This is a genomic window from Flavonifractor sp. An9 (assembly GCF_002161245.1).
GTDB lineage: Bacteria > Bacillota > Clostridia > Oscillospirales > Oscillospiraceae > Flavonifractor > Flavonifractor avicola.
Genome location: NZ_NFHC01000007.1, coordinates 57,672 through 113,923 on the forward strand (window position 1 = coordinate 57,672; position 56,252 = coordinate 113,923).

At 63.0% G+C, this 56,252-nt stretch carries 53 protein-coding genes and 1 other annotated feature (2 of these 54 cut by a window edge); of the genes, 32 read left to right on the forward strand and 21 right to left on the reverse strand.

Translation table 11 applies throughout. The features are described 5' to 3' along the window. A protein-coding gene (locus B5G40_RS06610; protein ID WP_087399126.1) for a BMP family ABC transporter substrate-binding protein crosses the window boundary here: on the reverse strand, positions 1-1,021 show its 5' portion. The gene continues 248 nt to the left of window position 1, outside the view; 1,021 of the gene's 1,269 nt are visible here — the first part of the coding sequence; its start codon is at positions 1,019-1,021; its stop codon lies off the left edge, out of view. Between the two features lie 119 nt (positions 1,022-1,140). After that, positions 1,141-1,713 (reverse strand): xanthine phosphoribosyltransferase, encoded by a 573-nt coding sequence (locus B5G40_RS06615; RefSeq protein ID WP_087187293.1) that lies wholly within the window; start codon positions 1,711-1,713, stop codon positions 1,141-1,143. Positions 1,714-1,970: 257 nt separating this feature from the next. On the opposite strand from B5G40_RS06615, the gene B5G40_RS06620 reads away from it, so the two are divergent. The 20 genes from B5G40_RS06620 (at position 1,971) to B5G40_RS16840 (ending at position 22,001) form a co-directional block, all read left to right on the forward strand. Then, positions 1,971-3,626 carry an S-layer homology domain-containing protein gene (locus tag B5G40_RS06620; RefSeq protein ID WP_087399127.1) on the forward strand — a complete coding sequence of 552 codons (1,656 nt, stop codon included), beginning with the start codon at positions 1,971-1,973 and terminating at the stop codon, positions 3,624-3,626. A gap of 34 nt (positions 3,627-3,660) precedes the next feature. Beyond that, complete coding sequence (locus B5G40_RS06625) at positions 3,661-4,518, forward strand: YitT family protein (protein WP_242959308.1); 858 nt, start codon at positions 3,661-3,663, stop codon at positions 4,516-4,518. Between the two features lie 156 nt (positions 4,519-4,674). After that, the gene (locus B5G40_RS06630) at positions 4,675-5,931 is read left to right on the forward strand and encodes a peptidylprolyl isomerase (RefSeq protein WP_087399128.1); all 1,257 of its coding nucleotides are present in this window, start codon (positions 4,675-4,677) and stop codon (positions 5,929-5,931) included. A 174-nt stretch (positions 5,932-6,105) separates the two neighbouring features. Further along, a complete protein-coding gene (locus B5G40_RS06635; RefSeq protein WP_087267569.1) occupies positions 6,106-6,462 on the forward strand; it encodes a helix-turn-helix domain-containing protein in 357 nt (118 codons plus the stop codon). Between the two features lie 3 nt (positions 6,463-6,465). Next, positions 6,466-7,155, forward strand: a complete 690-nt coding sequence (locus tag B5G40_RS06640) for a response regulator (protein ID WP_087399129.1) — start codon at positions 6,466-6,468, stop codon at positions 7,153-7,155. A 102-nt stretch (positions 7,156-7,257) separates the two neighbouring features. After that, positions 7,258-8,064: a ParB/RepB/Spo0J family partition protein gene (locus B5G40_RS06645; RefSeq protein WP_087187289.1), complete on the forward strand. Its 807-nt coding sequence runs from the start codon at positions 7,258-7,260 to the stop codon at positions 8,062-8,064. A 186-nt stretch (positions 8,065-8,250) separates the two neighbouring features. Further along, positions 8,251-9,036: a ParA family protein gene (locus B5G40_RS06650; protein ID WP_087399130.1), complete on the forward strand. Its 786-nt coding sequence runs from the start codon at positions 8,251-8,253 to the stop codon at positions 9,034-9,036. A 2-nt stretch (positions 9,037-9,038) separates the two neighbouring features. Further along, positions 9,039-9,929, forward strand: coding sequence for a ParB/RepB/Spo0J family partition protein (locus B5G40_RS06655; RefSeq protein ID WP_087187287.1), 891 nt, complete (start codon positions 9,039-9,041; stop codon positions 9,927-9,929). After that, complete coding sequence (locus tag B5G40_RS17325) at positions 9,926-10,477, forward strand: hypothetical protein (protein ID WP_242959310.1); 552 nt, start codon at positions 9,926-9,928, stop codon at positions 10,475-10,477. The genes B5G40_RS06655 and B5G40_RS17325 overlap by 4 nt, the downstream gene beginning before the upstream one ends. A gap of 173 nt (positions 10,478-10,650) precedes the next feature. Then, on the forward strand, positions 10,651-11,952 hold the full coding sequence (serS, locus tag B5G40_RS06665; protein ID WP_087399131.1) for a serine--tRNA ligase: 1,302 nt from the start codon (positions 10,651-10,653) through the stop codon (positions 11,950-11,952). A gap of 52 nt (positions 11,953-12,004) precedes the next feature. Continuing rightward, on the forward strand, positions 12,005-12,424 hold the full coding sequence (gene mscL, locus B5G40_RS06670) for a large-conductance mechanosensitive channel protein MscL (protein ID WP_087187285.1): 420 nt from the start codon (positions 12,005-12,007) through the stop codon (positions 12,422-12,424). Continuing rightward, a complete protein-coding gene (locus B5G40_RS06675) occupies positions 12,417-12,770 on the forward strand; it encodes a hypothetical protein (protein WP_087399132.1) in 354 nt (117 codons plus the stop codon). The genes mscL and B5G40_RS06675 overlap by 8 nt, the downstream gene beginning before the upstream one ends. A 52-nt stretch (positions 12,771-12,822) precedes the next feature. Continuing rightward, positions 12,823-14,652, forward strand: a complete 1,830-nt coding sequence (locus B5G40_RS06680) for a WG repeat-containing protein (protein ID WP_158099489.1) — start codon at positions 12,823-12,825, stop codon at positions 14,650-14,652. Between the two features lie 63 nt (positions 14,653-14,715). Continuing rightward, a complete protein-coding gene (rsmG, locus tag B5G40_RS06685; protein ID WP_087399134.1) occupies positions 14,716-15,477 on the forward strand; it encodes a 16S rRNA (guanine(527)-N(7))-methyltransferase RsmG in 762 nt (253 codons plus the stop codon). An 87-nt stretch (positions 15,478-15,564) separates the two neighbouring features. Beyond that, positions 15,565-16,308 (forward strand): septum site-determining protein MinD, encoded by a 744-nt coding sequence (minD, locus tag B5G40_RS06690; RefSeq protein WP_087187281.1) that lies wholly within the window; start codon positions 15,565-15,567, stop codon positions 16,306-16,308. 27 nt (positions 16,309-16,335) lie between these two features. Further along, positions 16,336-16,752: a methylglyoxal synthase gene (locus B5G40_RS06695; protein WP_087267592.1), complete on the forward strand. Its 417-nt coding sequence runs from the start codon at positions 16,336-16,338 to the stop codon at positions 16,750-16,752. A 797-nt stretch (positions 16,753-17,549) separates the two neighbouring features. Further along, positions 17,550-18,899: a histidine--tRNA ligase gene (hisS, locus tag B5G40_RS06700; protein ID WP_087399135.1), complete on the forward strand. Its 1,350-nt coding sequence runs from the start codon at positions 17,550-17,552 to the stop codon at positions 18,897-18,899. A gap of 71 nt (positions 18,900-18,970) precedes the next feature. Then, complete coding sequence (locus B5G40_RS06705) at positions 18,971-19,900, forward strand: hypothetical protein (protein ID WP_087399136.1); 930 nt, start codon at positions 18,971-18,973, stop codon at positions 19,898-19,900. A gap of 73 nt (positions 19,901-19,973) precedes the next feature. Beyond that, entirely contained in the window at positions 19,974-21,767 is a 1,794-nt protein-coding gene (gene aspS, locus B5G40_RS06710) for an aspartate--tRNA ligase (protein ID WP_087399137.1), read from the forward strand. Positions 21,768-21,830: 63 nt separating this feature from the next. After that, positions 21,831-22,001: a hypothetical protein gene (locus tag B5G40_RS16840; protein ID WP_158098713.1), complete on the forward strand. Its 171-nt coding sequence runs from the start codon at positions 21,831-21,833 to the stop codon at positions 21,999-22,001. Positions 22,002-22,050: 49 nt separating this feature from the next. Here B5G40_RS16840 and B5G40_RS06715 read toward each other — a convergent pair whose 3' ends face one another. Genes B5G40_RS06715 through B5G40_RS06735 form a run of 5 tightly spaced genes read right to left on the reverse strand, consistent with a single transcriptional unit; the run spans position 22,051 to position 28,457 of the window. Next, positions 22,051-22,959 carry an NAD(P)/FAD-dependent oxidoreductase gene (locus B5G40_RS06715; RefSeq protein WP_087399138.1) on the reverse strand — a complete coding sequence of 303 codons (909 nt, stop codon included), beginning with the start codon at positions 22,957-22,959 and terminating at the stop codon, positions 22,051-22,053. Continuing rightward, positions 22,946-24,397, reverse strand: a complete 1,452-nt coding sequence (locus B5G40_RS06720) for an NAD(P)/FAD-dependent oxidoreductase (RefSeq protein ID WP_087399139.1) — start codon at positions 24,395-24,397, stop codon at positions 22,946-22,948. The genes B5G40_RS06715 and B5G40_RS06720 overlap by 14 nt, the downstream gene beginning before the upstream one ends. 29 nt (positions 24,398-24,426) lie before the next feature. Further along, complete coding sequence (locus tag B5G40_RS06725; RefSeq protein ID WP_087399140.1) at positions 24,427-26,328, reverse strand: molybdopterin biosynthesis protein; 1,902 nt, start codon at positions 26,326-26,328, stop codon at positions 24,427-24,429. A 22-nt stretch (positions 26,329-26,350) separates the two neighbouring features. Further along, entirely contained in the window at positions 26,351-27,568 is a 1,218-nt protein-coding gene (gene glp / locus B5G40_RS06730) for a molybdopterin molybdotransferase MoeA (protein ID WP_087399141.1), read from the reverse strand. Continuing rightward, complete coding sequence (locus B5G40_RS06735) at positions 27,546-28,457, reverse strand: LysR family transcriptional regulator (protein ID WP_087399142.1); 912 nt, start codon at positions 28,455-28,457, stop codon at positions 27,546-27,548. The genes glp and B5G40_RS06735 overlap by 23 nt, the downstream gene beginning before the upstream one ends. A gap of 260 nt (positions 28,458-28,717) precedes the next feature. On the opposite strand from B5G40_RS06735, the gene B5G40_RS06740 reads away from it, so the two are divergent. Genes B5G40_RS06740 through B5G40_RS06765 form a run of 6 tightly spaced genes read left to right on the forward strand, consistent with a single transcriptional unit; the run spans position 28,718 to position 34,327 of the window. Then, positions 28,718-29,188, forward strand: coding sequence for a 4Fe-4S dicluster domain-containing protein (locus B5G40_RS06740; RefSeq protein ID WP_087187272.1), 471 nt, complete (start codon positions 28,718-28,720; stop codon positions 29,186-29,188). Positions 29,189-29,191: 3 nt separating this feature from the next. Next, positions 29,192-30,994, forward strand: a complete 1,803-nt coding sequence (locus B5G40_RS06745; RefSeq protein ID WP_087399143.1) for an aldehyde ferredoxin oxidoreductase family protein — start codon at positions 29,192-29,194, stop codon at positions 30,992-30,994. Positions 30,995-30,998: 4 nt separating this feature from the next. After that, on the forward strand, positions 30,999-31,280 hold the full coding sequence (locus B5G40_RS06750; RefSeq protein WP_087267620.1) for a MoaD/ThiS family protein: 282 nt from the start codon (positions 30,999-31,001) through the stop codon (positions 31,278-31,280). A 56-nt stretch (positions 31,281-31,336) separates the two neighbouring features. After that, positions 31,337-31,801: a complex I 24 kDa subunit family protein gene (locus tag B5G40_RS06755; RefSeq protein ID WP_242959311.1), complete on the forward strand. Its 465-nt coding sequence runs from the start codon at positions 31,337-31,339 to the stop codon at positions 31,799-31,801. After that, positions 31,794-33,587 (forward strand): NADH-ubiquinone oxidoreductase-F iron-sulfur binding region domain-containing protein, encoded by a 1,794-nt coding sequence (locus B5G40_RS06760; protein WP_087399145.1) that lies wholly within the window; start codon positions 31,794-31,796, stop codon positions 33,585-33,587. The genes B5G40_RS06755 and B5G40_RS06760 overlap by 8 nt, the downstream gene beginning before the upstream one ends. Beyond that, entirely contained in the window at positions 33,584-34,327 is a 744-nt protein-coding gene (locus tag B5G40_RS06765) for a 2Fe-2S iron-sulfur cluster-binding protein (protein WP_087399146.1), read from the forward strand. The genes B5G40_RS06760 and B5G40_RS06765 overlap by 4 nt, the downstream gene beginning before the upstream one ends. Positions 34,328-34,385: 58 nt before the next feature. Here the strand turns inward: B5G40_RS06765 and B5G40_RS06770 are convergent, their stop codons facing one another. Next, complete coding sequence (locus B5G40_RS06770) at positions 34,386-35,873, reverse strand: peptidoglycan DD-metalloendopeptidase family protein (RefSeq protein ID WP_087399147.1); 1,488 nt, start codon at positions 35,871-35,873, stop codon at positions 34,386-34,388. Between the two features lie 637 nt (positions 35,874-36,510). Next, entirely contained in the window at positions 36,511-37,494 is a 984-nt protein-coding gene (gene pta, locus B5G40_RS06775; RefSeq protein ID WP_087399148.1) for a phosphate acetyltransferase, read from the reverse strand. Positions 37,495-37,675: 181 nt separating this feature from the next. Here pta and B5G40_RS06780 point away from each other — a divergent pair, with 181 nt between their 5' ends. Continuing rightward, positions 37,676-38,371: a helix-turn-helix domain-containing protein gene (locus B5G40_RS06780; protein WP_087267636.1), complete on the forward strand. Its 696-nt coding sequence runs from the start codon at positions 37,676-37,678 to the stop codon at positions 38,369-38,371. A 48-nt stretch (positions 38,372-38,419) separates the two neighbouring features. Continuing rightward, positions 38,420-40,234, forward strand: a complete 1,815-nt coding sequence (gene lepA / locus B5G40_RS06785) for a translation elongation factor 4 (protein ID WP_164496944.1) — start codon at positions 38,420-38,422, stop codon at positions 40,232-40,234. 307 nt (positions 40,235-40,541) lie between these two features. Here lepA and gpr read toward each other — a convergent pair whose 3' ends face one another. Continuing rightward, positions 40,542-41,444, reverse strand: coding sequence for a GPR endopeptidase (gene gpr, locus B5G40_RS06790; protein ID WP_087399149.1), 903 nt, complete (start codon positions 41,442-41,444; stop codon positions 40,542-40,544). 199 nt (positions 41,445-41,643) lie between these two features. Here gpr and rpsT point away from each other — a divergent pair, with 199 nt between their 5' ends. After that, complete coding sequence (rpsT, locus tag B5G40_RS06795) at positions 41,644-41,907, forward strand: 30S ribosomal protein S20 (RefSeq protein WP_087187261.1); 264 nt, start codon at positions 41,644-41,646, stop codon at positions 41,905-41,907. A 135-nt stretch (positions 41,908-42,042) separates the two neighbouring features. After that, entirely contained in the window at positions 42,043-42,912 is an 870-nt protein-coding gene (locus tag B5G40_RS06800; RefSeq protein ID WP_087399150.1) for a YihY/virulence factor BrkB family protein, read from the forward strand. A 33-nt stretch (positions 42,913-42,945) separates the two neighbouring features. On the opposite strand, the gene B5G40_RS06805 is transcribed toward B5G40_RS06800, so the two are convergent. After that, positions 42,946-43,683: a type III pantothenate kinase gene (locus tag B5G40_RS06805; protein WP_087399151.1), complete on the reverse strand. Its 738-nt coding sequence runs from the start codon at positions 43,681-43,683 to the stop codon at positions 42,946-42,948. A 1-nt stretch (position 43,684) separates the two neighbouring features. Next, positions 43,685-44,377 carry an ECF transporter S component gene (locus B5G40_RS06810; RefSeq protein WP_087399152.1) on the reverse strand — a complete coding sequence of 231 codons (693 nt, stop codon included), beginning with the start codon at positions 44,375-44,377 and terminating at the stop codon, positions 43,685-43,687. 254 nt (positions 44,378-44,631) lie between these two features. Here B5G40_RS06810 and coaBC point away from each other — a divergent pair, with 254 nt between their 5' ends. Next, complete coding sequence (coaBC, locus tag B5G40_RS06815) at positions 44,632-45,831, forward strand: bifunctional phosphopantothenoylcysteine decarboxylase/phosphopantothenate--cysteine ligase CoaBC (protein WP_087399153.1); 1,200 nt, start codon at positions 44,632-44,634, stop codon at positions 45,829-45,831. A 55-nt stretch (positions 45,832-45,886) separates the two neighbouring features. Beyond that, positions 45,887-46,094 (forward strand) — a binding site (T-box leader). A 58-nt stretch (positions 46,095-46,152) separates the two neighbouring features. Further along, positions 46,153-47,589, forward strand: coding sequence for a glycine--tRNA ligase (locus tag B5G40_RS06820; protein WP_087267655.1), 1,437 nt, complete (start codon positions 46,153-46,155; stop codon positions 47,587-47,589). 53 nt (positions 47,590-47,642) lie between these two features. Here the strand turns inward: B5G40_RS06820 and bilS are convergent, their stop codons facing one another. The 9 genes from bilS to recF all read right to left on the reverse strand — a co-directional run. Then, on the reverse strand, positions 47,643-48,149 hold the full coding sequence (gene bilS, locus B5G40_RS06825) for a flavodoxin family protein BilS (RefSeq protein ID WP_087267658.1): 507 nt from the start codon (positions 48,147-48,149) through the stop codon (positions 47,643-47,645). 90 nt (positions 48,150-48,239) lie between these two features. After that, positions 48,240-48,677, reverse strand: coding sequence for a ribonuclease HI (gene rnhA / locus B5G40_RS06830; RefSeq protein ID WP_087267661.1), 438 nt, complete (start codon positions 48,675-48,677; stop codon positions 48,240-48,242). A gap of 10 nt (positions 48,678-48,687) precedes the next feature. Then, a complete protein-coding gene (locus B5G40_RS06835; RefSeq protein WP_087267664.1) occupies positions 48,688-49,062 on the reverse strand; it encodes an SHOCT domain-containing protein in 375 nt (124 codons plus the stop codon). A 3-nt stretch (positions 49,063-49,065) separates the two neighbouring features. After that, positions 49,066-51,573 carry a DNA gyrase subunit A gene (gene gyrA / locus B5G40_RS06840; protein ID WP_087330961.1) on the reverse strand — a complete coding sequence of 836 codons (2,508 nt, stop codon included), beginning with the start codon at positions 51,571-51,573 and terminating at the stop codon, positions 49,066-49,068. A gap of 69 nt (positions 51,574-51,642) precedes the next feature. Then, positions 51,643-53,592 carry a DNA topoisomerase (ATP-hydrolyzing) subunit B gene (gene gyrB / locus B5G40_RS06845; RefSeq protein ID WP_087399154.1) on the reverse strand — a complete coding sequence of 650 codons (1,950 nt, stop codon included), beginning with the start codon at positions 53,590-53,592 and terminating at the stop codon, positions 51,643-51,645. A gap of 62 nt (positions 53,593-53,654) precedes the next feature. Next, positions 53,655-54,650: a tetratricopeptide repeat protein gene (locus tag B5G40_RS06850; RefSeq protein WP_158099490.1), complete on the reverse strand. Its 996-nt coding sequence runs from the start codon at positions 54,648-54,650 to the stop codon at positions 53,655-53,657. 24 nt (positions 54,651-54,674) lie between these two features. Next, the gene (locus B5G40_RS06855; RefSeq protein WP_087187247.1) at positions 54,675-54,938 is read right to left on the reverse strand and encodes an extracellular matrix regulator RemB; all 264 of its coding nucleotides are present in this window, start codon (positions 54,936-54,938) and stop codon (positions 54,675-54,677) included. Further along, positions 54,939-55,250 (reverse strand): Tat pathway signal protein, encoded by a 312-nt coding sequence (locus B5G40_RS06860; RefSeq protein WP_087267679.1) that lies wholly within the window; start codon positions 55,248-55,250, stop codon positions 54,939-54,941. A 40-nt stretch (positions 55,251-55,290) separates the two neighbouring features. Beyond that, a protein-coding gene (recF, locus tag B5G40_RS06865; RefSeq protein WP_087399156.1) for a DNA replication/repair protein RecF crosses the window boundary here: on the reverse strand, positions 55,291-56,252 show its 3' portion. 145 nt of this gene lie beyond the right edge of the window; only the last 962 of its 1,107 coding nucleotides appear in the window; its start codon lies beyond the right edge, outside the window; the stop codon is at positions 55,291-55,293.

The following is a 56,252-nucleotide window of genomic DNA, read 5'->3' on the forward strand; positions in this document are numbered from 1 at the left end:
TGCCCTCGGCGGCGATATCCTCGTTCAGGGGAGTCATAACCACAGCGCCCTCGTCCATACCGTGGCACCAATCCTGGTCGAACTCCTCGCCGTTGGCCACGGCCTCGATGGCGTACTCAAAGTACACGGACCAGTCGATGCGGGTACCGATGAGGGAGGAATCGGGAGCCACGGAGATCATGTCGTTGTTGTAGCCGGTGTGGAAAGCGCCGTTGTTCTGAGCGGCGGTGGCGGGGGTGGTGTTGTCGGAGTGCTGGGAGATCATGACGCAGCCGGCGTCGCACAGAGCCTGGGCGGCGTTGCCCTCCTCAGAGGCGTCAGACCAGGAGCCCACGAACTGGACCTTCATGGTCACGCTGGGGCACACGCTCTTGGCGCCCAGGTAGTAGGCGGTAAAGCCGGAGATCACTTCGGCGAAGGAGTAGGCGCCCACATAGCCGATGACGGCCTGGTCGGCGGTGATCTCGCCGTTGTCGATCATCTCCTGGAGCTTCATGCCGGCCACCACGCCGGCCAGGTAGCGGCCCTCATAGATGTTGGCGAAGGCGTTGTGGGTGTTGTCCAGGCCGTCGTTCCAGGAAGCCTGGTTGGTGCAGGCGATGAACTCGATCTCGGGGTAGTCGGGAGCCACCTTCAGCATGAAGGGCTCAAAGCCGTAGGAGTTGTTGATGATCAGGTCGCAGCCGGCCTCGGCCAGCTCGATGTTGGCGTCCTCACAGGAGGAGTCCTCGCCGATGTTCCACTTGACCTGCCAGTCCACGGTGATGCCCTTGGCGGCCAGCTTCTCGGTGACGGCCTCCTTGCCGCGGATGAAGTTGTAGGTGTAGCCCTGGTCGTTCTCGTCGCCGATGCAGATCAGGCCCACCTTGACGGTCTTGCCCTCACCAGAGGGGGTCTCGGTGCTGCCGGAAGTGGTCTCGCCGCCAGCGGGGGTCTCGCTGTCCCCACCGCCGCCGCAGGCAGCCAGGCCCACCATCATGGCGCCGGCCAGGAGCAGTGCAAGCAGTTTTCTCTTCTTCATGTCCAAGTTTCCTCCTTTGATCCACAAAATCTTCCATTCTTTCCTTCAAAACAGCCTGCTTCCCCACAGGCTGGTCTGAACACACAAAGGGGCCACAGCGCACCCCATACGGCGGATGTTTAGCAGAACTCCACGCCGTCCTCTACGCTCATACTCTTAATACGAGCCAGAGATTCCACCCGCACGCCCATGCCGCGGATCAGGTCGCCGCCGGGCTGGAAGGCCTTCTCCACGGCGATACCGGCGCCCACCAGGGCAGCCCCGGCGTCCCGCACCAGCTTGATGAGGCCCTGGAGGGCGGAGCCGTTGGCCAGGAAGTCGTCGATGATAAGCACCCGATCCTCGGGCAGCAGGAACTGCTTGGCCACAATGATATCGTACACCTTGCCGTGGGTGAAGGACTCCACCTTGGAGGTGTACACGTCGCCGGCGATGTTCTTGGTCTTGTTCTTCTTGGCGAAGATCACCGGACAATCAAAAAACTGCGCGGCCACACACGCGATCCCGATCCCCGATGCCTCGATGGTCAAAATCTTGGTAACCCCGCAGTCCTTGTACAAACGCAAAAATTCCTTACCCATTTCCTGAAACAGCTTGACATCCATCTGATGATTGAGGAAGCTGTCCACCTTCAGCACGCCGCCTTCCCGAATGATGCCGTCGGTGCGGATGCGATCTTCCAGCAATTTCATATCGCCGTCTCCTTAACAAAAAATTCATTTTTATTGTATCGAATTCTGCATCCCTCTGCAACTGACCATATTCTATCAAAAAACAGCGTTCTCGTCACCCCTTTTTATTCATTTTGTCTGATTTATACAGGGTTTTTTTCTGCCTCCCGCCCGGGAGGCCCTCCGTTTTTCGTTGTACTTTGCCTGCTCCTTTGTTAAAATAATAGATGTCAGACCCAATTCCCTGTTTTACCCATGATAAAGGAGGTCTTTTTTTCATGAAGCGCCGGATCTGTGCGGCGGCTCTCACCGCCGTTTTACTGCTTTGCGCCGCACCCCTCTCCCCCGCCGCCCGGGCTTTTTCCGATACCAGCGGCCACTGGGCCCAGGCCGACATCGACAAGGCCCGGGATTACGGCCTGATGGAGGGCTACCCCGACGGCCGGTTCGGCATCGGCGACGACATCACCCGGGCGGAATTTGTCACCGTCCTGTGCCGGATGTTTGACTGGGACATGATCTCCCCGTCCTCCCCCTCCTACATAGACTGCGGCACCAAGGAGTGGTACTACTCCGCGGTGGAGACCGCCCGGGCCCACGACGTGATGGACCCCAACGGCGCCTTCCGGCCCCTGGATCTCATCAGCCGGGAGGAGATGGCGGTGATGCTGGTCCGGGCCCTGGGGTACGACACCCTGGCCCAGGATCTGTCCTCCCTGTCCCTCCCCTTTGACGATGTGAAGAGCAGCGCGGGCTACATCGCCATTGCCTATGACATCGGCATGATCAAGGGGGTGGCCGGCCCCAACGGTCAGCTCAAGTTCCTGCCCTCCCACTCCGCCACCCGGGAGGAGGCCGCCACCATGCTGGTGCGGGTATATGAGCGGTACATCTCCAAGGTGGACTGGCTCCACGGCTTCTACGCCTTCTCCTCTTACTCCCAGATCAACCTGACCGCCGATATGGACGCCGTCAGCGTGGGCTGGGCCCGGCTGGAGTACGGCGAAAACGGCCCCACCCTCAACTCCACCAGCGCAAACGGCAACGACTGGGTGAAACCCTCCGATCCCACCCCCGCCACCGACTACTTTACCAGCCACGGGGTGGACTACAACCTGTGCGTCTTTGGCTCTGCCACCGACTCGGTGACCCTGGCCGACGGCTCCACCACCTCCACCGTGGCCGCTGTGGTCAACAACTCCAACGCCCGGGCCCAGGCCATTGACGCCCTGGTGGCCGCCGCCGGGGACTACGCCGGCCTGACCATCGACTTTGAGGGGCTGAAGGGGGATACCATAAAGAAGAATTATGTCACCTTCATGCAGGAGCTGCGGGCCGCGCTGCCCGACAGCAAGACCCTGTATGTGTGCGTCCAGCCCGACACCTGGTACACCGGCTTTGACTACCGGGGCCTGGGTGAGGTGTGCGACAAGGCGATCCTCATGGCCCACGACTACCAGTGGACCTCCATCCCCGAGTCCTATGTGGGCACCGGCAACACCGACTCCCCCGTCACCCCCATTGCCAGCGTGTACGAGGCCCTGCGGGATATCACCGATCCGGATACCGGCGTCCAGGATGTGAGCAAGATCACCCTGGCCATCTCCTTCGGCAGCGCCGGGTTCCACATTGACAAGGACGGAAAACTCCTGGACACCACCATCTACCACCCCGGCGCCTCCACCCTGGCCGCCCGGCTGGCCCAGCCGGACACGGTGGTGACCTACAGCGACAAGTACCGCAATCCCTACGCCATCTACACCAATGAAGAGGGGGAGCGCTACAAAGTGTGGTATGAGGACGCCCGCAGCGTGGCGGACAAGCTCCAGCTGGCCAAAATGTTCGGCATCACCGGGGTATCCCTGTGGCGGGTGGGCACCATCCCCGCCAGCAGCGGATACGACGTGTGGAGCGCCGTCCAGGCCGCCCGATGACAGGACTCCCCCCTGACGAAAAGGAGAGATGGACATGATATCGGACAAAAAGCGATTCTGGAAGGAATTTTTCTGGATGAACGTGGCCACGGTCATGATCTCCGTGGGCGTCTACTGCTTCAAATTCCCCAACAACTTCTCCATGGGCGGTGTGTCCGGCCTGTCCGTCCTGCTGGGCAAGGTGTTCCCCGTCCTGTCGGCCTCCTCTTACAACACCATCATCAATGTGCTCTTTCTCATCCTGGGGTTCATCATGCTGGACAAGAGCTTCGGGTTTCGGACGGTGTACTGCTCCCTGCTGTCGGCGGGCCTGATCCAGGTGTTCTCCTGGGTGTGGCCCCTCACCGCCCCCCTCACCGACCAGCTGATGCTGGAGCTCTTCTTCGCCGTCATCCTGCCCGCCCTGGGGGCCGCCATCCTGTTCAACATTGACGCCTCCTCCGGCGGCACCGACATCGCCGCCATGATTTTGAAGAAGTACACCGGTCTGGACGTGGGCACCGCCCTGCTCATCTCGGACGTGGCCATTGCCGCTGCCGCCCTCTTCGTCTTTGACGCCACAGCGGGCCTGTGTTCCCTGCTGGGTCTGGCCCTCAAGTCGGTGCTGGTGGACTCGGCCATCGAGTCCCTCAACCGCCGGAAGGCCTTCTTTGTCATCACCTCCGACCCGGAACACGTCTGTGACTACGTCACCCACACCCTGGTGCGGGGCGCCACCATCTGGACCGCTCAGGGAGCCTACACCCACGACGTCCACCATGTGGTGCTCACCGTTCTCTCCCGCAGGCAGGCGGTCACCCTGCGCCGCTATCTGAAGCAGGTGGACCCCCACGCCTTTATGATCGTAGCCAACTCCAGCGAGATTTTCGGCAAGGGCTTCCTGCGGGCGTAAGGGCGGAACAGCCATAGATCCATACCCCCCGTGCCGGGGCGGCGTTTGTGAATTTTCAGTAAACGCCGCCCCGGTTTTCTTGCCTGCGCCATCAAAAAGGTGTACACTAGTGCTGTTTCGCCGGAACAGTCCGGCAATCACAAGGAGGAACGAGATATGAATTGGAAGAAACTCTTGTGCGCCGGACTGAGCGGCGCGCTTCTGGCCGGGGCCATGGCCGGTTGCAGCACGGCGGAGCCTCAGCCCACCCCCGCTGCCGACGACATCGCCTACCAGGCCACCGGCCTGAGCCGGGACACCGTGCTCTTCACCGTGGACGGCCGGGAGGTCACCGCTGACCAGTACCTGTACTGGCTGCTGACCAGCATCTCCACTGCCAAGAGCGCCGGCTATCTGGCCGACGACGAGGCCTGGGAGGAGGAGATCGAGGGCCAGCCCACCGCCGACTATCTGAAGGAGCAGGCCCTGGAGATCAGCAAGCTGTACGCCGCCGTTGCCAACCATGCCGACGAGGCGGGCATCGTGGTCACCGAGGATCAGCGGGCCGAGGCCGAGGAGCAGCTGGACCAGATGGGCGCCATGTATGAGGCCTACTACGGCCTGACCACCCAGGAATGGCTGGACCAGCAGTGCATCAGCCGGGAGGGCTACCTGGGCCTGAACGACGCCTACTACCTGGTGTCCGGCCTGGAGGAGTCCCTGAAGGAGTCCGGCGAGCTGGACCCCACCGATGATGACATCCGGAACATGATCGATTCCGAGGGCATTTACAGCTGCAAGCACATCCTGCTGGCCTTCCCCCAGCACGACGACGGCTCCGATCCCACCGATGAGGAGAAGGCGGCCACCAAGGCGGAGGCCGACGCCCTGTATGCTGAGATCACCGCTGCCGCCGATCCCGCCGCCGCCTTCGACACCGCCATGAATGAGAAGAGCGACGACGGCCGGGACGAGACCACCGGCGAGCTGTATAAGCCTGAGGGCTACACCTTCCTGTCCACCGGCGCCATGGTGGACGGCAGCGGCTCCCTGGTCACCGAGTTCGTCACCGCCGGTACCGAGCTGGAGGTGGGCCAGATCAGCCAGCCCGTGGAGACCGACTACGGCTACCACATCCTGCTGCGGCAGGACGCCGACAATGAGGAGACCCGCACCGCCTACACTGACTATGCCATGAACCAGCTGCTGGACCAGTGGACGGCGGACGCCAAGGTGGAGACCACCGACGCCTATAAGAACCTGGACCCCAAGGCCTTCTACGACTTCATGATGAACATGGTCCTGGAGTGGCAGGAGGAGCAGCAGGCCGAGGCCGAGGCCGCCGCCTCTGCCAGCCCCTCGGCAGAGACCGAGAGCCCCGCTCCTGAGACCGAATCCCCCGCGGCGGAGCCTTCCGCCTCCCCCGCAGCCTGAGGCCCTTTTTCGCATCCCCACGCAGCAGCCCGGCTTTGTCCCGGCTGCTGCGTTTTTTATTCATTCTTTCAACTATAATTATTTGATTTAAAACGATAGTTTCTTGTAAAAATACTGAGTTGTGACACCCTATATCTATAGTTGGGATATCCTCAGATATGCGGGGTGGCTGCTGTGGAAAAACAAGAGAAAAAGCGGTGGCTGGGTGAAGTGGGCACACGGGTGTGGAACTCCCGCGCCCAGCTGGGCATGAGCCGGGAACAGCTGGCCGAGCGGCTTGGCATTACAGCTCAGTACGTCAGCGACATTGAGCAGGGTAAAAAGTGTATGTCTATGTCTATTTTTGTCGAAATGAGCCAGGTGCTGGGAGTAGGACTGGACTTCCTGGCCCACGGCACTCCGCCGGAGGACCCGGCGGTGGATCGGCTGGAGCGCCATCTGCGCCAGACCTCTCCGCTGGACCGGGAACTGGCCGCCCATATGCTTCTGCTGGCCCTGGAGGCGGCAGAGGCCATGGGCCCGGAGGAATAGGGCATGGCTGCCCACATTCGGGTGCTGGTGGCGGAGGACGACCCCGCCGCCCGGCGGCTGCTGAGCGAAGCCCTGCCCCGGCTGCCTGGGCTCTCCCTGTGCGGTGTGGCCGCCGACGGGCTGGAGTGCCTGGCCCTCATAGACCTGCTGCAGCCCGACGCGGTGCTGCTGGACCTGGTCATGCCCAACCTGGACGGGCTGGGGGTGCTGCGGGCCATGGGCCGGCGGCGGGATGGCCCTGTGGTGGTGGTCACCTCCCAGATCTCCCACCAGGGGGTGGTGGGGTGCGCCCTCTCCCTGGGCGCCAGCTACTATCTGGTCAAGCCGGTCAACGTCCAGGCCCTGCCGGAACTGCTCCAGTTCCTCTGCGGCGCGCCTCTGGAGCGTCAGGCTCTGGAACTGCTGTCCTCCATGGGAGCCTCCGGCCTGGGCATGGAGGCGGCTGCACGGGCCGCTGTGGTCCTCCATCAGCACCCCAACGCCCTGCTGAAGGAGGCTTACGCCCCCACCATTGCCGGTCAGCGTACCTGTTACGGCAGCGTGGAAAAGAACATCCGCTCCATGGTGGACAAGCTCCACGCCGCCGCCCGCCCGGCTTACATCGACCTGATGGGCGGCCTGCCGCCCCAGCGGCCCAGCAATCTGATCTTTCTCCGACACCTGGCCCGGGCTCTGGACCAGGGCGGCGGGTAAATGGAAAATATTTCCCATTCGACACCCTTAGGCCTCTTTTGCGGAAAAATATGGTAATCTATAGTCAGACCAACTACTTACCACCGCGAAGGAGGCGCTTTTATGCCGCTGCTACGTCGAAAGGGCCTGTTTGAAAGCAACCGGGTCCAGTTTATGCCCATTTCCGCCATCTCCCCCAATCCGGCCCAGCCCAGAAAGGTTTTTGCCCAGGACGGGCTGGAGGAATTGGCTGCCAGTATTAAGGAGCACGGGGTGCTTCAGCCCCTGTCGGTGCGCCGGACAAGCACCGGGCTGGAGCTGGTGTCGGGAGAACGCCGTCTGCGGGCCTCCAAGCTGGCGGGGCTCACCGAAGTGCCCTGTATCATTGTCAGTGTAGACGGGCAGGAGTCCTCCCTGCTGGCCCTGGTGGAAAATTTGCAGCGCCGGGACCTGGATTTTGTGGAGGAGGCCGCCGCCCTGTCCTCTCTTATTCAGACCTACCGGCTCTCCCAGGAGGAGGCCGCCAAACGGGTGGGCAAGTCCCAGTCCGCCGTGGCCAATAAGCTGCGGCTGCTGCGGCTCCCCCCTGCCGCCCTGTCGGTCCTCCGGGAGCACGGCTGCACCGAGCGCCACGCCCGGGCCCTCCTGAAACTGGACGACCCCGCCGCCCAGGAGGCGGCTGCCCGCTATGTGGCGGAGGAGGGCCTGACGGTGGCCAAGACCGAGCAATATGTGGAGGAGCTGCTCCACCCCGCCCCGGACAAGCCCGCCCGAAAGAAGCCCGCCTTTATTATTAAGGATGTGCGGCTCTTCCTCAACACCGTCACCCGTGGGCTGTCCATTATGAAGAGCGCCGGGGTGAACGCCAACTGCAAACGCCAGGAGACGGCGGACTCCATCCAGCTGACCATTACCATTCCCAAATCATAGCCTTCCCTCTCTTTTGGAGTGTTTCACGTGAAACAGTGAAACACTCCTTTTTCTGTTTGACAATTAAGCTGTGTTTCACGTGAAACAACTTAAGGAACAACCATTCTTTTTCTTTTGCTGTTGAATTGCGTCAGGCAAGGGGATATAATAGAGCCTGAACCTTTACAAGAAAAAGGCAGGTGCGCTATGGCAAAAACCATCGCTATTGTAAATCAGAAGGGCGGGGTGGGCAAAACCACCACCTGCGTCAACCTGGCCGCCGCCCTGAAAAAGCTGGACCAGCGGGTGCTGGTCTGCGACTTTGACCCCCAGGCAAATACCACCTCCGGTTTCGGTGTGGACAAGACCATCTCCCCCAACATCTACGATGTGCTTCTCAACGGCGCCGACGTACACAAGGCCGTGGTGTCCACTCCCTATGTGGATGTGATCCCCGCCAACAAGTCTCTGGCAGGCGCCACGGTGGAGATGATCACCGCCGACCACCGGGAGTATCTGCTGAAAAACGCCCTGGATACCCTGGAGTCAGACTATGACTATATCTTCATTGACTGTCCCCCCTCTCTGGAGCTGCTCACCCTCAACGCCCTGTGCGCCGCCGATTCCGTGCTGGTGCCGGTACAGTGCGAATATTACGCACTGGAAGGACTGAGCGACCTACTCTCTACCATCCGCATCGTCAAGCGGTCCCTCAACCCCAGAATTGGACTGGAAGGAGTCATCCTCACCATGTACGACGGGCGGACCAATCTGTCCATGCAGGTGGCGGAGGAGGTCAAGCGCCACTTCCCTGGTCAGGTGTACGCCACGGTGATCCCCCGCAACGTCCGTCTGTCCGAGGCCCCCAGTTTTGGCAAGCCGGTGCAGGCCTATGACCCCTATTCCCGGGGGGCCGAGGCCTATGGAGCCCTGGCGGCCGAGCTGCTGGAACACAACCAATTTGCCATTACCCGGGAAGAAAGGAGCGAATGACTATGGCATTGGAACGCGGCCTGGGCAGAGGCCTGGGCGCGCTGCTGGGCGACGCCGCCCTCCAGTCCCAGGAGGGTGGTTCCCTCTCCCTCCCCATCTCCCAAGTGGAACCTGGCCTGAAACAGCCCCGGAAGCGGTTCGACGAAGAATCCCTCCAGGACCTGGCCGACTCCATCCGCACCCACGGGGTCATTCAGCCCCTGACTGTGCGGCGGCTGGCCTCAGGCTACTATCAGATCATCGCCGGTGAGCGCCGGTGGCGGGCCGCCAAGATCGCGGGCCTCACCGAAATCCCCGCCGTCATCATCGAGGCCGATGACCGGAAGGTCATGGAATTGGGCCTCATTGAGAACCTCCAGCGGGAGGACCTGAACCCGGTGGAAGAGGCCAACGGCTACAAAGTCCTGATGGACGAGTACGGCCTCACCCAGGAGGAGGTGGCCCAGCGGGTGGGCAAATCCCGCCCGGCGGTGGCCAACGCCCTGCGTCTGCTGGCTCTTCCCGATCCCGTCCACCAGCTGCTGGAGGAGGGCAAGCTGTCCGCCGGACACGCCCGGGCCATTCTGGCCGCCCCCACCGGCGAGCTGCAAAAGAAGCTGGCCCAGAAGGTCATTGCCGAGGACCTGAGCGTCCGGCAGACCGAGGCCCTGGCCAAGCGGCTGGCGGCCGGCGAAAAGGAGCCCCCCTCTCCCCCGCCCGGCCCCGACCTGTCCATCTACCTGCGGGCGGCGGAAAAATCCCTGGCCGCCCGGTTTGGCCGCAAGGTTAACATTATCAGCGGCAAGAAAAAGGGTAAAATAGAACTGGAATACTATAATCCGGAGGATCTGAATACGCTGCTGGACCTGCTGGAACAGCTGCCTTCCTCCAATCAGGGAGGTGCCGACCTTTGAGCAAACCCGATGCCGAGAAGCAGGAGCGCAGCCGCCTCCAGCACGAGGCCGAGCATGAAAAGCCGACCAAGCGCAACCCGGTGCTCTTCTATCTGATGATCCTGTTCGCAGCGGCCTTTTTGCTGCTGCTCATGTCCTTCCTCATGCAGCGTCGGGCCAATCAGGAGGCCATCGACAACCTGCAGGAGACCTCCAACTCCGCCACCCAGTCCCTGCAAAATACCATTGCCCAGAATGAGACCCTGACCAAGCAGGTGGAAGATCTGCAATCCGCTGTCTCCGACAACCAGCAGACCATCCGGGATCAGGAGGACCGTCTGGAGGCGCTGGAGCAGGAGAATGAGGACCTGACCAAAAGCAGCCAGGCCATGGACTGGTTCTGGCAGATCAACGAAGCCTATGTACGGGGCCGCTACACCCAGGCCCGCACCCTCATTGAGGATATGGGCGAAGAGCTGCCGGAGTACCTGCCCAAGGAGAGCATCACCGACAACGACCGCTTCTCCCCCTACGACCGCTATCAGGAGATCTACGAAGCCCTGTATTAAACGGTTTAGTGGGATATAACGCCCACCTTACCGAAGACATGATAGCCGAGCAGAAGGCTTGGGCCACCTGTCACAACATTCTGCCCCGCACATTGTTTCACGTGAAACGGCAGGCGGAACAAAACCGCCTGCCTTCTCTTCCCTATCACACATCAGAAAGGTTGTATCACACCATGCTGGATATCAAGTTTGTTCGTGAGAACCCCGAGATCGTTAAGGAAAACATCAAGAAGAAGTTCCAGGACGAGAAGCTGCCCCTGGTGGACCAGGTCATCGCTCTGGACGCTGAGAACCGCAAGACCATCCAGGAGGCCCAGGATCTGCGTACCGCCCGCAACGCCAAGAGCAAGCAGGTGGGTGTGCTGATGGGCCAGTCCAAGAAGGACCCCTCCAAGCTGGCCGAGGCCGAGGCCCTGAAGGCCGAGGTCAAGGCGGACGCTGACCGTCTGGCCTTCCTGGAAAACCGGGAGACCGAGCTGGCCGGGGAGATCCGCAAGATCATGCTGGTCATCCCCAACATCATCGACCCCTCCGTGCCCATTGGTCCCGACGATTCCTGCAACGTGGAGGTTCAGCGCTTTGGCGAGCCCGTCACCCCCGACTATGAGATCCCCTACCACACTCAGATCATGGAGTCCTTCGACGGCATCGACATGGACGCCGCCGGCCGCGTGTCCGGCAACGGCTTCTACTATCTGATGGGCGACATTGCCCGCCTCCACGAGGCTGTGCTGGCCTACGCCCGGGACTTTATGATTGACAAAGGCTTCACCTTCTGCGTGCCCCCCTTCATGATCCACGGCAATGTGGTGGAGGGCGTTATGAGCCAGACCGAGATGGACGCCATGATGTACAAGATCGAGGGCGAGGACCTGTATCTGATCGGTACCTCCGAGCACTCCATGATCGGCAAGTTCATCGACCAGATCATCCCCGAGGAGAAGCTGCCCCAGACCCTCACCTCCTACTCCCCCTGCTTCCGCAAGGAGAAGGGCGCTCACGGCATCGAGGAGCGGGGCGTGTACCGCATCCATCAGTTCGAGAAGCAGGAGATGGTGGTTGTCTGTAAGCCCGAGGACTCCATGAAGTGGTACGAGCAGATGTGGCGCTACTCTGTGGAGCTCTTCCGCTCCCTGGACATCCCCGTCCGTCAGCTGGAGTGCTGCTCCGGCGACCTGGCCGACCTGAAGGTCAAGTCCTGCGACATCGAGGCCTGGTCTCCCCGTCAGCAGAAGTACTTTGAGGTGTGCTCCTGCTCCAACCTGGGCGACGCCCAGGCCCGCCGCCTGAAGATGCGCGTCAAGGGCGAGAAGGGCACCTACCTGCCCCACACTCTGAACAACACCGTGGTGGCTCCTCCCCGTATGCTCATCGCCTTCCTGGAGAACAACCTCCAGGCCGACGGCAGCGTGAAGATTCCCGAGGTCCTGCGCCCCTACATGGGCGGCAAGGAAGTGCTGGTGCCCAAGCACTAATGAACGTAGGGGCGGCCCTTGTGGCAGCCCGCACAGAATAAAGGAGTACCAAATGTCCGCAAAAGAGAAAACCAAAGGCTTTATGGCCGAGTTCCGCAAGTTTATTGCCCGTGGCAACGTGATGGATCTGGCTGTCGGCGTTATCATCGGCGGCGCCTTCAAGACCATCGTGGATTCCCTGACCAACGACATTCTTATGCCCTTCGTGGGCCTGTTCATCGGCGAGTCCACCTTCGCCGCCCTCACCTTCCAGCTGGGAGGCGCCACCATCGCCTTCGGCAGCTTTATCCAGGCGGTGGTCAACTTCCTCATCATGGCCTTTGTCATCTTCTGCCTGGTAAAGGGCATCAACCGCTTCCACCGCAAAAAGGAGGAGGCCGCCGAGACCGCTCCGGCAGAGCCTGTGCTCACCACCCAGGAGCAGCTGCTCACGGAGATCCGGGATCTGCTGAAGGAGCAGAACCATGACTGACCGGCCCGACAACAACACCAACCGGGAGGAGCGGGAACCCTATGTTCCCGCCTCCCCGGTCAAGCGCATTATGGCCTGGGTGGGCATTGTCTATATGGTGGGTTTTGTGATCCTCAACGTGTACCCCTTCTTCAACCAGGGAAACTACCTCACCGGCATCGCCCCCCTCTTCGCCTGCCCCGGCATTGCCGGCATCTTCGCCATCTCGGTCTATCTGGCCCGCCATCCGGACAGCACCTATTCCCGGAAGGTGTCTATGGCCATTCTGGCGGTACTCTGCGCCGTGGGCTTTGTGGTAAGCCTGGTGCTGGGGTTCCCTCCCCTGCTGGCCAACTTCGGTATCTGAATGGAACAAGCCCCGGGACCTTATGTCCCACCGTGAAACGGAGGTAAGCGCTATGAAACGACTGCTTTCCCTGCTCGTGACCGGCTCACTGCTTGTAACGCCTGCCCTGGCCGCCCAAACCGATGTGGAGGCTTCCTTCCCCGCTGTGCGGGAACCCGCCGCCTTTGCGGACGTGGCCAGCGGCAGCTGGTATACCGACGCCGCCGGTCTGTGCTACGTCACCGGCCTGCTCAACGGCACCGGCAGCGGAAACTTCTCTCCCAGCCGCTCCGTCACCATCGGCGAGGCTGCCACCCTGGCCGCCCGCATCCACCATATCTTGAACGGCGGGGACGGCACTCTGCCCGAAGCCCCCGAAACCTGGGGGCAGCTCGTCCTCACCCGGGCCGATGGCACCTCCGTCGGCCTCCACGAAAACAGTGACACCGGCTTCTGGCTGGATGAAAAGAGTCTCCAGCTCTGTTTCAATCTGGATGAGAGCTGGAAAGCCGCCCACGGCCAGGCCGTCACCCTCACCCTCAACGGTACCAGCTACACCGGCACCCTCAATCGGCAGACCCAGAGCTGGAAGCCGCCGTTTTACTTCCAGCCTGACTTCCACAGTCAGAACTACCAGCAGTATTACGATGATCTGTGGGACGCCCTGTGGCGGCCCGCTCCCGGCAACTGGAGCCGAAACACCGCCTACTATCTGGAGATGGTGCTCCATACCGGTCCCAACCAGGTCAACGATCTGGGCACAACCGCCACCCGGCTGGACTTTGTAAAGCTGCTCTCTCTGGTGTCCGGCGATCTGCTGGAGCCCATCAACGACATCACCGACTTCCCCGACGCCACCGAGGAGACCAAAGATGTGGTCCTCCCCTTCTATCAGGCGGGCATTCTCACCGGCACCGACGACTACGGCACCTTCCGGGCCAACGGTACCCTGAGCCGGGCGGAGATGGCCACCATGGCGGCCCGGCTCATCCGGCCGGAGCTGCGCCAGGAATTCACCCTCAAGACGGTGGACGACAGCCGCTATACCCTTACTGCCCTGGATCTGAAGGGCGGTCAGGCCGAGGGCAGCTGGTCCACCTCCTCCCTGCTCCCTGTGACCTACGAGGACCACTGGGCCCTGTACCGTGCCGACGGCAGCTGGTACACCCCGGAGGAGGGCATGGTGTTCCTGGACGCCAACGAGGACGGCCTGGTGATGATGCAGGCCGCTGACGATAGCTACGCCGTGGCGGACAGCACCAAGGACTGGGCCGCCGTTCCCTTTATCCCCAACTGGTCCTGCAAGCTGCTGGGAGACGGTTTGTTTATCAGCCAGGCGTCCTACGGGGCCGATCCCATCCTCCACGACCGGACCGGCGCCTCCATTGCCACCCTCACCGGCGGCGGCCACTGGGACGTGCTCAGCGACGGACTGGCCCCCTGCCTGGATGAGAGCGCCCGGCTGTACGGCTTTGTGAACACCAAGGGCCAGTGGGTCATCCCGGCCCAGTACAACAGCGTGGAGCACTTTGCCGACGGCTATGCCATGGTCCGGAAGGACAGCGGCTGGGGCGTCATCGACACCACCGGCAAGCTGGTGATCCCCTGCTCCTATCCCCAGCTCCGCCACCGGGGCGGCCCTTACTTCTACAGTTCCGCCGTGGGGGCGTCCGACGGCATCTGGCTCACCGCCGACGGCTCCGCCGTACCTGCCGCCGCCGCCTCCTACAACGGCCAGAACATCACTCTCACCGGAAACTACTTCCCCTGCGGCACCTACTACCTGGACCGAAATTTCCAGCCCGTCACCCCCCAGATCTTCGACTGGACCGGGCCGGTGGATGAAAACGGGCAGGCCTTCGTGGGTATGGACGGCGCCGCCTACCGGATCACCTTGAACTAAGGGTTGGTTTTCCACATCCCCTCCCCTCTTTGGGGAAACGTATCTGAAAAAGGAGTCAAATCCATGGCCGACGAGAAAAACACCACCCAGACTTCCACATCCTTTCGTCTGGACGCCCAGCTGCCCCGCATTCAGCAGGGGCTGGATACCCTGGGCATCCACACGCCAGGGGGCGCGGAAGCCCTGGCCCAATACGGCGCCATGCTGCTGGAGCAGAATCAGGTCATGAATCTGACCGCCATCACCGATCCCGACCAGGTGGTGGACCTCCACTTCCTGGACTGCGCCGCCCTGCTTACCATCGGCGAGGACTTCAAAGACAAGACCCTCATCGACGTGGGCACCGGCGCCGGATTCCCCGGTATGCCTCTGAAGATCCTGGAGCCCTCTCTGAAGGTCACTCTGCTGGACAGTCTGGGCAAACGGGTCAACTGGCTGGAAACTGTATGTAAAGCGCTTTCACTTGACAAAGTAACCTGTCTCCACGCCCGAGGCGAGGAGCAGGCCCACCAGGAGGGCTTCCGGGACAGCTTTGACTTCGCCGTGTCCCGGGCGGTGGCCTCTCTGGAGCTGCTCAGCGAGCTGTGCCTGCCCTATGTGAAGGTGGGCGGCAAGTTCCTGGCCATGAAGAGCGTGGACAGCGGCGACGAGGTGGACAAGGCCTCCCGGGCCATCGCCAAGCTGGGAGGCCGCCTGCTGCCCCGGGTGGACTATGAGATCCCCGGCACCGGGGTCACCCACCGGGTGGTGGTGGTGGAGAAGGTCTCCCCCACCCCCAAAGGCTATCCCCGCCGGTGGGCCAGAATGCAGAAATCCCCCCTTTAAGGCAGATTTGTGCATATGTTACTAAGTTAAGCATTGCGTCTGACGAAATAATGTGTTATTCTAATCTTGTATGTCGGGAGTGAACCTATGTCCACAGCAATCGTTATCACTTCAGGGAAAGGCGGCACAGGAAAGACCTCCCTCACCGGCGGCGTAGGCTCCTGCCTGGCCGCTCTGGGACATCAGGTCCTGTGCATCGATATGGATATCGGCCTGAGGAACCTGGACCTGAATCTGGGCCTCAGCGACCGGGCCCTGATGGACTTTACCGACGTGCTCTGCGGACGCTGTCCGCTGGAGCGGGCGGCAGTCCCCCACCCGGTGATCCAGGGTCTGAACCTGATCACCGCACCGGTGAACCTGCCCGACGAACCCCTCAGCGAGTACGCCATGCGGGATCTGGTCCGCCAGGCCAAGCAGAAGTACGACTATATTTTGATGGACTCCCCCGCCGGACTGGGCGAGGGCTTCCGGCTGGCCTGCTGCGCCGCGGATCGGGCCATCGTGGTCTCCACCACCGATTCCTCCGCCCTGCGGGACGCACAGCGCACCGTGTCGGTGCTGCGCAAGCAGCTGCCCCAGCTCCACCTGGTGGTCAACCGGGTGCAGCCCAAGATCCTGCGGCGGCTCCACACCACCATTGACGACGCCATGGATACCGCCGGCCTGCCCCTGCTGGGCATCGTGCCGGAGGACCCACAGGTGATCCTCAGCGCCAACCGGGGAGAGCCCCTCATCCTGTGCGCCAGCCGGGGGGCTGCCATCGCCTACTTAAACATTGCCAAGCGGCTGACGGGACAAAAAGTCCCCCTGATGAAGCTTCGAGCCTGATATCTCGAAAGGAAGAGAAGGTGTAGTATGAATATCGCGTTGATGAGCCACGATCGAAAAAAAGAGCTGATGGTGCAATTCTGTATTGCGTACTGCGGCATCCTGTCCAAGCACACGATCTGCGCCACCAACACAACAGGCCGTCTGGTGGCGGAGGCTACCGGTCTGCCCGTCCAGCTCTTCCTGTCCCACGAGCACGGCGGCAGCCAGCAGATCGGCGCCCGCATCGCCTACAATGAGATCGATATGGTGCTCTTCTTCTCCGATCCTCAGTCCAACGATCTGGACGCGGACCTGAAGTATATCACCCGCCTGTGCGACCAGTACAACATCCCGGTTGCCACCAACGTGGCCACCGCTGAGATGCTGATTCATGGTCTGGAGCGGGGCGATCTGGATTGGAGAGACATCATCAATCCCAAGACCAAACCTTTTACCGCCTAAACAGCAAACCATCGCCCCGCTCCAGCACGCCGCCCCGGCGGCGCGGCGGCTCATGCCGCCGAAGGCCGGCGGAATTCACTTCCGGCGGCCGCATCTGAAATCACTGGGGTCCCCGCACGATGGATACCATCGGGTGGGGCGCGGGGCGACCTGGATTGGAGAGACATCATCAATCCCAAGACCAAGCCTTTTACCGCGTGATTCAGACGGGCGGCCCTGTGGGCCGCCCGTTTTATTGCCGCAAAGCGTGGAAAAGGATTGACTTTTCCCCCTTTTCGGGATAATATCGTAAGAGCTGAAACCGCAATGACGGAGCAAGTACCGCTCACACCGCCGCACCAGAGAAGGGTCCCCTGGCTGGAAGGACCTGCGGCAGGCGGCCGGGAGACGGCTCCACCAGCGGGCCCGGAGACGGGCGCGGTCCCCTTCCCGCAACAGAAGGCCAGAGGGCGCTTTTTGAGCGCCGAACATGGGTGGCACCACGAAAGCAGGCGCTTTCGTCCCGTGACAAGGGACGAGAGCGCCTTTTTGCGGATATCCGCCCTCACCGAGCCAAAATCCCAAATGTTACGATACAAAGGAGCATCACTATGGCCCAGATCAAACCCCGTACCCTGTCCGGCTTCATGGAGCTGCTGGCCCCAGCGGGCCGGTGACCCGCCGGGGGCCCCGGATTTGACTCAAATAGGCCGGAATAAATCCGGCCTATTTCAAGGTTTTGCTGCGCAAAACGCTTGACGCCGCACTTGCGGCGCCGGCAGGCAGCAGCCTCTATTACTCTACAAAGGAGCATCACTATGGCCCAGATCAAACCCCGTACCCTGTCCGGCTTCATGGAGCTGCTGCCTGCCCGCCAGGTGCAGTTCGACCGGATGGTGGACATCCTCCGCAAGAGCTACTCCCTCTACGGCTTCACCCCCCTGGACACCCCGGCCATCGAGGCCAGCGAGGTGCTGCTGGCCAAGGGCGGCGGCGAGACCGAGAAGCAGATCTACCGCTTCACCAAGGGTGACAGCGACCTGTCCCTCCGCTTTGACCTGACCGTGCCGCTGGCCAAGTATGTGGCCCTCCACCAGAACGAGCTCACCTTCCCCTTCCGCCGGTTCCAGATCGGCAAGGTGTACCGGGGTGAGCGGGCTCAGAAGGGCCGCTACCGGGAGTTCTATCAGGCCGACATCGACGTCATCGGCGACGGCGCCCTGGACATCACCAATGAGGCCGAGATCCCCTCCATCATCTACAAGACCTTCACCGCCCTGGGCCTGCGCCGCTTTAAGATCCGGGTGAACAACCGGAAGGTCCTCAACGGCCTCTTTGCCCTGCTGGGCCTGGAGGAACAGGCCGGCGACATGATGCGCACCATCGACAAGCTGGAGAAGATCGGCCCCGAGAAGGTGAAGGCCATCCTGGTGGACGACTTTGCCGTGGCCGCCGACACCGCCGACACCCTGCTGGGCCTGCTGGCGGCTGAGGACCCCATGGCCGCTCTGGAGCCCTTCAAGGGCAGGAACGAGCTGTTCGACCTGGGCGTGTCCGAGCTGGAGACCGTGGTCAAGTATATGTCCGCCTACGGCGTGCCGGAGGACCACTTCATGGTGGATCTCACCATCGCCCGCGGCCTGGACTACTACACCGGCACCGTGTATGAGACCGTCATGCTGGACCACCCCGAGGTGGGCTCCATCTGCTCCGGCGGCCGGTACGACAACCTGGCCGAGTACTACACCGACAAGCAGCTGCCCGGCGTGGGCATCTCCATCGGCCTGACCCGGCTGTTCTCCGTGCTGGAGGCCCAGGGCTACCTGAACGAGGAGCTGCTCACCGCTCCCGCCGACGTGCTCATCCTGCCCATGACCGAGGACCTGTCCGCCGCCATCTCCTTCGCCACCACCCTGCGGGACGCCGGCGTCCGGGCCCAGCTCCACTGCGAGAAGAAGAAGTTTAAGCAGAAGCTGTCCTACGCCGACAAGCTGTCCATCCCCTACGCCGCCTTCCTGGGTGAGGACGAGATTGCCCAGGGCAAGGTGACCGTGAAGGACCTGACCACCGGCGAGCAGCAGACCGTGACTCCCGCTGAGGCAGTGGCTCTGGTCCAGGCCGGTCTCACCGCCCGGTCCGCCGGCGCTCCCATCCGGGACAAGGACTGAATGGAACTTTCCCCCTTTCAAGCCGTCTATAAAAGACAAACCTGTGCCATTTGACAAGGAGGAATTTTTCCATGAAAAAGCTTGCCGCTCTGATCCTGTCCGCCGCCCTGCTGGTGGGCTCCGCCGCCGCCATCTCCCCCGAGGAGGCCTTCCCCAAGGTCAACGAGTACCCCGGCTTCATTGATGTGGAGGCCGGTTCCTGGTACGAAGATCCCGCCCGCATCTGCGCCGAGGTGGGACTGATGCAGGGCACGGGCCACGCCTTTGCCCCCTTCCAGATCCTCACCGTGGGCGAGGTGGCCGCCATCGCCGCCCGCATGAACGAGGCCATCACCGGGGACCCTATCCCCATGGCCACCTCCAAGCCCGGCGAGACCCTGCCCTGGTATTTCTCCTATGTGAAGTACCTGGAGGATCTGGGCATTGACGTGCCCGACCCCACCAAGCAGGCCACCCGTCAGGAGTTTGTGTCCATCCTGGCCGCTGTGGTGCCCGAGGAGATGCTCTCCCCCATCAACACCATCACCACCCTGCCTGACACCCAGGATGAGGCGGTGCTGCGCTTCTACAACGCGGGCATCCTCACCGGCGTGGACGACTGGGGCACCTTCGCTGCCAATAACAGCCTGACCCGTGCGGAGACCGCCGCCATGGTGGCCCGTGTGGCCCGCACCGACCTGCGCCAGACCTTCACCCCCGCCGACTACACCCCCTTCACCGCCGCCGATCTCAAGCCCTCTGACGTGCTGTTCACCAACGGCACCACCGCCGGGGCCTGGCTGCCCTATGTGCAGGAGCTGATCGACGGCCTGGAGGCCGACTGCGCCGCCGCCGGCATGGAGTTTAACTGGTTCAACACCGTGGACGGCGTCACCTTCCTGGACTACGTGAAGAACACCGCCCTCACTCACTTCGGTGTCACCGCCAAGCAGGGCACCGACCTGTACAAGAACTTCGACGTGCAGGTGTACTACAGCAAGGTCATCGACCTGCGGGGTTAATTGCAAACAAGGGCAAAAACCCAGCTATTTTATAATATAGAAAAGAAATAATACAATTTGGAGTTGATTTCACATGGCTAATGTCAAAACCGCCTACCGCACCCACACCTGTGGGGAGCTCCGCATGGAGCAGGTAGGCCAGACCGTCACCCTGGCGGGCTTCCTGGAGAACTTCCGTGAGGTGGGCGCCAGCCTGGGCTTCGCCGTCCTGCGGGACTTCTACGGCACCACCCAGGTGGTGGCCGAGACCGAGGAGATGGTCAAGACCATCAAGGCTCTGAACAAGGAGTCCACCATTGCCGTCACCGGCGTGGTGCGGGAGCGTGACTCCAAGAACCCCAAGCTGCCCACCGGCGACATTGAGGTGGTACCCGAGAAGATCGAGGTGCTGGGCCGCTGCCGCCACAACGAGCTGCCCTTCCAGATCAACCGCAGCCGTGAGGCCGACGAGACCCAGCGTCTGAAGTACCGCTACCTGGATCTCCGCAACCCCGCCGTCAAGAACAACATCATCCTCCGCTCCCAGGTGGTGGCCGCCCTGCGGCAGGCCATGACCGCCCAGGGCTTTATGGAGATCACCACCCCCATTCTGACCGCTTCTTCTCCGGAAGGCGCCAGAGATTATCTGGTACCCAGTAGAAAACACCCCGGCAAGTTCTACGCCCTGCCCCAGGCCCCCCAGCAGTTCAAGCAGCTGCTGATGGCCTCCGGCTTCGACAAGTACTTCCAGATCGCCCCCTGCTTCCGGGACGAGGACGCCCGGGGCGACCGCTCCCCCGGCGAGTTCTACCAGCTGGACATGGAGATGGCCTTTGCCGGTCAGGAGGACGTGTTCGCCGTTCTGGAGCAGGTGCTCCCCCCCATCTTCGCCCAGTACGGCACCTACAACGTGGCCTCTGAGGCCCCCTTTAAGCGGATCTCCTACCTGGAGGCCATGGACAAGTACGGCTCCGACAAGCCCGACCTGCGCATCGACCTGACCGTCACCGACGCCACCCAGGTGCTGGGTTCCTGCGGCTTTGGTCCCTTCGAGGGCAACACCGTCAAGGCCATTGTGGTGTCCGGCTTTGAGGGCACCCGCAAGCAGATCGACGGCATCTGCAACGAGGTGGAGGTCCAGTCCGGCAACAAGGCCTACTGGTTCCGCCTGGATGAGAAGGGCGAGATCGTGGGCGGCATCGCCAAGTTCGTCCAGCCCATCAAGGACGCCGTGGTGTCCGCTCTGGGCCTGGAGCCCGGCTGCTTCGTGGGCCTCACCGCCGGCAAGCTGCTGGCCGCTCAGAAGACCGCCGGCGTGCTCCGCTCCAAGCTGGGCGCCTTCTGCCCCAACCACATGGACAAGGAGCGCTATGAGTTCTGCTGGATCGTGGACTTCCCCATGTACGAGATCGGCGAGGAGTCCGGCGAGCTGGAGTTCTGCCACAACCCCTTCTCCATGCCCAACGGCGGCCTGGAGATCCTGAAGAAGGCCGCTGCCGGCGAGGTGGACCCCCTGTCCATCACCGCCTTCCAGTACGACCTGGTGTGCAACGGCGTGGAGCTGTCCTCCGGCGCCGTCCGGAACCACGACCCCGAGATCATGATTGAGGCCTTCCAGCTGGTGCGGCTGGGCGAGGAGGACGTGAAGGCCAAGTTCCCCGCCATGTACAACGCCTTCACCTACGGCGCTCCCCCCCACGCGGGCATCGCCCCCGGCGTGGACCGTATGGTCATGCTGCTGGCCGGCGAGGACTCCATCCGTGAGATCATCCCCTTCCCCATGAACAAGAACGCCCAGGACCTGATGATGGGCGCGCCTTCCTTTGTGACCGACGCCCAGCTCAACGAGCTGAACATCGTGTGCACCAAAAAGGAAGAGGACGAGTAAAGCGCCCATCATCAGGGGCCCCGCACAGCGGGGCGCGCTTTGCGCGTACAAGCGTTTTCGCCTGTGGCGAAAACCTTGGCGCAGGCGGAATTCACTTCCGCCGAGCAAGTAAAATCATCCCTGGGTCCCCGGACAGCCCAGGCTGTCCGGGATCTGGGCGCTCCCTCCTTTGTGACCGACGCCCAGCTCAACGAGCTGAACATCGTGTGCACCAAGAAAGAGGACGAGGAATAAAACCAAACAGAACGGCCCCCACCGGATATGCTCCGATGGGGGCCGTTTTTTATTTCTTGCCCAACAGCTCCATGCCCACCTGGCGGCCCAGCTCCTCGGCCTGGGCGGTGACGGTGTCCACGATCTCATGGACGTAATCGCAGTTGCCGCACAGGGAGGCCCAGCCCGGCAGCTTGCCCCCCAGCCCCGCCAGCAGCTCCCGCTCGGGGATAAGGCCCAGGGCGGTAATGAGGGTGTCGCAGGCCACCTGCTCCTCCTTGCCGCTGTCCAGATGGCGGAGGGTGACGCCGGTAAGCCGCCCCTCCCCGTGGAGGCGGGTAACGGTGGTCCGGGTCATCAGGGGGATGCGGTGCTCCAGCAGACAGGAGCGGTAGTTGCGTACCATGCCGCCGCAGCTCCCCTTCTGCTCCACCACCCCCAGCACCTGGCAGCCCTCCAGCACGAACCGGCGGGCCATGATAAGGCCCAAATCCCCGCTCCCCAGCACCAGCACCTTTCTCCCCGGCCGCCAGTGGCGCAGGTTGATCATCCGCTGGGCCTCACCGGCGGTAAACACCCCGGCGGGCCGGGTGCCGGTGACGGGGAGAGAACCGATGGTCTTTTCCCGGCAGCCGGTGGCCAGAATGAGCCGCCGGAAGGCCACCGGCTCATACCCGCCGGGGCCGGACAGCTCCGCCGTCCGCCGCTGGGACAGGGAGAGCACGGTGGTGTTGAGGCGCACGCTCACCGCCGCCCCCTCCATCTGGGCCACGATGCGGGCGGCGTACTCCGGCCCGGTGAGGTCCCGGTGGAAGTAGCCCAGGCCGAAGCCCTGGTGGATGCACTGGGGCAAAATGCCCCCCAGCCGCTCCTCCCGGTCCACCAGCAGCACCGAAACCGGTCCCGCGCCCGCGGCGGCCAGTGCGGCGGACATCCCCGCCGCGCCGCCGCCCACCACCAACAGATCAACCTTCTCCATGCCGTCCTCCTGTCAGCAGCCGGGAACCCGGCCCGTCCTTTTGCAGATCCTCCGGGGGCACCCCCAGCATCCGGGCCATAAGAGCCATGATCCGGTCCCCGCAGAAGGCCCCCTGGCACCGGCCCAGGCCGGCGCCTGTCCGCCGCTTCACCCCGTCCAGGGTGACCGCTCCCCGGCGGATGGCGTCCCGCACCTCCCCCTCGGTGATGCCGCCGCACCGGCACAGAATGCGGCCATAGGCCGGGTCCCGGGCCACCAGCGCCGCCCGGGCCTCCCGGGTCAGATCCCGGGGCCGTACCGGCGCTTTTCGCTCCGGCCGGAAGGTGGAGTCCAGTTCCCCCTTCCCCAGCTGGTCCGCCACCTGGGGGGCCAGCCAGGCCCCCAGGGCCTGGGCGCAGGTGAGGCCGGGGGTCTTGATGCCGATAAGGCTCCACAGCCCTCTGGCGGGATTGGTGACGGTGAAATCGTGGATGCTCTGGGCCCGCACCACATTGTAGGGCTTGGGCCGCACCCCGGCAAAGGAGCGGATGGTAAGCTCCAGATCCAGCTCGGGGGCCACCTGGGCCGCCAGCTGGCGCAGCTTGGCCAGGCCCGCCTCAGTGGTGGCGGACAGAGGCCCCACCCCCGGCTGCTCCGAGGGGCCCAGCAGCAGCTTGCCGTCCAGGGTGGGCACCATGGTCAGGCCCTTGCCCTTCTCCTCCGGCTCATGGAAGATGACATGATTGACATAGTGGCCCGCCCCCTGGTCCAGGATCAGGTAGTCCGCCTTCTCGGGGGTGATACGCACCGTAGGCGGAGCGGCCAGCTCCTGGACCTGGTCGGCGTGGAGGCCGCAGCAGTTGACCACCGCTGCCGCCCACAGCTCCCCCCGGAGGGTGACCACCCGCCAGCCCCCGTGTTCCGGCAGCAGGTCGGTGACCGGGGCGTTGAGCCAGGGGGTGACGCCGTTGGCCAGGGCGTTCTCCCAGGCGGCATAGCACAGCTCCCAGGGGTCGGTCACCCCGGTGTCGGGGACGTAGAGGGCGGAGGACACGCCGGGGGCCAGCCCCGGCTCCCACTCCAGGGCCGCACGGCCCGACATAAGTTTGAGGCCCTCCACCCCGTTCTCCATGCCCTGGATCATCTTCCGCTGTAATGTCTGGTCGGCGTTGGGCCCGTAACTTACCATTAAGGAGCCCCGCCGGGCGAAGGGCACCCCCAGCTCCCGGCACAGGTCCCCGAAGCCCTTACAGGCCGCCACGCACAGCCGGGTCTTGAGGGTGCCCGGCTTGGTGTCGCAGCCGGTATATACAATGGCGGTGTTTGCCCGGGAAATGCCGGTACACACGTCCTCCCTGGCCTCCACCAGAGCCACCTTCAGGGGGTGGCGGCGCAGCTCCCGGGCCATAAAGCAGCCCAGCAGCCCGCCGCCCAGTACCGCCACGTCGTAGCGCTCCATGGTCCATCCTCCTCTCTTAATGTGCCCCTTTAAAAATGCCGCCGCACCCGGCCGGGCTGGTCAATGGTGTAGCCCCCCAGCTGTTCCAGCCGTTCCCGGAAAGCCGGGCTTTGCAGCACCTCCAGCAGGGCCTCCACCGCCGGGGTGCCCCAGGCGTAATCGGGGATGAGCAGGTCGTACTGCTCCACGCACACCGGCAGAAAGTCCAGGTCATACAGCCGGGCGGCGGACAGGATGCCCATGCCCGCGTCGGCGGTGCCGGCGACGATCTGGGCGGCCACCGAGGTGTGGGTCAGCTCCTCCCGGTCGTAGCCGTACACGGCGGCGGGGTCGATGCCCTCCTTCCGGCACAGGTAGTCGGCCAGAATACGGGTGCCCGACCCCTTCTGCCGGTTGACATACCGCAGGTTGGCAATGTCCCCAAAGCCCTTGATACCCAGAGGATTGCCTTTGGCCACCATCAGGCCCTGGGTGCGGCCCACACACTCCACCTGATATACCCCTCCGTGGGGGAAATACTTCTCCAGATAGGAGGTGTTGTAGCTGCCGTCGGCCTCGTCCAGCAGGTGGCACCCCGCCCCGTGGGCCTCCCCCCGGCGGAGGGCCATAATGCCCCCCATGGAGCCCACATGGGTGGAGCTCATGTACAGGTGGGGGTAAGTCTGGTGGAGCAGGTCGGCCACCTCGTCCAGCAGGGGGTCGTGGCTGCCCATCATCACCAGGGTGTGCTCCAGCTCCTCCCGGGGCCGCAGGAGAGAGACGGTGACCCTCTCCCCCGCCTCCAGGCCCTCCTTGCCCTGGGGGATGTCCAGAATGCCGTCGGCCTTCAGGAAGGAGGACACCACCCCGGCCCCACGGGCCAGCGGGGAGGCCACCAGCTTATCCCCCACCTGGCCCAGACGCACCCGAACAAACTCCCGGTATTTCAGCCCGGACACCACCCGCCGGGCCAGCACCGCCTCCGCCTGCTCCCAGGCGGGGGCTTTCTTGCCGGTCCAGTGTTCGATGAGGGGGCGGAGCAGGTGCTCCAGCACCAGAATGCCGCTGACCGGGTAGCCGGGCACCCCCAGCACCGGCACCGGGCCTCTCCGGCCCAGAATGGCGGGCTTGCCGGGGCGGATGGCCAGCCCGTGGCACAGCACCTCCCCCACCGTGCCCATGACGGCGGCGGAGTAGTCCTCCCGGCCCGCCGACGACCCGGCGTTGAGGATTACCAGGTCACACTCCTCGGTGGCCGCTGTGAGGGCGGCGGTGAGGTCGGCCTTGTTGTCCTTCACGATGGGGTAGGTCCTGGCTGTCCCGCCCCACTCCACGATCATGGCGGAGAAGATGGAGGAGTTGAACTCCAGCACGTCCCCCGGCTGGGGGTGGTCGGTGGGAGGCACCACCTCGTCCCCGGTGGGGATGATCCCCACCACCGGGCGGGTGAACACCTCCACCGCCAGCACGCCACCGGCGATCATGGCCCCGATGGCGGCGGGGGTAATGGAGGTATGGGTGGGGAGGAGCATCTCCCCGGCGCACACGTCCTCCCCGATCTGCCGGATGTGCTGCCAGGGGGCGGCGGCCTCATGGAGGACGGCCTTCTCCCCCTCCCACAGCACGTCCTCGATCATCACCACCGCGTCCTTCCCCTCGGGCAGGGGGTCACCGGTGTCCACCACCGTGAACTGATGGGGTTCCAGGGTCACCGGCGTGGTCTCGGTGGCCCCGAAGGCATCCGCCGCCGCCACGGCGATGCCATCCATGGCGCAGGCGGGATAGTGGGGGGCGCACAGGGTGGCGTAGACCGCCCGGGCAGTCACCCGGCCCGCCGATTGCGCCACCGGCACCGTCTCGGTTTTGGGCTGAAATCCCCCCTCCGCCAGCCAGGCGGGGTAGCGCTCCTCCGCCTGCTCCAGGGGGAGGTTGGTCAGATAAGTAAAGGGCATAAAAACGCCTCCTGATATAAAACTACCCGAAGAGGGACACCTCTACAGATTCCCCGGCCGGGATGCCCTCCCGGTCCCGGGGGACGCAGAAGAAGCCGTCCGCCCCGGCCAGGGTGGTAATGAGCCCCGACTTGCCCCAGATGGGCACGGCCCACATCCCGTCGGGCTTCTCCTCCAGAGTGACGCCGGTGTACTGGGCCCTGCCGTGGTTGGCGGGGACAGTCTGGGCCAGACGTGCCGACACCGTCCGCTCCGCCCAGGTCCGCCCCTCCAGCCGGGCCAGCAGGGGGATGAGAAAAAGCTTTGCGGTGAACAGGGCGGCCACCGGGTGGCCGGGCAGGCCCAGGATGGGCTTGCCCTCCGCCTTTCCCAGCAGGGTGGGCTTGCCCGGTTTCATGGCTACCCCGTGGCACAGCACCTCTCCCAGAGAGGCCATCACCCGGCAGGCGGCGTCCTTCTCCCCCACCGAGCTGCCTCCCGACAGCACCACGCAGTCACAGGTCTCCAGAGCCTTCTCCACCGCCTCTCTCAGCAGTTCCTCCCGGTCGGGGACAATGCCCAGGGGCACCGGCTCCGCCCCCGCCTGGGCCAGCAGAGCGGCCACCAGAGGGCCGTTTACGTCCCGCACCTGTCCGGGGCCGGGGTCCTGCTCCGGGGGCACCAGCTCGTCCCCGGTGGAGATGAGGCCCACCCGCAGTTTGGGGACCACCGGCACCTGAGTCACCCCCAGGGCCGCCAAAGCCCCTACGTCCTGTGGCTCCAGCCTGCGGCCCTTCCGCAGCACCAGGTCCCCCGGCTTCACGTCGTCCCCTTTAAAAATCAGGTTGGCCCCCGGGGGAACGCTTTTCACAATGCCAATCTCCCCGCCGCCGTAGTCCTCGGTGTGCTCCACCATCTGGACGGCGTCGGCGCCTTCCGGCAGGGCCCCACCGGTGGGGATGGCGCCGCATTGATAGGGGCCCACGGCAAAGGCGGGCTCCTTCCCCATCTCCACCGCCCCGGTGCAGGTGAGCAGGGCGGGGATGGACTCACTGCACCCGAAGGTGTCCGCCCCCCGCAGGGCGTAGCCGTCCACGGTGGAGCGGTCAAACCCGGGCACATATTCTTCAGCCAGAATATCCCGGGCCAGCACCCGGCCCAGGGCACGGTCCAGCTCCACGGTTTCCGGGGGCCGGTCCAGGGGGCCGAAGGTATTTGCAATCCGTGTCAAAAGTTCCTCAGGGGTCATGACGGTGAGCATGGTCCCCCTCCTTTCCCACCCCGAAAAAGTCCAGGGCAAAGGCTTGAAATTCCAACCCCACAGGGCTGAGATGTTTTTCCCGCTTGAAGCACAGCATCAGGGGCCGGGCAAACCGGCCGCTGGCCAGCCGGGCCAGGGCAATGCGGGAGTCTGCCCGGTAGGGGGCGGCGGCCCCCTCGGGCACAAAGCCCAGGGCCAGTCCGGCGGCCACCACCTGCCGGTGGCCCTCCCGGTCGTTGACCAGACAGCGGGTGGCCGGATGGAGATTGAGCCCGGCGCACAGGTAGTAGGGCTCCTCCAGCCAGTGGCCGGGGCTGCTGAGAAAGACCATGGGCTGGCCCTCCAGGGCCTTCAAATCCACCGGCTCCCGGCGGGCCAGAGGGTGGTGGGCAGGCAGGGCCAACAGGTAGCGCTCGCTGCCCAGGGGGTAGCCCCTAAACTTCTCATACCGGCTGTCGTCGGGACAGAGCAGCATATCGTATTTATTGATGTCGGGGACCTCCAGCTCCTCAATGCGGCAGTCCAGCTGGAACTCCACCCCTGGCCGGGCATCGGCAAAGGCGGCCAGACAGGCGGCCACCTTCTCCTCCCCGCCGCAGCACCCCACCGACAGCCGCTTCACCGGCCCGGCGGACAGCTCCCCCAGCTCCAGCAGGGTGTCGTCCAGGTCCCGGAGCATCGCCCGGGCGCTCTCCAGAAACCGGCGGCCCGGCTCATTGAGCAGGATACGCTTGCCCGAGCGGGTGAACAGCGGGGTGCCCAGCTCCTCCTCCAGCCGGGCGATGCTGCGGGACAGGGAGGGCTGGCTGAGGTGGAGGGCCTCCGCCGCCTTGGACAGGTTTTGCAGCTGGGCGGCGGTGACGAAATATCGGATCTGGGCGATCTGCAAGCTGCTCCCTCCTTATAGCCAAAAGGTATATGCCCTCAGGCCGGGAATCTCCGGCGTTCCCCGGTTTTCGCCCCGGTTTCTGTGGCAGAACGTACAGTTTAGCTGCCCTTATTATACGGCTCTTTATGCACAAAAGCAATATGAATTCCCAGTCCTTCCCTTTACTTCCCGCCCCCGTGCTCCTACACTAAAATCAGGAGTTCAAATTCTGTTTCAAAAGGAGGTGTGCCTCCGTTCCCGCCGGGAATGGGAGGAAAGGGATGAAACAACTCGTTGTCAAGCCGGAGAAATGCATCGGCTGCCGCACCTGCGAGCTGGTGTGCTCCTTCGGCCACTACCAGCAGTTCAACCCCCGCCTGGCCAACATCACCGTGCTGGAGTATGAGGCCGCCACCCTGGCGGTGCCGGTGGTGTGCCAGCAGTGCGAGGACGCCAGCTGCATGAAGGTGTGCCCGGTGAAGGCCATCCGCCGGGACGAAAACGGGGCCTGCGTCATCAACTACGACAAGTGCATCGGCTGCAAGATGTGCCGCAGCGCCTGTCCCCTGGGCAATATGTCCTATTCCACCATTGTAAAGAAGGTATTCAAGTGCGACCTGTGCGGCGGGGACCCCAAGTGCGTCAAGTACTGCCCCGGCGGGGCCCTGAGCTTTGAGGACCCGGACGCGCGGGACGTACGAAAAAAATTGACGGCGGACAAGATTGTGGCCGCCATGGGAACGGAGGGGTGAGCCATGGGAAACGGATATACCGGCACGATTTTACGCATTGATCTGGCGGCGGGGTCCATCCGCAGGGAGCCCCTGAACCAGAAGAACGCCCAGGAGTATGTGGGGGCCCGTGGTCTGGGCACCAAGTATTACTGCGACGAGTGCGACCCCAACTGCGACCCTCTGGGGCCGGACAACAAGCTGATCTTCATGACCGGCCCTCTGACGGGCACCTGCGCCACCTCCTCCGGCCGGTACAACGCGGTGGCCAAGTCCCCCCTGACCGGCACCATCGGGGCAGCCAACTCCGGCGGCCACTTCGGCCCCGAGCTGAAATACGCCGGGTACGACGGCATCATTTTTGAGAACATCTCGGAGAAGCCGGTGTACCTTTACATCAACGACGGCACGGTGGAGCTGCGGGACGCCTCCCACCTGTGGGGCAAGGACGTGTTCGAGACCACCGACCTGCTGCGGGAGGAGCTGGGGGACGAGTTCCGCATCGCCTGCATCGCCCCCGCCGGGGAGACCGGCTGCCTCTTCTCCGCCATCATGAACGACAAGCACCGGGCGGCGGGCCGGGGCGGTATGGGCACGGTGATGGGCTCCAAGAAGCTGAAGGCCATCGCCGTCCGGGGCACCGGCTCGGTGACGGTGGCCCGGCCCGAGGCCTTCTTCGAGGCCTGCGTGGACGCCCGGGCCAAGCTGAAGGCCCACCCGGTCACCGGAGCCGGCCTGTCGGCCTACGGCACCCAGATCCTGGTGAACATCGTCAACGCCACCGGCGGTCTGCCCCTGCGCAACGGCCGGGACGGCTCGGTGTATGATCTGGCCGACGACATCTCCGGCGAGACCCTGGCCGCCAAGTACCTGCTGCGGAACAAGGGCTGCTTCGGCTGCTCCATCGGCTGCGGCCGGGCGGTGGAGATCAAGGAGGGCCCCTTCGCCTCCAAGGGCGAGGGTCCCGAGTACGAGGCGGGCTGGTCCTTCGGCGCCGACTGCGGCATCAACGATCTGGCGGCGGTGTGCGACGCCAACTTCCTGTGCAATCAGTACGGCATCGACCCCATCACCATGGGAGCCACCGTGGCCTGTGCCATGGAGCTCTTTGAGCTGGGGGCCATCCCCGAGTCCGACATCGGCTTCCCCCTCCGCTTCGGCGACGCGGCGGCCATGGTGAAAGCGGTGGAGATGACCTGCAAGGGGGAGGGCTTCGGCAGGATCATGGGCCTGGGCTCCTACCGCATGGCGGAACAATACGGCCATCCCGAGCTGTCCATGTCGGTCAAGAAGCAGGAGATGCCCGCCTATGACGGCCGGGCCATCCAGGGCATCGGCCTGGAGTACGCCACCTCCAACCGGGGCGGCTGCCACGTCCGGGGCTACATGATCTCCCCCGAGGTGCTGGGCATCCCCATGAAGATGGACCCCCTGGTCACCGAGGGCAAGGCGGGTCTGCTGAAAACCTTCCAGGACCTCACCGCCCTGGTGGACGCCACCGGCATCTGCCTGTTCACCACCTTCGGCATCGGCCTGCCCGAGGTGGCCGCCCAGTACCGGGAAGCGGTGGGCAGCGACGAGAGCGACGAGGAGATCCTGCTGAAAGGTGAGCGGATCTGGAACCTGGAGAAGCAGTTCAACATTGCCGCCGGCGTGGAGAAGGACACCCTGCCCCCCCGGCTGCTGCGGGAGAAGCTGCCCGAGGGTCCGGCGGCGGGCAAGGTCAACGACCTGTACACCATGCTGGCGGAGTATTACGCCGCCCGTGGCTGGACGGCGGAGGGTATCCCCACCCCGGAGAAGCTGGCCTCCCTCAACCTGAAATAAGCCTATGACGGTGAAATTCTTTGCCTATCTGCGGGAAAAGGAGTTTGCCGGGACCAAGGAACTGGTCCTCTCCCCGCCCCCCACCGTGGGGGCGCTGGGGGAGGACCTGTCCCGGCGTTTTGGCCCCCGGTTCCGGGGGGAGTTCTTCTCCCCCGCCGGGGACGCACTGGGGGAAAAAATCATCGTGCTGGTCAACGGCCGCCGGGTGGAGTTCCTCTCCGGCCTGGACACCCCGCTGAAAGACAGCGACACGGTGCAGATCTTCCCGGTGGTGGCCGGGGGCTGAGCCCCCGCTCCCCCGCCAAACCCAAAAAAGGCGGTGAAACCCATATGGATATCCCCATGGAGGACATTCAGGCCATCTTACAGGCCTATCCCCCGGAGCAGCGGTTCAGCCTGGCCATGCTCCAGGATATGCAGCATAAATTCAACTACATCCCCCGGGAGGGCATGGAGGCCCTGGCGGCCTATCTGGGCTGTCCCCTGTCCTCCCTGTACGCCATGGCCACCTTCTACAAGGCCCTGAGCCTCAAGCCCAAGGGCAGGCACATCATCAAGCTGTGCGACGGCACCGCCTGCCACATCCGGGGCTCCACCACCCTGCTGGACGGGGTGCGGCGGCTGCTGAGCATCGACGCCGGGGAGACCTCGGAGGACGGGCTGTTCTCCCTGGAGCTGGTGAACTGCCTGGGCTCCTGCGCCCTGGCCCCGGTGATGGTGGTGGACGGCACCTACTACGGGCGGGTGACCCTGGAGAAGCTGCCCAAAATTCTGGACCAGTACCGGGAGGTGGAAGGCCATGAGTAAAACGGTATTGGTGTGCTGCGGCACCGGCTGCCTGGCCAACGGCAGCGCCAAGGTGGCGGAGGCCTTCCGCACTCTGCTGGCGGGCACCGGCCATCAGGTGGAGTGTTTCGTCAAGGAGACCGGCTGCCAGGGGTTCTGCGAAAACGGCCCCATGGTGCGGATACTCCCCGACGACATCACCTACTACAAAGTCAAGCCCGCCGACGCCGCCGAGATCGTGACCCAGACGGTGGAACAGGGTCAGCCTGTCACCCGGCTGCTGGCCAAAAACGACGCCGGCCAGCCGGTCACCCGCCGGGAGGACAATCCCTTCTTCGCCCCCCAGGTGAAGGTGGCCCTGCGGAACGTGGGCATCATCTCCCCCGCCAGCATTGAAGATTATGTCAACCGCGGCGGGTACAGCGCCCTGAAAAAGGCCCTTGCCATGACCCCCGATGAGATCATCACCCAGGTGGAGCTGTCCGGCCTCCGGGGCCGGGGGGGCGCCGGCTTCCCCACCGGCCGGAAGTGGCGCACCGCCGCCGGGTATGACAACTTCCCCAAGTATGTGGTGTGCAACGGCGACGAGGGCGACCCCGGCGCCTTCATGGACGGTTCCATTCTGGAGGGAGACCCCCACAGTGTGCTGGAGGGCATGGCCATCTGCGCCCTGGCTATCGGGGCGGAGACCGGCTTCCTCTACATCCGGGACGAGTACGCCCTGGCGGTGGCCCACATTAAGGAAGCCATCGCCAACGCCGAGGCGGCGGGCATTTTAGGTGATCACATCTTGGGATCTGACAAGAAATTAAAACTCTCCGTTGTCAGAGGCGGCGGCGCTTTCGTGTGCGGCGAGTCCACGGCGCTGATGGCGTCGGTGGCTGGCCGGGTGGGCGAACCCCGGGCCAAGTACATCCGCTCGGTGCAGCGGGGCCTGTGGGACCAGCCCACGGTCCTCAACAACGTGGAGACCTTCGCCAACATCCCGGTGATTCTGGACCGGGGCGGAGCGGAATTTGCCAAGCTGGGCACCGATGGGTCCAAGGGCACCAAGGTGTTCTCCATGGTGGGCAAGGTGAAGCGCACCGGCCTGGTGGAGGTGCCCATGGGGGCCACCCTCCGCCACCTGATCTTCGACATCGGCGGCGGCATCCAGGGGGATCGCCCCTTCAAGGCGGTGCAGACCGGCGGCCCCTCCGGCGGGTGCATTCCCGAGGAGCTGCTGGACCTGCCGGTGGACTTCGACACCCTGAAAAGCCACGGGGCCATGATGGGCTCCGGCGGCATGATCGTTATGGACGACCGCAGCTGCATGGTTGAGGTGGCCCGGTATTATGTAAAGTTCCTCTCGGAGGAATCCTGCGGCAAGTGTACCCCCTGCCGGGAGGGCTTGAGGCATATTCTGGCCATCCTCACCGACATCTGTCAGGGCAAGGGGCAGCTCAGCGACCTGGACCTGCTGGAGGAGCTGTGCCACACCCTGGCGGACAGCTCCCTGTGCGCCCTGGGCAAGTCGGCCCCCAACCCGGTGCTCACCACCCTGAAGTATTTCCGGCAGGAGTACGAGGCCCACATTCTGGAGCACCGCTGTCCGGCGGGAGTGTGTACCGCCCTCACCAGCTTTGCCATTGAGAAAGACAAGTGCGTGGGCTGCGGGGCCTGTAGCCGGGCCTGCCCCGCCGGGGCCATCTCCGGCGGCGTGAAGGAGCCCCATGTCATTGACCCCGCCCGGTGCATCGCCTGCGGCTCCTGCCGGGAGGCCTGCAAGTTCGGCGCGGTGGAGACGAAAGGCAAGGTGGCGGGATGATCATTACCATAGACGGAAAGCAGTGCAGCTGTGAGAAGGGGGAATTTCTCCTCCAGGTGGCCCGGCGCAACGGCATCTACATCCCCACCCTGTGCCACCACGAGGCCCTGCCCGGTCAGGGCTGCTGCCGGGTGTGCATTGTGGAGGTGGACGAGGGCAAGGGCCCCAAAATCGTGGTGTCCTGCGTCTACCCGGTGGAGCGGGAGTGTACCGTATCCACCGACAGCGACAAGATCCGCAGTCAGCGGGGGATGATTCTGTCCCTCCTCCGCAAGCGAGCCCCCGACAGTGAACTGATTGCCCAGATGTGTACCCACTACGGCGCGCCCCCGCTGGAGCGGCTCAAGCCGGTGGACAGCGGCAAGTGTATCCTGTGCGGGCTGTGTACCCGGGCCTGCGCCGAGCTGAGCGTGGGGGCCATCTCCACGGTCAACCGGGGGGTCACCAAGGAGGTGGCCACCCCCTACCACGACGAGAGCCCGGTGTGCGTGGGCTGCGGCTCCTGCGCCAGCGTGTGCCCCACCGACGCCATCCCTCTCACCGAGACGGCGGACACCCGCACCATCTGGGGCAAGACCTTTACCCTGGTGCGGTGCGCCCGGTGCGGCGCGGTCATCGGCACGGCGGAGGAACTGGCCCTGGCCGCCCAAAAGGCGGGCGAGGAGCCGGAGACGCTGTGTGAGCGCTGCCGGAAGGCCGCCCTGGCCCAGGTGCTGGCCCACACCTACGGAGACCAATAACAGCACAAAAAAGCCCGGCGCGTCGTATGACGCGCCGGGCTTTTTATGTTTGATGATCTTACCCCAGGTAGGCCAGGGGGTTGACGGCGGTGCCGTTGATCTGTATCTCAAAGTGGCAGTGGTTGCCGGTGGACCGGCCGGTGGAACCCACACGGGCGATGGGCTGGCCCTGGTACACCTTGTCGCCGGTGGAGACCAGCAGGCTGGAGCAGTGGGCGTACAGGGTGCGCACGCCGTTGCCGTGGTCGATGACCACATAGTTGCCGTAGCTCCAGTAGCTGCCGGTACCGGTACCCGACCACACCACGGTGCCGCCGTCGGCGGCCTTGATGGTGGTGCCGTAGGAGGTGGCGATGTCCAGACCGCTGTGGTAGCTGTAGGAGCCGAAGATGGAGCGGTAACCAAAGCTGGAGGTGATGTTGCCGTACACCGGCCAGATGTAAGTGCCGGTAGGCAGCCAGGAGGGCCGCACCTTGGTGCCCACCGCGATGACCTTGTTGGTGGCCTCACGGGTGACCTGGGTCTCCAGCACCGTGCGCTCCTGCTCCACGCCGTTGAGGTAGGACACATCGGCGGTGGCCACCTGCTCGCCGGGGGTACCGGCGTCCAGCACCTTGGACTCACCCTGGTACATGGAGTCATCCTCCACTTCCACCACAGGGCAGGCAATCTCCTCGGTGTAGGTCACGTGATCCACCGTCTTAACGGACAGGAAGGGGATCTCTTCCTTCACGTTGACGATCTGACCGATGTAAATGCGGCTGCTGTCCACACCGGGGTTGAGGGCCTCCAGCTCGGACAGGGTCATGCCGTTGGCCACGGCGATGTCCACAAAGGTATCGCCCTGCTGCACCTCATAGGTGGTCTGGCCGTTCTGATTGGCGGTGAGGGCGGCCACCATGGCGTCGGCATCCTGGTTGACGTCGGAGGCGGTGTACTCGTGGGTGATGTACACGCCGGAGGTAAACTCGGCGGAGATGGTGTTCTCATTGATATAGGGGGCCTTCACCTGGTCCAGAACGATATCCAGAGTCTCACGGTCCTGGGCGGCGCCGATAAACTGGCCGTTGACGGTGAGCACATAGTTCTTCATCACGTCGCCGATCTGATCGAAGAGATAGGTCTCAAACTCAGCGGCGGGGGTAATGTTCTCCTGCTCAACCAGGGCGAAGGAGTAGGTAATATCACCGTCCAGAGTGTAGTCATATCCCAGGATCTGCGTGGCCCGGGCCTCTACCCGATCCACCGCGTCCTCAAAGACCTGAGGAGAGGTGACGGTGCCCAGAGCCACGCCGTTCATCTCCACCACATAGGCGGGGGTGTAAACGGAGGTGACCACAGCGGCCACGCCCACAACGGCGGCCACAGCCAGGAAGTGGAACGGGCTGACAATGCGGCCGCCGCCGGCAGTGGCGGCGTCGGCCCAGTGCTGGAGCCGCTTGGCGCCAACGCGGATGGCGTCGCCGGCAGCCTGAGCCTTGGCCCGCAGCCGGGCGGTCAGGCGCTCAGCCTCCCGTTCCTGAGGAATATGAAGGATCTCGTCCATGGGGGGATTCCCCTCCTATATCGTGGAATATCAATGAGTCTGTATCCGGTCTGTATCCGATCGGTAACAGCCGGAAACGAAAAGGTTACAAATGGTTACAGTCGTAATGATACACGCATCTGATCCAAAAGTCAAGGCTTTCCGGGAAAAGCGAACAGTTTCTCTCCCTGTGGAGAAAGGAATTTTCACACCACGACATCTGGTGGACAGAATAAAAAAGGGACCGCCCCACCCCCAAGACCGGCTGTTTTGGCCCCGGTATCCTTTTTAATATTTCGTCACATCGCCGGAGAAAGCGGGTGGCCACAAAGGCCGCCCCTACGAATACGGTTATATAACAAAAACCGGAGCGCCCCTGAGAGCGCTCCGGTTTTTCATTAAGTAGTCAATTAGGCCAGAGCCGCGGTGATAATGGCCATGGAGTAGGCCCCACAGGCCAACGGCCTGCGGGGATCCCAATTTTGACATCTGCTCGGGGCAAATGAATTGCCCCGGCATCAAGGTTTTGTGCCAAGGACACAAAACACTTGGCGGCGCAGGCGCCGGTCCCGCCCCAGGCGGGACGGAGGTCTCCTCCATGGCCATAAAAAGACCGGAGCGCCCCTGAGAGCGCTCCGGTTTTTCATTAAGTAGTCAATTAGGCCAGAGCCGCGGTGATAATGGCCATGGAGTAGACCTCCTGGGCGTTGCAGCCGCGGGACAGGTCGTTGATGGGGGCATTCAGGCCCAGCAGCACGGGGCCGTAGGCGTCGAAGCCGCCCAGACGCTGGGCGATCTTGTAGCCGATGTTGCCGGCGTTGATGTTGGGGAAAATAAAGGTGTTGGCGTAGCCGGCCACAGGGGAGCCGGGGCACTTGAGCTGGCCCACCTTGGGGGACACGGCGGCGTCAAACTGGAGCTCGCCGTCCACGGCAAAGTCGGGATTGGTGGCCATCACCTTCTCGTAGGCGTGGCGCATCTTGTCCACGGTCTCGCCCTTGCCGGAGCCCTTGGTGGAGTAGCTCAGCATGGCCACCTTGGGGTCGATGCCGAAGGTACGGGCACAGTGGGCCACCTCGGTGGTGATCTCCACCAGCTCGTCCTCGGTGGGGTCGATGTTGATGGCGCAGTCGCCCATGGCCAGCACGGTGTTCTCGCCCACGCCCTCACGGACCAGGATGAAGCAGGAGGACACGATCTTGTTGCCGGGCTTGGTCTTGATCAGCTGCAGGGCGGGACGGACGGTGTCGGCGGTGGAGTAGGTGGCGCCGCCCAGCAGGCAGTCGGCCACGCCCATCTTCACCAGCATAGTGCCGAAGTAGTTGCCCTTCTTCAGAGCAGCGCGGCACTCGTCTGGAGTCATCTTGCCCTTACGCAGCTCCACCATGGCGTCCACCAGCTTATCCATCTCGGGATAGGTGGCGGGGTCAATGATCTCGGCGCCCCGGATGTTGTAGCCGGTCTCCTCAGCAGCGGCCTTGACCTCCTCCTCGTTGCCGATGAGCACAGGAGTCAGGAAGGTACCGGCCAGCAGACGGGCGCTGGCTTCCAGGATACGGGGGTCGGTGCCCTCGGTGAACACGATGCGCTTGGGGCTCTTCTTCAGAGTGTCAATCAGGGTCTGAAACATATGAATAGCCATGGGAATCTCCTCCAATTCAAAGTTCCGTACTTTTGCCAAATACTTGGCGGTATAGCTATTATACACCTGCTCTCAGGACAATCACAAGGACCAGTGCGAAAAAATATTGTGGAAAAATCCGCTTTACTTTTGGTATTTTTGCAATTATACTATACACACTGTTTTTTAGGAGAGGTGTGCTATGACTTCTGATTTTTCCCGCTGCCTGTCTCTGCTGCGGCAGGAGAAGGGCGCGTCTCAGCGGGCGGTGGCCAAGGACCTGGGCATCAGCCAGGCGCTGCTGTCCCACTATGAAAACGGCGTCCGGGAGCCCGGCCTGGCCTTCGTCATCAAGGCCTGCAACTACTACAACGTATCCGCCGACTTCCTGCTGGGCCGGACCCTGAGCCGGGACGGCACCACCATCGCCGCCGAGGAGCTGTACGACTACTCCACCGAGAAGGACAACGTGCTCCACGGCTCCATCCTGGCCACCCTGAACAAGAAGCTGCTGGTCAACTCCACCGGCGTGCTCTTCGACCTGCTGGGCAAGACCGGCAAGAAGGAGGCCATCAACGCCGCCGCCGACTATCTGGGCACCGCCATCTATAAGCTGTTCCGCCACCTCTACCGGGCGGACGGCACCCAGAACGAGGACTTTTTCTCCGTCCCCGCCCGGCAGTTCACCGCCGGGGTGCCCTTTGCCGACATGATCTGCGCCGAGGCCGACTACACCGAGGCCCTGGCCGCCCACGTCAAGGACAAGGGCAACTTCCCTCCCATGAACAACGACGCCCTGATGGAGAACTATCCCGGCCTGTACCAGTCCCTGCTCCAGATCATCCACAATACCGGCGAGCGCATCAACCGCCGGACGGCAGAGCGCCGGGAGAAGTAACAGACCTTCCCCCCACCCCATCACCAAAATCACATCATTACGGGAGGTATGACCTTGACCGACCAATCCAAAATCCGTAACTTTTCGATTATTGCCCATATTGATCATGGTAAGAGTACCCTGTCCGACCGGCTGATCGAGCAGTGCAACGCCGTCACCGCCCGGGAGATGGAGTCCCAGCTGCTGGACAACATGGATCTGGAGAAGGAGCGGGGCATCACCATCAAGGCCCGGGCCGTCAAGCTCAACTACGCCGCCGAGGACGGCAACACCTACGAGCTCAACCTCATCGACACCCCCGGCCATGTGGACTTCAACTACGAGGTGTCCCGGTCCCTGGCCGCCTGCGAGGGCGCCATTCTGGTGGTGGACGCCGCCCAAGGCATTGAGGCCCAGACCCTGGCCAACACCTACCTGGCCATGGAGCACGACCTGGAGATCCTGCCGGTGGTCAACAAGATCGACCTGCCCGCCGCCGACCCCCAGCGGGTAAAGGACGAGATCGAGAATATCATCGGCATCCCCGCTCAGGACGCCCCCGAGATCTCCGCCAAGGTGGGCATCAATATCCCCGCCGTGCTGGAGGACATCGTGAAGAACGTCCCCGCCCCCAAGGGGGACCCCAATGCCCCCCTGAAGGCCCTGATCTTTGACAGCCAGTACGACGCCTACCGGGGCGTCATCGTCTACTTCCGGGTGATGGAAGGCACCATTAAGACCGGCATGAACGTGAAGCTGATGGCCTCCGGCGCCACTTATCAGGTGCTGGAGTGCGGTCACCTGCTCCCCCTGGGCATGGAGAGCTGCAAGGAGCTCATCGCCGGCGAGGTGGGCTACTTCACCGCCTCCATCAAGAACGTGAAGGACACCCAGGTGGGCGACACCATCACCGGCGCCGATTCTCCCGCCAACCAGCCTCTGCCCGGCTACCGCCCCGCCCGGGCCATGGTGTACTGCGGCATCTACACCGAGGACGGCTCCAAGTACCCCGACCTGCGGGACGCCCTGGAGAAGCTCCAGCTCAACGACGCCTCCCTGTCCTTCGAGCCGGAATCCTCCGTGGCTCTGGGCTTCGGCTTCCGCTGCGGCTTTTTGGGGATGCTCCATATGGAGATCATCCAGGAGCGGCTGGAGCGGGAGTTTGACCTGGACCTGATTACCACCCTGCCCTCCGTCATTTACCGCATCACCAAGACCGACGGCAGCGTGGTCATGGTGGATAACCCCCACAACTACCCCGATCCCGCCGTCATTGAAATGGCGGAGGAGCCCTACGCCAAGGTATCCATCGTCTCTCCCCCCGACTATGTGGGCAACATCATGCCCATGTGCCAGGAGCGCCGGGGCGAGTACAAGGATATGCAGTATCTGGACACCAATCTGGTGGAGCTCCACTACTCCATGCCTCTGGGCGAGATCATCTACGATTTCTTCGACACCCTGAAGGCCCGCACCAAGGGCTACGCCTCTCTGGACTACGAAATGGACCGGTACGAGCCCTCCGAGCTGGTGAAGGTGGATATGCTCCTCAACGGCGACCAGGTGGACGCCCTCTCCTTCATCGCCCACAAGGACAAGGCCTATCCCCGTGCCCGGCGGCTGTGCGAGAAGCTGAAGGAGAACATCCCCCGTCAGCTCTTTGAGGTCCCGGTCCAGGCCGCCATCGGCGGCAAGGTCATTGCCCGGGAAACCGTGAAGGCCATGCGCAAGGACGTGCTGGCCAAGTGCTACGGCGGCGACATCACCCGTAAGAAGAAGCTGCTGGAAAAGCAGAAAGAGGGCAAGAAGAAGATGCGGAGCCTTGGTACGGTTCAGATTCCGACAGAGGCGTTCATGGCTGTGCTTAAGCTGGACGAGGAGTAAACGAAAAGCATCTTCTTGTTGCCCTCCGGGGCCCCGCAAGGCGGGGCGGCGCTGTGCGCCGTACAAGCGTTTTGGGGCAACGTCCCAAAACCTTGGCGCAGGCGGAATTCACTTCCGCCGAGCATATGAAATAAAATGGGGTCCCCACAAAGAGCAAACTCTTTGTGGGGCGGGCAAGAAGAAGATGCGGAGCCTTGGTACGGTTCAGATCCCGACAGAGGCGTTTATGGCCGTGCTTAAATTGGACGAAGAATAAGGCAAAAGACCTGCTGCATGATTGCAGCAGGTCTTTTTTGTATCCGCCTCCTCAGCTGAGGAACAGCTCCACATCCTCCACCGTCAGGCCGGTCTGGAGGGCCAGGTTGATGCCGAACCCCACCACCTTGGCCAGGTCGGTGACCCGGGCGTCGATGTCCCTGGGGGTGACCATCAGCCCCTCCCCCGCCCCCTGAAGGGCCTGGGGGTCCAGATGGGCCTGGCCCGCCTCAGCCAGCAAGTCGGCGGCCAGGGTGGCCCCGTCCACCACCGTGGGCACCCCCACGGCAATAACGGGCACCCCCAGGCTGGCCCGGTCCAGAGCCGCCCGGGCGTTGCCCACCCCGGAGCCGGGGGTGATGCCGGTATCGGCCAGCTGGACGGTGGTACACACCCGGCTCAGGCTGCGGGAGGCCAGGGCGTCCACCGCAATGACGCAGGAGGGGCGGATCTTCTCGGTCACCGCCCGCACCAGCTCCCCGCTCTCCACGCCGGTGGTGCCCAGCACTCCCGCCGCCAGAGCGGCCACCGGCCGGAAGGAGCCGAAGTGCTCCGGCACCTGCTCCACCAGATGGCGGGTGACCATGGTGTGGTCGGCGGCGGCGGGTCCGATGTTGTCCGGGGTGATAGCCCGGTTGCCCAGCCCCACCACCAGGGCAGGGGCCCCTTCCGGCAGCTTGAGCAGAGCGGACAGCTCCGCCGCCACCGCCCGGGCCGCCCGGCCGAAGGCGTCCTCCTCCCGGCGGACCAGAGCCGACAGGTCCACCGTCACGTAGGTGCCCACCGGCTTGCCGATGGCCTTTGCCCCCCGGTCGTCCAACACTTTGACTGTGGTCACCGGGTAGCCCTCCCGGGTGGATTCCTCCTGAGTCACGCCGGGCAGCTCCCCGGTATTGCCCCCCTCCCGCCACAGCTGGGCGGCCTCCAGCGCCAAATCCGTCCGTCTTTGTTCCATATACGTCCTCCTGTACACCCCAAGATATGGTGTTTTGTATGCTGCTTGCCTCTATTTTTTGCGGAGAGCGGCCCCATATACAAAAAAAGTGAAAAAACCTAAAAAAAACTGTTGCAATTTCTCTTGCTTCCTGCTAGAATGTAAAAATGCACAGGCAAACTATGTGTATTTACTATCGTCATCGGAGGAGGTGTTTGGTTTGCCGAATATTAAATCTGCCAAGAAGCGTGTCCTGGTGAACGAGACCAAGGCCATGCAGAACAAGGCCGCGAAGTCCGCTCTCAAGACCGACATCAAGAAGTTTGAGGCTGCGCTGGCTGAAGGCAACCGCAGCGAGGCCGAGGGCGCTTACAAGGTGGCCGTTAAGGCGGTCGACAAGGCCGTGGTTCATGGTCTGCTGCACCGGAACAACGCTGCGCACAAGAAGAGCGCCATGACCATCAAGCTGAACAAGCTGGCCTAATCTGTGGTCAACATGAAACCGCCTGCCATGCAGGCGGTTTTTTGCTGCCCAAACGGGACAGGCCGGTCTCTCCCCTTGCAATATCTTCCATTTTATGGTATATCTAAAAGGAACCTGTGTCCGGGAGGTGGGCCCATGCCCAAAGAGCTGCTGAAAAAGAAGCCGGTGAAATTTGTGCTGGAGATGGTGGACATTTATTTCTCCAAGCACATCTCCCGCTCGGCGGCGGAGCTGGCCTACTTTCTCATCCTGTCCTTTTTCCCGCTGCTCATCTGCATCAATGCATTTATCAGCCTGCTGCCGGTGGATCTGGAGGAGGTGCTGGCTGCCGCCTCCCCCCTGCTGCCCAGGGCGGCCCGGGATATTCTGATGGAGTATGTGGGCTATATCACCACCAATCAGTCTCCCGGCCTGCTCATTGCAGGGGTTTTCATGACGGTGTTCTTTGCTTCGGCGGCCTTCCGGGCCCTGATGAACATTATGGAGGAGATTTACGGCCGTAAGGGCTACCGGGGCCTGCGGCAGGTGATCGCCAGCGTGCTCTTTGCCCTGCTGCTGCTGGTCACCATCTTTCTCTCCCTGGTGGTGCTCCTCACCGGCGGCTGGCTCTTCCAGGCGGCGGAGCGGTTGCTCCATCTGGATACCAACTCCCTGCCCTGGGATTGGCAGTGGATGCGCTTTCTGCTCCTCTTTCTGCTGGTGTTTCTCTTTGTGATGCTGGTGTACCGGGTGGCCGCCCCCCAGGGCAAACCACGCCCGCCGGTAATGACCGGGGCCTTTCTGACCGCGGTGGTGCTCTCCGTCTTTTCCATCCTGTTTTCCTGGTTCATCGGCCTGTCCTCCCGGTACTCCCTGGTGTACGGGTCCCTGGCCTCCATCATTATCATGCTGGTGTGGCTCTACCTGTGCGGCAATATCCTCATCATCGGCAACATCTTCAACTGCGTGTGGTACAAGCACAAAAAGCTGAAGCTGCTGAAAGATCTGAAAAAAGAAGAGAAATAAAAAAGCACGCTGCTGTGCAGCGTGCTTTTTTCATTAGTTATTTTGTTTCCAAATCTCTGCTAATCCCAGGAAGGTCAGGTGAGGCTCCCAGGCGGTGGAGATGGAGAGCAGAGGGCGTACCAGAGTGCTGTTGCCGCCGGTGAGCACCACCGTCAGGGGACCCAGCTCCTCCTCCAGACGCCTGACAATGCCCTCGATGGCCCCGGCGGCCCCGTAGAGGGCGCCGTACTTCATGCAGGACACGGTGTCTGTCCCCAGCAGCCCCTCCGGCGTGGACAGGGTGATGGGGGGCAGCTGAGCGGCCCGGGCGGACAGGGCCTCCAGGGACAGGGCCAGGCCGGGCAGGATCATGCCGCCCCGGAAGAGGCCGCCCTTGTCCACCACCGACAGGGTGGTGGCGGTGCCCATGTCAAAAACGGCCACCGGAGGGGTATACCGGGCCAGAGCGGCCACGCAGTCCACCACCCGGTCCATGCCCAGGTTGGCGGTATCGTAGCCGCTGAGATCCAGTCCGGTATCGGTGGTTTTGTCCACCACCAGGACAGGCTTTCCGGTGATGGCGTTCAGCCCCTCCCCTACCGGGCCGGTAAGGGCGGGCACTACCGAGGAGAGAACGGCCCCTTGGGCCTCCACCCCCTCCAGCAGATCTTGGAGAGATGCGGTCCAGTCCAGAGCGGGGTCACTGGGCAGCTTTTTTACAAAGGCCACCCGATCCCCCCGCAGGCCGGCGATGGCAACGGTGGTGTTGCCGATGTCAACCGTCAGCAGCATCTCAGGCAGGCTGCTCCACAGCGGTGGAAGCCTTCTTCTCCAGCTTGAGAGCGCGCACCATGGGCACGCACACCGCGGGGGTGATGACGGCGGCCACAATGGCCTCAGGCACGCCGTTGGCGGCCACAATGCCCAGGATGAAGCCCAGCACCGCGTCGGCGGGGATGCCCTGGGCGGCGGCATAGGCCTCGGTGAAGATGACGCCGATGGAGCCCATGACCAGGGCGGTGTTGGTGAGCGCGCCCACAATACCGGCGATCACCATGCCAACCGTCTGGATACCGGCGTTGGACTTGCGGAAGAGGGTCTTAATGAGGGTGTACACCAGCCAGGGGGTGACGCCCACCAGGATACGGGGCACAAAGCAGATGAACAGGGCCCAGGGGCTGCCCCGGTCCAGGCCGGGCACGGGAATGAAGGGGGAAAACACAAAGGAGGAAAGACCGGGTACCAGCGTATTTTTGATCATGCTGGACAGACCGAACATTCCTCCCAGGAACGCGCCCTTCTTGGGCCCCAGCAGAATGGAACCGATGATGACCGGCACATGGAGAATGGTGGCCTTGATCACAGGCAGGTCGATAAGACCCAGGGGTGTAAAGGTGAGCAAAAAGATGATGCCGGTAAACATAGCCAGAATGGCCATACCCTGCACCTGCTTGCTCCGCTGAGACCGGGTGAGCGCTTTTTTCATATTCAATTACCTCCAGCTGCCGTTCCTCTTAAGAGGATACAGCGCATATTTTGGGTGACTGACCACCGATGGGCTGGGACCTGCCGTCTCCTGAGAGTACAGCGGTCCCCGACGGGGACAGCCGGAGCTATTATAGCGGTTTTATCCCCAAAATGCAATGGGAATGTGGAAAACTTACTTTGTGTCTGCTATAATTGAGGGACACATCACGGCGGCGGAAGGCCGTCCCTACAGATCATAAGGAGCTTCTTGCTATGCAGTTAAAAGGAAAAACCGTGCTGCTGGGGGTCACCGGCGGCATCGCCTGCTACAAATCCGCCAACCTGGCCTCCGCCCTGGTGAAGCAGGGGGCCAACGTCCAGGTGCTCATGACCAAAAATGCCACCGAGTTCATCGGTCCCCACACCTTTGAGTCCCTCACCGGCAACCGGGTGAGCGTGGACACCTTCGACCGCAACTATCAGTTCCAGGTGGAGCACATCGCTCTGGCCGACCAGGCCGATCTGGTGCTGGTGGCTCCCGCCACCGCCAACGTGCTGGCCAAGCTGGCCCACGGCCTGGCCGACGATATGCTGACCACCACTATTCTGGCCTGCAACTGCCCCAAGATCGCCGCCCCCGCCATGAACACCAAAATGTACGAGAACCCCGTCACCCAGGACAACCTGGACATTTTACGGAAATACGGCTGGGAGATCGTGGAGCCCGCCAGCGGCCGTCTGGCCTGCGGGGCCGTGGGCAAGGGCAAAATGCCCGAGCCGGAGGATCTGCTGGAGACCGTCCTCCACGCCCTGAGCCACGAGAAGGATATGTCCGGCCTGAAGGTGCTGGTCACCGCCGGTCCCACCCGGGAGGCTCTGGACCCGGTGCGCTATCTCACCAACCACTCCACCGGCAAGATGGGTTACGCCATCGCCAAAGCCGCCGCCGCCCGGGGCGCCCAGGTTACCCTGGTGTCCGGGCCGGTGAACCTGAAAAAGCCCCCCTACATGGAGGTGGTGGACATTGTGTCCGCCCAGGATATGTTTGACGCGGTGACCAGCCGTGCCCCCGACCAGGATATCATCATCAAGGCTGCCGCCGTGGCCGACTACCGCCCCGCCACCGTGGCGGAGGACAAGATCAAAAAGAGCGGCAACGATTCCGATCTATCCCTCCCCCTGGCCCGCACCAGCGACATCCTGGCCTGGCTGGGTGAGCACCGGGCGCCCGGCCAGTTCCTGTGCGGCTTCTCCATGGAAACGAGGGACATGGTGGCCAACTCCAAGAAGAAGCTGGAGAAAAAGCACATCGACCTCATTGCCGCCAACAACCTGAAGCAGGCGGGTGCAGGCTTCGGGGTGGACACCAACGTGCTCACCCTCATCGCCGCCGACGGGGCCAAGGAACTGCCCCTCATGAGCAAGGAGGAGGCCGCCCACGCCCTGCTGGACGAAATTATGGGCCGCCGGTGAGGATTCCCCCCTTTTTGCCTTGACGGTAGGGGGAAAAAATGATAGAATAGCCCGCGATAAGGCAGTGATCGGGAAGAGTACCCCCATGTTTCCGCACCAGAGAGGAGCCGGACGGTGCAAGGCTCCGGCGGAGGTGGAGGGAAGGCGCCCGTGAGCCGCGGGGAGGCAATGCCCCGCCGGTCCCCCGCCGTTACCGGGAACGAAGAGCGTACCAGCCAGGTACGAATTCAGGTGGAACCACGGACATTTTGTTCGCCCTGAGCCGAAAAACGGCTCAGGGCGTTATTTTTTGTTCTGAGCCAGACAAAAGGAGTATGTGACATGAAAAACACCGAAAAGACCATGGAGCAGATCGTCACCCTGTGTAAGGGCCGGGGCTTCATCTTCTCCGGCTCCGAGATCTACGGCGGCCTGGCCAACACCTGGGACTACGGCCCTCTGGGTGTGGAGCTGAAGAACAACGTCAAGAAGGCCTGGTGGAAGAAGTTCGTCCAGGAGAACCCCTATAACGTGGGTCTGGACGCCGCCATTCTCATGAACCCCCAGACCTGGGTGGCCTCCGGCCATCTGGGCGGCTTCTCCGATCCTCTGATGGACTGTAAGGAGTGTAAGGAGCGTTTCCGCGCCGACAAGCTCATCGAGGACTGGTGCGCTGAGAACAGCGTGGAGCTGCCCAAGCCCATCGACGCCTTCTCCCAGGAGGAAATGAAGAACTTCATCGAGGAGAACAACATCCCCTGCCCCACCTGCGGCAAGCACAACTTCACCGACATCCGTCAGTTCAACCTGATGTTCAAGACCTTCCAGGGCGTCACCGAGGACGCCAAGAACACCGTGTACCTGCGGCCTGAGACCGCCCAGGGCATTTTTGTCAACTTCCAGAACATCCAGCGCACCACCCGCAAGAAGCTGCCCTTCGGCGTGTGCCAGGTGGGCAAGTCCTTCCGCAACGAGATCACCCCCGGCAACTTCACCTTCCGTACCCGTGAGTTCGAGCAGATGGAGCTGGAGTTCTTCTGCAAGCCGGGCACCGACATGGAGTGGTTCCAGTACTGGCGCTCCTTCTGCAAGGAGTGGCTGCTGAGCCTGGGGATGCAGGAGGAGAACCTGCGGCTGCGTGATCACAGCCCCGAAGAGCTGTGCTTCTACTCCAAGGGCACCACCGACTTCGAGTTCCTCTTCCCCTTCGGCTGGGGCGAGCTGTGGGGCGTGGCCGACCGTACCGACTACGACCTGACCCAGCACCAGAACGTCTCCGGCAAGGATATGACCTACTTCGACCAGGAGACCGGCGAGCACTATATCCCCTACGTGGTGGAGCCCTCCCTGGGCGCCGACCGCGTGACCCTGGCCTTCCTGGTGGATGCCTTCGATCAGGAAGTGGTTGGCCAGGACAAGAAGGGCAACGACGACATCCGCACCGTGCTGCGCCTCCACCCCGCTCTGGCCCCCTTCAAGTGCGCCGTGCTGCCCCTGAGCAAGAAGGAAGTGCTGGCCGGCCCCGCCCAGCAGCTGCGTGATGAGCTGGCCCGCGACTTCATGGTGGACTACGACGACGCCGGCTCCATCGGCAAGCGCTATCGCCGCCAGGACGAGATCGGCACCCCCTTCTGCATCACCCTGGACTTCCAGACCGTGGGCGACGAGAACACCCCCGCCGACAACTGCGTCACCATCCGTGAGCGCGACTCCATGGAGCAGGTGCGCATTCCCATGGACCAGGTCAAGGCTTATATTGCCGAGCGCGTGAAGTTCTAATTTCCATCAAAAAAATCCCTGTTGCTAACGCAACAGGGATTTTTTCTTACTTTTTATGCCTTCATGGCCTCCCGGGCGAAGTCGGCGGCCTGGTCCAGATCACTCTGGTCCGGGTGGGTCAGGGCCAGGTCAAAGGCCTGGATCATGGATTTCAGCTTGGCGTTGTCCGGGTCGGCCTTCAGCTGGGCCTCGTACCGGTCCTTCACCGTCTGGGGCATCTTGCCGGTGCAGAAGAAGCTGCTCACCACCTGGTTGCCCTTGGGGACCTCCGCCTTGAAGCGGTCGGACAAAGAGGCGAAGTACAGCTCGGAGATGCCGAAACCGGCGGTGCCGAAGATGGCCACCCGCTTGCCGTACAGGCTATGTAAAAATTCCTGCATAGCCGGAGTGAGGGTACCCTTGTCGGTCCAGGACCCGGCAAAGACCAGCTCCGCCTGGTCCACGTTCTGGGGCGGCGGGCCGAAGGCCACAATGTCGTGGCCCTCACAGGCCTCCCGGATGGCCTGAGCCACCTGGGCGGTGTTGCCGGTCTGGCTGTCAAATACAATGGCGATTTTCATAGGTCCTCCTTTGGACAATGGACGGGCCGATGTGGGCAGAAGGTGAATTGCCCCAAAGGGGCAAGAGAAGCCACCCTGGGGTGTCGGCCCCTACTTATACTTCCGGCTTTCGGTCACCGCCAGCTCATCGCAGCGGTTGTTGTACGGGTTATCAGCGTGGCCTTTGACCCAGTGGAGGTGGACGGTGTGGTAGTCGCACAGGTCCAGCAGGGTGGCCCACAGATCCGGGTTGAGGGCGGGCTTCTTGTCCCCCTTCACCCAGCCTCGGGCCTTCCAGCCCCGGGCCCAGCCCTTTTCCAGGGCGTCAATGACGTACTTGGAGTCGGAGTAGAGCTCCACGATGCAGGGCTCCTTCAGGGCCTTCAGGGCAGTGATGACGCCGGTAAGCTCCATACGGTTGTTGGTGGTATGGGCCTCCCCGCCGGAGAGTTCCTTTTTGAACTCCCCATATTGCAGAATGGCCCCCCACCCGCCGGGGCCGGGATTGCCCGAGCAGGCCCCGTCGGTGTAAATGGTAACTGTTTTCATAGTTCTCCTATTACAGCTCCTTCAAAATCTCCTGCCGCTTCTGCTCATACTCCTCGGTGGTAATGAGCCGGCGGTCATAGAGGGACTGGAGCTGCTCCAGCCGCTGCTCCGGGGTGCCCTTGGGGTTGTCCACCGACACCCCCTCCTCCTCGATGCGGATCTCGGGGCCGATATACTTCTTGCCGAAGGCAGAATAGAAGTTGGTACCGGCGATGACAGCGGCAAGGATGGTCCAAAAGATGCCGAAGATGAGGCCAAAGCCCCCCACCATGGCAAACTGGGGAATGACGACGAACAGGCCGATGAGCACAAAGACACAGCCCACCACGCCCCCCGCCACCGAGCCGGTCTTACTGGGACGGTAAGTTACCCGTTTTCTGGACATGGCTTATTCCTCCCCTTCGGTGGCGCCGGTGTCCTCCTCTTCTTCCTCGTGGTCGGTACGGGCGAAGGAAATGACCTTCACACCCTCCTCCAGGTTCATGATCTTCACGCCCTGGGCGGTGCGGCCGTAGGTGGAGATGCCGGACACCGCCATGCGGATGATAACGCCGGCATCGTTGATGACCAGCACGTCGTCGTTGTCATTGACCACCTTGACGCCCACCACGCATCCTGTCTTTTCGGTGACGTTGTAGCCCTTCAGGCCGTAGCCGCCTCGCTTCTGGGGACCGTCGGCACGGATATACTCGTCCATCTCGGTGCGCTTGCCGTAGCCGTTCTCGGTGATCATCAGCACCTGATGGTCGTACTTGGCCCGGGCGGCGCCTACCACGAAGTCGCCCTCCCGCAGGCTGATGCCCCGGACGCCGCAGGCGTCACGGCCCATGCAGCGCACGTCGGTCTCCTTGAAGCAGATGGCCATACCGTCGTGGGTGACGATGAGGATGGCCTGCTCCCCGTCGGTCTCCCGGACGGTGATGAGCTCGTCTCCCTCCTCCAGGGTGATGGCCCGGATGCCCGCCTTGCGGGCGGTAAAGATGGAGGAAAGCTGGATGCGCTTAACGGTGCCGGTGCGGGTGACCATCACCAGATACCGGTCCTCGGGGAACTCCCGCAGGTGGATCATGGCGGTGACCTTCTCGTCCTGCTCGATGGGCAGCACGTTCACCAGGTTGGTGCCCTTGGCGGTGCGGCCGGCCTCGGGGATCTGGTAGCCCTTCTTCCGGTGGACCCGGCCCTTATTGGTGAAGAAGAGGATGTAGTCGTGAGTGGAAGCGGTGAACACCGTATCCACATAGTCCTCCTCCTTGGTGGCCATGGCAGTGATTCCCTTGCCGCCCCGGCGCTGGGTGCGGTAGGTGGAGGCGGGGGTGCGCTTGATGTAGCCCCCGGCGGTGAGGGTGAAGACGCACTCCTCCTCCTCGATGAGGTCCTCGATGTCGATCTCGTCCTCCACGTCCTGGATCTCGGTGACCCGGTCGTCGCCGTACTTGTCCCGGATGGCGGACAGCTCGTCCTTGAGCACGCCCCGCAGCATCTCCTCGGAGCCCAGCAGCTGCTGGAAATAGGCAATGCGCTCCTCCAGCTCCTTGTACTCGGCCTCCAGCTTTTCCCGGTCCAGGCCCTGGAGGGCTTTCAGGCGCATATCCAGGATGGCTTGGGCCTGCACGTCGTCCAGGCCGAACCGGTTCATCAGGTTCTCCTTGGCGTTGTCGTAGCTGGAGCGGATGATGCGGATAACCTCGTCGATGTTGTCCTGGGCAATGAGCAGACCTTCCAGCAGGTGGGCCCGCTCCTGGGCCTTCTTCAGGTCGTACTTGGTGCGGCGGATGATGATCTCCTCCTGGAAGGCGATGTACTCGTCCAGGATGTGCCGCAGGGACAGGATTTTGGGCTGGGACTGGTCGTCCACCAGGGCCAGCATATTGATGGCGAAGGTGGTCTGCAGCTGAGTCTGGGCAAACAGGCGGTTGAGCACCACCTGGGGATTGGCGTCCCGCTTGAGCTCAATGACCACCCGCATACCGTTGCGGTCGGACTCGTCCCGGATGTCGGAGATGCCCTCCAGACGCTTGTCCTCCACCTGGTCGGCCATGTTCTTGATGAGCTGGCGCTTGTTGACCTGGTAAGGGATCTCGGTGACGATGATACGGGTACGGTTCTGGCCGAACTCCTCAAACTCGGTGCGGGCCCGGACGCACACCCGGCCCCGGCCGGTGGCGTAGGCGGCCCGGATGCCGGAGCGGCCCATAATGATGCCCTTGGTGGGGAAATCGGGGCCCTTCACGTGCTCCATCAGGTCGGACAGGGTGGCCTCCGGATTGTCCAGTACGCAGATGGTGGCGTTGATGACCTCCCGCAGGTTGTGGGGCGGGATGTTGGTGGCCATGCCCACGGCGATACCCGCCGAGCCGTTGACCAGCAGGTTGGGGAACCGGGAGGGGAGCACACGGGGCTCCTTGCGGCTCTCGTCAAAGTTGGGGTCCCAGTTCACCGTGTCCTTCTCGATGTCCCGGAGCATCTCGTCCGAAATCTTGGACATCCGGGCCTCGGTGTAACGGTAGGCGGCCGGGGGGTCGCCATCGATGGAACCGAAGTTGCCGTGGCCGTCCACCAGGGGATAGCGCATGGAGAAGTCCTGGGCCAGACGGACCAGGGCGTCGTACACGCTGGCGTCGCCGTGGGGGTGGTACCGGCCCAGCACATCGCCCACGCAGGTGGCGGACTTCTTGAAGGGCTTGTCGGCGGTCAGGTTGTCCTCGTACATGGCGTACAGGATGCGCCGGTGGACCGGCTTCAGGCCGTCCCGCACGTCGGGCAGGGCGCGGCCCTTGATGACGCTCATGGCGTACTCAATATAGGACTGCTCCATCTCCTTCACCAGAGGTGAGGTAACGATGGTCTGGTCCGGGTACCGGATCTCCTCCGGATCGTACTGTGGCTTTTTGCTCATGCTGTTGCCTCTCAATCTTTATGATAGGGTGGTTCACGGCAGGCGGCCTTTACGGTCGCCCGACCCCCCTTAATAATCCAAATTCACCGCGTACTTGGCGTTGCGCTCGATGAACTCCTTCCGGGGCTCCACCTTCTCGCCCATCAGGACGGTGAAGGTCTGGTCGGCCAGCACGGCGTCGTCCAGCTCGATGCGCTTGAGGGTGCGCCGCTCCGGGTCCATGGTGGTCTCCCACAGCTCATGGGGGTTCATCTCGCCCAGGCCCTTATACCGGGAGATATCCACCTTGGCGTTGGGGTTGTCCCCCCGCAGCTCGGCGGACACCTGGTCCCGCTCCTCGTCGGAGAAGGCCACCCGGGTGGTCTTGCCCCGGGTCAGCTTGTACAGCGGAGGCACGGCGGCATAGACGTAGCCGTGCTCGATGAGGGGCCGCATAAAGCGGAAGAAGAAGGTGAGCAGCAGGGTGCGGATGTGGGAGCCGTCCACATCGGCATCGGCCATGATGATGATCTTGTGATAGCGCAGCTTTTCCAGGTCGAAGTCGTCTCCGATGCCGGCGCCCAGAGCGGTGATGACGGGGGTCAGCTTGTCGTTGCCGTACACCTTGTCGGCCCGGGCCTTCTCCACGTTGAGCATCTTGCCCCACAGGGGGAGGATGGCCTGGAAGCGGCTGTCCCGGCCCTGGGTGGCCGAGCCGCCTGCGGAGTCGCCCTCCACGATGTAGAGCTCGGTGAGCTCGGGGTTGACCTCGTTGCAGTCCCGCAGCTTGTCGGGCATGGCGGCGCCGCCCAGGGCGGTCTTGCGGCGGATGGACTCTCGGGCCTTCCGGGCGGCCTCACGGGCCCGGTTGGCCATAAGGGCCTTCTCCAGAATGGCCTTGCCCACGGCGGGATTCTCCTCCAGGTACTCGGACAGCTTCTCGGTGACGATGTTGTTCACCAGGGTACGGATGGAGGCGTTGCCCAGCTTGGCCTTGGTCTGGCCCTCGAACTGGGCCTCGGTGAGCTTGACGGAGATGACGCAGGCGATGCCCTCACGGCAGTCCTCGCCGGACACCTTGTCCTCGTCCTTGAGGATCTTCATTTTTTTGCCGTAGTTGTTGAGCACGGTGGTGAGGGCACGCTTGAAGCCCTCCTCGTGCATACCGCCTTCGGGGGTGTGGACGTTGTTGGCGAAGGAGACGATGGTCTCGTTGTAGCCGTCGTTGTACTGGAAGGCCACCTCCGCCATGGAGTCCTCCTTCTGCCCCGCCATATAGATCACGTCGGGGTGGATGGGGTCCTTGGAGCGGTTGATGTAGGACACGAACTCCCGGATACCGCCGGCGTAGTGCATGGTGTCGCTCTGCTCCTTGCCGGGGCGGTTGTCGATGGTGTGGATCTTCAGGCCGGCGTTGAGGAAGGCCTCCTCCCGCATCCGGGTGTGGAGGGTCTCGTAGTTATACTCGGTGACCTCGAACATCTCGGGGTCGGGCTTGAACACCACCTCGGTGCCGTGGCGGCCGGTGTCCCCCACCACCTGCATGGGCTGGGTCACCTTGCCTCGGGAGAACTTCATCTCGTAGATCTTGCCCTCCTTGTGGACCCGGACCTCCAGCCACTCGGACAGGGCGTTGACCACGCTGGCGCCCACGCCGTGGAGGCCGCCGGACACCTTGTAGCCGCCGCCGCCGAACTTGCCGCCGGCGTGGAGGATGGTGAACACCACTTCCAGGGCGGGCAGGCCGGTCTGGGGCTGGATGTCCACGGGGATACCGCGGCCGTTGTCCACCACGGTGATGATGTCGCCCTCTCCGATGGAGACGGTGATCTCATCACAGTAGCCCGCCAGGGCCTCATCGATGGAGTTGTCTACGATCTCGTACACCAGGTGATGCAGGCCGGACTCGCTGGTGGAGCCGATATACATACCGGGGCGCTTACGGACGGCCTCCAGACCCTCCAGCACCTGGATCTCGGAGCCGCCGTACTCATGCTCCACCTGGGTGGTGTTCAGTTCCAATTCTAACTCGTCAGACATAATAACCTCCGCTAGATTAACCATAGGTTGGGTATATTTTATGAAAAGCAGCGTATTTCCCATCAGGGCAGGGGCGTAAAGTCAATGACTGCCGCCTCATCCATGCTGCGCTCAAATGCTTCCTCGGTAATGGACTGACTCTGTCCGTCCATATACTTGCTGTAGTGTGTTTCCTCGGTCTGGCCGTTGGTCTCAAAGGACAGGGAAAACAGCGCAGTCAATGTGGCCGGGTCCTCCAGACCAGAAAAGGTCACACTATCAAAAAATATTCCGTTATTCAGCTCCCGGTACACCAGAGCCCGGTGTTCCGCGCTGTACAGGATGGACGCAAAATACTGTCCCACATACCGGCTCCCCATGACGTTGTTCTCTATCTCAGCCGGGATCACGGTATCGCTGTCTTGGTCATAGACGAACACCGCAAAGTTAAAAAAGCCCATGTCGCCGCCGCCGGTGATGAGCAGTTCGTCCTGCCCGTCCCAGTTCAGTTCCACCATGGCGTATTCTTTGGGCTGCTCATAGTACCACTCATCCAGGTAGGACAGGTACCCTTTTTCAGCCAAAAATGCCTCAAAGGCCTCTTCCGCCCGGCGGTTTCCTTCCAGCATTCCTTCAATCTCATTGAGCTGCTGAAGAATGGTCTCATCCATCCCGGTAGCGTCCAGGGCCTCTTTCAGGGTGTCCACCGCCCCCTGGGTATCCTCCCGGAGCAGGCACAGGTCGGTCAGACCCAGCCAGGCGTCCACGTTACCCTCGTCCAGTTTGAGGGCCTGCTCAAAATCGGCCTGGGCCTCCTCCAGATAGTCCGCGCTGTCGCCCGGATAGATGAGATAGGCCTGGCCCCGGCCGGCATAGCTCTCCGCCTTCATGGGATCGGCCTCAATGGCGGCGGTAAAGTTAGCGATGGCCTCATCGTAATATCCGTCTCTCAGCTCATCCATGGCCTGGTCGTGGTAAACCTGCCACTGGCTGGCCTCCCGCTTGACGGTGCAGCCCGTCAGCAGCACTCCCGCCAGCAGACACAAAAGGGCAATTCGGCGTATGCGATGCTTCCTCATACTCCATCCTCTCATTTCTTTCCGCTACTCAAAGCTGTTGTTCTCCGCCCGGCGCAGCAGGGTGGCGGCGGAGAGCTGGCACAGGTAGACCACCGGCGGTCCCTCCCGCCGGGCGCACAGCACAAAAGAACGGGGCAGATCGTCGGACACGTTGACCAGCCGCCCCTCCTTTTCCGCCCGCTCCAAAAAGGACCGGGTCAAGTGGGAGGAGGAGGTGTTGTCCAGATCGAAGAGCCCCACCACGTCTCCAAAGGGCACCACCACGTTCTGACCGATGTGCAGATACATCTACTTGCCCTCCTTCTTGTCCCGGACGATTTTGGGCTTCCACAGCCAGCGGTACAGCTTCCAGCCCAGAAAGAGCCCCACAAAGAAGCCCAGAGCGGGCAGGCCGGGAATGAAGAGCAGCTGGGTCACCGGGGAGGTATCCGCCTCCCACAGGTTGAGCCGGTGGACCACAATGGCGGCTGTCACCAGAACGGCAGCCACCGGAGGGATCAGCTTCCACAGCTTGCTTCCCTTCCGGGTAAACTGGCACACCAGAAATTCCAGCAGAAAGCCCCCCACCAGGGGGACCAGGGCAAGGATCAAAAGTATCATAGTGTTCTCCTGAATCTGATCTGTATCACGGGCCGGTTTGTCATCCCACCAGTACGCCGTTGTGAATGTGGAAGGTCTTGCCCTCCCCCAGCCGGTCCAGGCTCATTTCCTCGCAGCAGGTGATAAAGACTTGACCGCCGGTAATCCGCTTCAAAACGAACTCCTGCCGCCGGTGGTCCAGCTCGGACAGTACGTCGTCCAGCAGCAGCACCGGCCACTCCCCGGTCTCCTGGAAGAAAATTTCCCGGGAAGCCAGCTTGAGGGACAATGCCGCCGTCCGGGTCTGGCCCTGGGAGGCGAAAGTTTTGGCGCTCACCCCGTCCAGTTCCACGACCAAATCGTCCTTGTGGGGCCCCGACAGGCACTGCCGGGCCTCCAGCTCCGCCTTCCGGTGGGAGTCCTGATGTTTCAGCAGCTGCTCCAGCAGAGTACGGGTGGGGGCCAATGGATCATCGATGGTGCTCACCGTCTGGTAGCTCAGCCCCAGCTCCTCCCGTCCGCCGGAGAAATCCCGGTGGATGGGAGGCGTCACCTCCCGCAGCCGTTTGATGAAGTAGGCCCGGTAGTGGATGAGCATGGCCCCGGTCTGGGCCATGCGCAGATTGAACTCATCCAGAGTGTCCAGCAGAGAGGGATGCTCCTCCCAGTCCCGCAAAATCCGGGTCTTATGTTCATAAAGACGCCGGTATTCCGCCAAAGCCTCGGCATAGCGGGGCCGCAGCTGACAGATGCAGTCGTCCAGGAACCGGCGGCGCACCGCGGCCCCCTCCCGGATAAGCCACAGATCTTCCGGGCAGAAGAGCACCGTGTTGAGTACCCCCGCCAGCTCCCCGGCGGTCTTTAATTTCACGCCGTTGGAGAAGAGCTGCCGCCGCACCCCCCGGCCCAGCTTGGCCTCCAGGGTGAAGTCCCGCCCCCGGGAAAAGACCTCCGCCTTCACAAAGGCGTGGTCCACCCCCATCTGGATCAGCTCCCGGTCGTACCGGGCCCGGTGGGAGGAGG

Excerpts from the sequence above, each read along its gene's own strand:
- B5G40_RS06855 (WP_087187247.1), bottom strand. The coding sequence starts at position 54,938 with ATGTATCTGCACATCGGTCAGAACGTGGTGGTGCCCTTTGGAGACGTG.
- minD (WP_087187281.1), top strand. The coding sequence starts at position 15,565 with ATGTCCACAGCAATCGTTATCACTTCAGGGAAAGGCGGCACAGGAAAG.
- bilS (WP_087267658.1), bottom strand. The coding sequence starts at position 48,149 with ATGAAAATCGCCATTGTATTTGACAGCCAGACCGGCAACACCGCCCAG.
- rnhA (WP_087267661.1), bottom strand. The coding sequence starts at position 48,677 with ATGAAAACAGTTACCATTTACACCGACGGGGCCTGCTCGGGCAATCCC.
- B5G40_RS06615 (WP_087187293.1), bottom strand. The coding sequence starts at position 1,713 with ATGAAATTGCTGGAAGATCGCATCCGCACCGACGGCATCATTCGGGAA.
- B5G40_RS06750 (WP_087267620.1), top strand. The coding sequence starts at position 30,999 with ATGACGGTGAAATTCTTTGCCTATCTGCGGGAAAAGGAGTTTGCCGGG.
- B5G40_RS06765 (WP_087399146.1), top strand. The coding sequence starts at position 33,584 with ATGATCATTACCATAGACGGAAAGCAGTGCAGCTGTGAGAAGGGGGAA.
- B5G40_RS06760 (WP_087399145.1), top strand. The coding sequence starts at position 31,794 with ATGAGTAAAACGGTATTGGTGTGCTGCGGCACCGGCTGCCTGGCCAAC.
- lepA (WP_164496944.1), top strand. The coding sequence starts at position 38,420 with ATGACCTTGACCGACCAATCCAAAATCCGTAACTTTTCGATTATTGCC.
- B5G40_RS06770 (WP_087399147.1), bottom strand. The coding sequence starts at position 35,873 with ATGGACGAGATCCTTCATATTCCTCAGGAACGGGAGGCTGAGCGCCTG.
- B5G40_RS06625 (WP_242959308.1), top strand. The coding sequence starts at position 3,661 with ATGATATCGGACAAAAAGCGATTCTGGAAGGAATTTTTCTGGATGAAC.
- B5G40_RS06810 (WP_087399152.1), bottom strand. The coding sequence starts at position 44,377 with ATGAAAAAAGCGCTCACCCGGTCTCAGCGGAGCAAGCAGGTGCAGGGT.
- B5G40_RS06715 (WP_087399138.1), bottom strand. The coding sequence starts at position 22,959 with ATGGAGAAGGTTGATCTGTTGGTGGTGGGCGGCGGCGCGGCGGGGATG.
- B5G40_RS06655 (WP_087187287.1), top strand. The coding sequence starts at position 9,039 with ATGGCATTGGAACGCGGCCTGGGCAGAGGCCTGGGCGCGCTGCTGGGC.
- B5G40_RS06860 (WP_087267679.1), bottom strand. The coding sequence starts at position 55,250 with ATGATACTTTTGATCCTTGCCCTGGTCCCCCTGGTGGGGGGCTTTCTG.
- B5G40_RS06680 (WP_158099489.1), top strand. The coding sequence starts at position 12,823 with ATGAAACGACTGCTTTCCCTGCTCGTGACCGGCTCACTGCTTGTAACG.
- B5G40_RS06745 (WP_087399143.1), top strand. The coding sequence starts at position 29,192 with ATGGGAAACGGATATACCGGCACGATTTTACGCATTGATCTGGCGGCG.
- B5G40_RS06645 (WP_087187289.1), top strand. The coding sequence starts at position 7,258 with ATGCCGCTGCTACGTCGAAAGGGCCTGTTTGAAAGCAACCGGGTCCAG.
- mscL (WP_087187285.1), top strand. The coding sequence starts at position 12,005 with ATGTCCGCAAAAGAGAAAACCAAAGGCTTTATGGCCGAGTTCCGCAAG.
- B5G40_RS06620 (WP_087399127.1), top strand. The coding sequence starts at position 1,971 with ATGAAGCGCCGGATCTGTGCGGCGGCTCTCACCGCCGTTTTACTGCTT.
- glp (WP_087399141.1), bottom strand. The coding sequence starts at position 27,568 with ATGCTCACCGTCATGACCCCTGAGGAACTTTTGACACGGATTGCAAAT.
- B5G40_RS06820 (WP_087267655.1), top strand. The coding sequence starts at position 46,153 with ATGAAAAACACCGAAAAGACCATGGAGCAGATCGTCACCCTGTGTAAG.
- aspS (WP_087399137.1), top strand. The coding sequence starts at position 19,974 with ATGGCTAATGTCAAAACCGCCTACCGCACCCACACCTGTGGGGAGCTC.
- B5G40_RS06725 (WP_087399140.1), bottom strand. The coding sequence starts at position 26,328 with ATGCCCTTTACTTATCTGACCAACCTCCCCCTGGAGCAGGCGGAGGAG.
- pta (WP_087399148.1), bottom strand. The coding sequence starts at position 37,494 with ATGGCTATTCATATGTTTCAGACCCTGATTGACACTCTGAAGAAGAGC.
- hisS (WP_087399135.1), top strand. The coding sequence starts at position 17,550 with ATGGCCCAGATCAAACCCCGTACCCTGTCCGGCTTCATGGAGCTGCTG.
- gyrB (WP_087399154.1), bottom strand. The coding sequence starts at position 53,592 with ATGTCTGACGAGTTAGAATTGGAACTGAACACCACCCAGGTGGAGCAT.
- gyrA (WP_087330961.1), bottom strand. The coding sequence starts at position 51,573 with ATGAGCAAAAAGCCACAGTACGATCCGGAGGAGATCCGGTACCCGGAC.
- B5G40_RS06675 (WP_087399132.1), top strand. The coding sequence starts at position 12,417 with ATGACTGACCGGCCCGACAACAACACCAACCGGGAGGAGCGGGAACCC.
- B5G40_RS06755 (WP_242959311.1), top strand. The coding sequence starts at position 31,337 with ATGGAGGACATTCAGGCCATCTTACAGGCCTATCCCCCGGAGCAGCGG.
- B5G40_RS06805 (WP_087399151.1), bottom strand. The coding sequence starts at position 43,683 with ATGCTGCTGACGGTTGACATCGGCAACACCACCGTTGCCATCGCCGGC.
- gpr (WP_087399149.1), bottom strand. The coding sequence starts at position 41,444 with ATGGAACAAAGACGGACGGATTTGGCGCTGGAGGCCGCCCAGCTGTGG.
- B5G40_RS06740 (WP_087187272.1), top strand. The coding sequence starts at position 28,718 with ATGAAACAACTCGTTGTCAAGCCGGAGAAATGCATCGGCTGCCGCACC.
- B5G40_RS06640 (WP_087399129.1), top strand. The coding sequence starts at position 6,466 with ATGGCTGCCCACATTCGGGTGCTGGTGGCGGAGGACGACCCCGCCGCC.
- rsmG (WP_087399134.1), top strand. The coding sequence starts at position 14,716 with ATGGCCGACGAGAAAAACACCACCCAGACTTCCACATCCTTTCGTCTG.
- B5G40_RS06800 (WP_087399150.1), top strand. The coding sequence starts at position 42,043 with ATGCCCAAAGAGCTGCTGAAAAAGAAGCCGGTGAAATTTGTGCTGGAG.
- B5G40_RS06720 (WP_087399139.1), bottom strand. The coding sequence starts at position 24,397 with ATGGAGCGCTACGACGTGGCGGTACTGGGCGGCGGGCTGCTGGGCTGC.
- B5G40_RS06695 (WP_087267592.1), top strand. The coding sequence starts at position 16,336 with ATGAATATCGCGTTGATGAGCCACGATCGAAAAAAAGAGCTGATGGTG.
- B5G40_RS06780 (WP_087267636.1), top strand. The coding sequence starts at position 37,676 with ATGACTTCTGATTTTTCCCGCTGCCTGTCTCTGCTGCGGCAGGAGAAG.
- B5G40_RS06650 (WP_087399130.1), top strand. The coding sequence starts at position 8,251 with ATGGCAAAAACCATCGCTATTGTAAATCAGAAGGGCGGGGTGGGCAAA.
- serS (WP_087399131.1), top strand. The coding sequence starts at position 10,651 with ATGCTGGATATCAAGTTTGTTCGTGAGAACCCCGAGATCGTTAAGGAA.
- coaBC (WP_087399153.1), top strand. The coding sequence starts at position 44,632 with ATGCAGTTAAAAGGAAAAACCGTGCTGCTGGGGGTCACCGGCGGCATC.
- B5G40_RS06850 (WP_158099490.1), bottom strand. The coding sequence starts at position 54,650 with ATGAGGAAGCATCGCATACGCCGAATTGCCCTTTTGTGTCTGCTGGCG.
- B5G40_RS06705 (WP_087399136.1), top strand. The coding sequence starts at position 18,971 with ATGAAAAAGCTTGCCGCTCTGATCCTGTCCGCCGCCCTGCTGGTGGGC.
- B5G40_RS06630 (WP_087399128.1), top strand. The coding sequence starts at position 4,675 with ATGAATTGGAAGAAACTCTTGTGCGCCGGACTGAGCGGCGCGCTTCTG.
- B5G40_RS06835 (WP_087267664.1), bottom strand. The coding sequence starts at position 49,062 with ATGTCCAGAAAACGGGTAACTTACCGTCCCAGTAAGACCGGCTCGGTG.